Source organism: Spirulina major PCC 6313 (assembly GCF_001890765.1).
Classification (GTDB): Bacteria; Cyanobacteriota; Cyanobacteriia; order Cyanobacteriales; family Spirulinaceae; genus Spirulina; species Spirulina major.
The window spans coordinates 1,899,350-1,944,594 of record NZ_KV878783.1; the positions used below are offsets into that span (position 1 = coordinate 1,899,350).

Sequence of the window (45,245 nt, forward strand, 5' to 3'; positions counted from 1 at the left end):
CTTCTCGTCCTCAGCATCGGCAACGCTCTTATCGCCTTGAATTCCAGTTTTGCTCTTTTTCTTACTCCCCTGACTGAATCTTTTGTCCGTCAATCAGATTAGGCACTGTGCCAAATTTTCCAGCGGCGGGCCATGTGCGTCATTTTGATAGTGTTGATGCGGTTCAAGCCCGGTATGCGTCCCTCTTCAAAACTTTGGAGGTGACTGAAGTTTTAGCAAATGAGCAGGGTAAAACGTACTATATTTTGCAGGGTGTGCGCTAAATAGCAGCCGTTGAATAGCGCGATCGCCTCATCGTCATGAGTGAGGGTAAGTTTGTCTACGAAAGTGCGATCGCTGATGCCGACCTCGCCACCATCGGCCCCGCCATGGCCGGTCACTAACACATACCAACGGTTTGAGGACTACGATGGACGTGAAAAGGTAACTGTTGAACAGATTGAGGTAAATGATGCGAACGTGGCAAACGTGGCTTGGACTGTGTCTCCTCCTGGGCAGTTGTCAGCCCTTAGCACTCGAACCGGACAACAGCGATCGCGCCGCCACCCCCTCCACCGCGATCGCCCCCACCGCCGCAGCCCCAAGCACCGCAGCGACAGCGATCGCTACCCAACCCCTCAACCCCACGCCGATCACCATTGCCCTCGACGAGCTTCCCGCCCCCTACGCCTCCAACAGCGTCCGCAAATCGCCGCAGGTTATCGCCCCACCCGCCGATGCCTCCCTCAATGTTCCGGCTGGATTCGTGGTCAATCTCTTCGCGGACGGATTGGATAGTCCCCGCTGGCTCGCGCTGACCCCCAGTGGTGATGTCCTCGTCACAGAAACCCGCCAAAATCGCATCCGTCGCCTGATTGACGCAGATCGTGATGGTGTTGCCGAGCGCGTCGAAACCTTTGCCAGCGCGGCGAACGGTTTAGATATTCCCTTCGGCATGGCCTTTGCAGCGGGGTATTTTTTCCTGGGCAATACGGACGAGGTGCGGCGCTATCCCTTTACCACTGGGCAAACGGCATTGGAAGGAAAAGGCGATCGCATCGTCGCCTTGCCGGGGGGTGGATATAACCAGCATTGGACTCGCAATGTCGTGGTTTCGCCAGAGGGCGATCGCCTCTACATTTCCATCGGTTCGCGCTCCAATGCCGACATAGAACCCCTACCCCGTGCATCGGTGCAAACCCTGGCCCTCGACGGTCAAAGCCTCGAAACCTTTGCCAGCGGTCTCCGTAATCCCGTCGGTTTAGATTTTCATCCCGTCACCGGCGAGCTCTACACCACCGTTAACGAGCGCGACGGCCTCGGCGATGACCTCGTACCGGACTACTTCACCCGCATCCAAGCCGGCGAATTTTTCGGCTGGCCCTATGCCTACCTCACACCACAAAATTTAGATCCGCGCCACCAAACCAACGGCCAAAGCACAGCCCCCGATCTCGTCCGTCAAACCCAATTGCCCGATGTCCTCTTCCAATCCCATTCGGCAGCGTTGGGGTTGCAATTTTATGACGGCAACACCTTCCCCGATCGCTACCAAAACGGCGCATTCGTCGCCTTCCGGGGGTCATGGAATCGGAGCACCGGAACAGGCTATAAAGTGGTTTTCATTCCCTTCGATGCCAACGGTCGGCCCGTGGGTCACTATGAAGACTTTTTAACCGGATTTTTGGTCAATCCCAGCGGCCCGACAACCTGGGCACGGCCCGTGGGACTCTTGGTGATGCCCGATGGCTCGTTATTAATGACAGACGAGGCTAATCATCGCATCTATCGCATTCAATATCGCCCCTAACGGCGTGAGGGTTGGTGGGTTGATGGAAGTGCGATCGCACCACCATCCGCCCCGCCACTGTCAGCCCCATCATGGCCGGTCATTAACTCGGTACTGGTCAATCAAGCTTTTAAGAGATGTAACGCTGAACCGCAGCGACAATCTGTTCACCATACTGATAAATATCCGAGAGATTTTCAATCGGATTCTTGGTTTCATTCCTGTCTGCGTCAAACGTCCCAAGATATTTTTGGCGAGAATTGAACCACAGTCTACACACTGGTTTCCGATTATTATCGTCAAATAAAATGCTCATGTATGTTTTAACATCACGATAAGCAACTCGCTCTGGATCAATAACCTTAGTTACGATCGCACGAATAATCCGAAATGCTTCTAACTCTTCTTCTGTTGTGACAATATTACTGGTAACAACCTCTTCTTCAATAGGTGATTCTACTTCCGGATCTGCCTCCTTTCCTTCCGGTTCAAGTGCCGAACGAAGACGATCATTGATTTTTTCACTAACAAACTGATTCAGAGCCTTTTTAACTAAAGGCATAAAACTTTCCTTTGCATTACCCACAAATCGACCACCAGGATTAGTTTTGCTAAAAAAGTACTTACAAAACTCTTCATCTGGTGAATCATATTGCTCTGATAAAACCTTTTTGATTGCTGATGTGTATTTAAGCTCACTAGCCGTGCTGAGAATTCTTTCTAAATCAAAATTATCTTTGGCAAGTTTTTTGACTTCCTGCAAAGTATGGGGGCGAGGATCTTCAAGATCCAGCTCTAGGAATGATCGAGAATCCATTTTATTGGATGCTTCTAGATCCGAATAAAAATAATATTGTGTGCCATTTGTGAGCACTGCAATTCTTGCTTTGGTGACTGAAAAATACCGAAAAAGCTGTGATTTTTCAGCTTGTCCTAGATCAGTTCCAGCTTTTTTACATTCAAAGATTAGAATTACTTCCCCATTACTCAAAATCGCATAGTCAACCTTCTCACCTTTTTTCGTACCAACATCTGCTGTAAATTCAGGAATGACCTCTTGAGGATTGAAGATGTCATACCCCAACGCTGCAATAAAGGGCATGATTAAAGCGTTCTTTGTTGCTTCTTCTGTTTCTAGGTGATCGACTAATTTGGGAAGACGCTGAATAAGAGCAGCAATTTTTTCATCAAATGACATTTTGGTGACTCCTTAACATCAAGATTGGCTAAAAGTTACGATGAAAGCTTTTTGAGCCTAACGACTCAAACTCATTTCCGGTACATACAGTGACAAAAGCATTGATGGAATGGCTACGATCGGAGGCGATCTTTAACTTTCTTGGAATAAAAATCCTGAATTTTCCTTTTGACAGCAGGTTAGGTAATCTAACTCATATCGTACCCCAAGCGTACATTTTGACCCAACAATGTCCGATCATTTTGGCGTTGTTCACATTTGCATATATAAAAAAAACTCCCGACAGATTCGCCGGGAGGAGTGGAGGGGCTTAAATAGTACCGGATAGTCCTGATAATTTTGAGGCTTTGAGCATGTGATAAGTGATCAGGAGTTGGGTGAGGGCGAGGGGGAAACTTTGGAGAATTTCGCCCGTGGTGCCGACGAGATTTCCGATCGCATCATTGCCCGTCAAACTGCAAAACTGGCCGAGGTAGGGGACTTCAGTACAGAGTAACCGTTCGAGTTCTTGCACCTGTTGCGCTGTGGCATGGCCGTCAATTTCAAGCACATCAACGGGTTTGCCCATGTCGCGATCCAGTTCGAGGCGGATGGCGTTGCCAAGGTGATTGCCCTGGGCGTGGAGAATGTCGCTGAAATCCGGGTGGGGAATCGTGGGACGAAGGACGAGGCGCACATTGAGCAGGAGATCATCGGCGCTCGACTCGTTGGCAGGAGGATAGAACGAAACCACCACATCCGCCCATTGGCGTTGGGGGCGAATGTAGGCTTCGGAGTCGGGTTCGCGTTTGCGCAGTTGTTCGATCACGGCTTCTTCGGTGTAGCCACGTTTGCGGGTGTCGCGTTTAACTTTCCAGGTGGCGCGGAGGGTTTCAGGCGGGGCGAGGTAGACCTTGACATCGTAGCTGTCCCGCATGGCACGGGTGGAATAGCCGAGGAGACCTTCGACGATCACGAATTTGCGGGGGGTGATGTATTCCGGGGGGTCAAACATCCCGGTGTCGTGGTTGTAGATCGGTTTGAGGATCGGTTGACCGGTGCGGAGGAGACTGAGGTGTTGTTGGATGATGTCGAGATAGTTGCAGTCTGGAGCGAGGGCGGAAATTCCGAGTTCGGCACGTTGGACGCGATCGTAACGGTGGTAGTCATCGGTGCAGATGACGGTGACGTTTTCTTCGCCGAGGATTTGGGCGATCCCACGGGTGAGGGTGGTTTTTCCGGCTGCACTGTCCCCAACAATGCCAAGAATAATCGGACGTTCGCTCATAGCTTGTTCTGCTCTCTCGTAAATAAATATCCGTTCACTGTATCAAGTTGTGCCACGGTTATTTGGTGATTTTGAGCAGAATTGAGGGCAACGATTTGATTTAAGGCGTGGCGGGGATGGTTTGGGGGAGGGGCCAAAGACGTTCAAGATCGAGTTGGGTGGCGATCGCAGCTAACGGTGCCGGATCATGGCGATCGCGCTCACTCAAATGGGGCAATACACCGAGGACGGGCACTTGGGTCAGGGATTCAATCAGGGCGATGGGTGTCCATTGGGCCAACTGTTCCGGGGTGACGGGTTGGGCGCAACTGAGGACGATGCCCCGCAGGGGGAGGTTGAGCGATCGCGCCAGGGCAACGTTGGCCACCGTTTGTGCGATCGCCCCCAATTTCACCGGCACCACCAGCACCGCCTCCCAACGCCACATCGCCGCCACATCCGCCACCGTCAATTCATCGGTGACCGGCGACCCTAAACCGCCAACCCCTTCCACGAGGACGAACTCATGGGCCTGCTGGAGTTTTTGATAAGCCTGCCAAACAACAGCGAGATCCACGGTGCGACCTTCAGCCGCAGCAGCCAAGGGCGGCGCGATCGGGGCGGCAAACTGCAACGGCACGAGGGTGTCGGGGTCTTGGGGCAGGGTGAACAGTTGGCGGTAGAGTTCCCCATCTCCAATGCCCGACTGCACCAACTTCAGCAAGCCCAAACTCTGGGGGTCGCGGTATTGCTGCCAATAGGCCACGAGGGCGGTGGTGAGGACGGTTTTCCCCACATCGGTATCGGTTCCGGTGATGATCAAACTCATAATTCAGCACAAAGATTGTCGAGGGCGGTTTTCAGTTCGTCAATGCTGGTGGTGGCGGTGCCAAATTGGCGCACGACGATGCTCGCGGCGAGATTGCCCAACACCGCCGCTTCCCACTCCGTCGCCCCTAGACAGAGGGCAAGGGTGAGGGCGGCGACGACGGTATCGCCTGCACCCGTGACATCAAAGACATCGGTGCGGTTGAAGGCGGGAATGTGTTGGAGGGTATTGTGGCGATCGCACAGGGTCATCCCCTCATCACCCCGCGTAATCAGCATATTCTGCGCCTGGGTGAGGCGGCGTAGATCCTGGGTGGCGCGTTCGACGGCGGCGGTGTCGGGGAGGGGATACCCGGCAGCGGCTTCGGCTTCCGGGAGGTTGGGGGTGAAGATCGTCGCGCCTTGGTAGCGGGGTAGGTCTTTTTGGGTGTCGATAATGGTGCGATCGTGCTGGAGTGCCGCTTCAATCACAGGCGGCGCAAACACCCCTTCGCCATAGTCCGAACAGACCACCGCATCCACATCCTGCTGCTGTTCACGGATTAAGGCGGCTAACTGAAGCTGCACTTCTAAACTGGGGGAATCATCGGATTTGCGATCGACCCGCACCACCTGCTGTGTCACCGATTGCCGCGCATGGCCTGCGATCCGGGTTTTCGTCACCGTCGGCCGACTCGGATCAACCACGATCCCCGCCGTCTCAATCCCCGCAGCGGCAAAAATATCCCGCAACGCCTCCCCCTGCACATCTTTGCCAATGATGCCCACAGCTTTCACCTTGGCCCCCAATTTCGCCAGGTTATAGATCGCATTGGCCCCGCCCCCCGGAATTTGTCGGGTAAACTCATGGCGCAAAATCAACACCGGGGCTTCGCGGGAAATGCGTTCCACTTGCCCGGTGAGAAATTCATCCAGGGTCAAATCTCCCACCACTAGCACTTTGGGTTCCACAAAGCGATCGAGCAACTGATGAAGGCGGGTCTGGGCCGATCGCAGGTCATCGAAAAACGAAGCCGGGGTAGTCATAGGGGCGTTAGTCTGCGGGATCAGGGTCGGGGCTTGCTGCGGGATCGGGGCTACTGTCCGAGTCCACGGCTGCCTCTGTTTCAGGGGGTGTTTCCTCTGCTGCGGGTGTTTCAGCCGGTGTGGGGCTGGGTTCCGGTCGGGCAGGTACGGCTAAAGTGGGGCATTGGTCGCGATCGTAAGTGAAGGGAACGGTGATTTTAAATGGGGTCGGGCGGTTGACCTCCGGAAAACTGAGGCTGGTGACTTGCGATCGCGCCTGAGCATTAAAAATTTGATGGCCCGCGCTGCGAATCAACTCCACATTCGTCACCGTCCCACCGGGCTGCACCTCCACGCCATAAATGCTCGTCCCCGACAACCGCCGCAAACAGGCATCGTCCGGATAGATTCCAGCAACGGTTAAGGCACGAGGTTGAGCCGTAACCGAGGCCAACCACCGCGCATTATTTTCGTCCGCTTCGGCATCGGTGGTGTTGATTGGGTTGCGGCTGAGACTGTCGCGGCGGGCTTCGATATCCCGCAGCACCGGGTTTTCGGGGGTACTGGGTTGAGCGGCGATCGCGCCCTCTGACGGATCAGCCGGATCAGCAGCGGGGGGCGTTGGGGCAGTGGCGGCCCCGCTGCCCTCAGCGGTTTTTTCTGGGCGCGATCGGTTCGGTTGATTAAACACCGCCGCAATCCCCGATTGGCGTGGCCGAGGCAGCAAGTCGCCCGGATTTTCATATTCCTGCAACCGAAAATCATCGCCCGCATTGGCAATATCGAAAGGAGATTGGGGCCGATTGGAGTTGGGACGCGCCGGATTACCAGGGTTGGGGGCGGAACTGAGGCGCGAGGGCGGTTGAAGAATGGTTTTACTCGGCCGGGGGGGCAGGGCGTTGGGGCGATCGCCGGCCCCCGAATTGTTGGGCGCGGGTTGAATCGGATATTGGTAGGGAATGGTGGCAGCCGATCCCGGATTCTGGGGGGACTGTTGCGGCCCCGGAAGCGGTCGGGATGATGGATTGCTCCGAAGTGGGGAGTTGGGGAGTTGGTTGAGGTCAGGGATGGGGTATTGGGGCGATCGCACCGCAATATCCGGTAACCCAGCACTGACCGATGCGGGCATGGTCACAGCAAGGGGCAGGCGGCTGAAATCCTGGGCAGAGAGTTCCACCATGCCCACCTGATTACGCGGTGATCCCACATCGCCGCTGAGGAGGGGCCCATCGGCAAAAAACGGCAGGGAGGGCAACGCCACACCGAGCATGGCGTGCATTCCCACCGAGGCATAGGCCGCGATCGCCGTGGGTTGACGGATGCTACTGGCAAGAATTGCCCAAATTGACGGAAGGGTCATAGCGAATGATCAGGAGCGACAGGTCGATTATGAATGATCAAGACTGAGAAGTAGCTCAATTGTAGCGTGGGGCGATCGCGCAAATCGTCATAAATCTGCTGATCCGGCATCGTGGCTCGTTCTACGACCCAACTGCGATCCAAGAGTTCCCACTGCCGCAACACCTGCCACACCTGCCCATACACCGACCCCACCTTCAACAACACCACCACATCCGCCCACTGCAACACCTTTTCCAATTCCGCCACCCGATACAACGCCGGCAGCACTACATATCGCTGCCCCTGACAGGTGAGGGGAATCCCCAGGGTGGCAGCAGCGGCGTAGGGCGACGACACCCCCGGCACGGTTTCGATCGTCACTTCTGGATGGTGTTCCCGCAGGGTTTGGGCGAGGTAGGTAAAGGTGCTGTAAAAACTCACATCCCCCTCGCAGGCAAAGGCCACATCTTGACCTTGGGCCAGATAGTCCCACACTTGATCGGCGGCCTGCTGCCAAGCGTTCATGAGGATGTCTTCGTCACGGGTGTAGGGAAAATCGAGGGGGAGCAGGTGTTGTTGGCTGGTAAACCAGGGGGTAATAATTCGTTCGGCGATACCGGGCTTTTGGTGGAGACCGGCCGGAAAGGCAATCACATCGGCCTGACGCAGTAGCCGCAACCCTTTGAGCGTAATGAGCTCAGGGTCGCCAGTACCGACGCTGATACCGTAAAGATGACCAAGGGAGGCGACAGGGGACAAGGGCGTGAGTGGAACGGGGACTGCAATAATTTCAGGCTTTATCTTAACGGATCAGGATAGTGCTGTTGGCCGCGATCGCCAACAGTCTGGTTAGGGTTTTGACTCCGCAGGGTAAAACTAGGGAAAGGATGAATCACAGATTGAGGAATCAAATCATGGTGCAGGGGTGGGCTGGAATGCTACGGGGGTTAGGGTTGGGGCTAATCGGTGGCGGTGCGATCGCGCTGTCCCTCGCCTCTGCAACGATGGGCCAGCGGATTCATGACCCGGATTTTTTTGAACAGGGGCGCGATCGCCTCGAACAGGAAATCGATCGCCTCAACCAACCCGAACCGGAATCGGTGCTGCGATCGCGCCCAGACTCGATCTGGTTGGTGGTCACCTCTGCTCCCGGTCAGTTTCGCGTCGCTGTGCCGTCCCCCGTTACCCCCCAAGACCCGATCACCCTCGATCTCCCCAGCGGAACCCTCACGGCCCAAGGTGCGATCGCGACCTACGAAAACACAGAATATGTGGTCGCCTTTGCCGACTACGCCACCCCCACCGCCACCCCTGCCCAACGCCTCACCGAACTCCGCGACTACATGGTGCAGGATACCGACTGGGCGATCGCCCAAGATCAATCCATGCCCCTCGGCGCGTTTCCCGGTCGGCAGTTCGTCCTCTTCAGTCCCCAACAGATGATCACCTATCGCTTTTATCTCGTCGGGACGCGCCTCTATATCCTCGGTGTCCTCCACGCCCCGGAGCGCGATCGCACCACGGAAACCGAGCGATTTTTTTCATCGTTTACCCTGCTGCCACCCCCAGCCCCATCTGTACCCCCGTCTTGAACCTGCAAACCGTGAAACACTGTCCTAGCTAGTTTTTCGTTTGGAGGGAATCGCTCCGATCAAGGTTCGGTTCTACGCCCATGGCAATTGACCAGGAGCGGCTAGGATGAGGGGCAACAGCGCGTAGTACAGGCATTATGGTGAAGCAACCCAAGGGATTTCCCTCACTCGGCCAGATCGTGGGACAAAGTGAGCAACTCGATTTTCTCGAAGTGGTTCCCAGTGATGCGATCGCCCCCGCCGACACCGCCGAAGCCGAATGGTCAGCCGCGATCGCTGCCCTTAACCATTTATTGCTCAATCTCTTCGCCGCCTCCCCCCGTCCCTGCGCCGGTGTCGTCCTCGCTGGGCCTAACCCCGTCCTCCATGACCCCTATCTCCTCACCCAACTGGTCACGGGACTCTTTCGGCCGAAATCCCTCGAAGACATCGCCCTCGCCCATTTTCAACTCCCCGCCGCTGCGGATGATGCCGACCCCGACCCGATCGCCGTCACTCAGCAAGAATATCCCCTCGTCCCTAATGATCCCCTCGTGGATGAGCAATTTTGTCTCGTTTGGACGCAAGGATTAGGGGCGGTGTTCGTCCTCGATCGCGATGATCAGGGCAAACCCGCGTTTCATTTTTCCTTTAGTCCAGAAGTGCTCAGTCAAGCGTGGCAAGCCCTGCGATCGCGCCTCCGCCTCACCTGCCCCCACCACGTCGCCCCCCTCGATCGCCTCATCGCCCAACACCAACCCCCCAGCCCCGATCATCGCCTGATCACGGCCTTCCATCGGCTCATGCTCAAGCACCTACCCCAACACACCGCCCCCGCTGCCGCCCCCACCATCCAGATCAACGCCCAACCCCGCCGACCCGAAACCACCCCCACCGCCGAAGTCGAACTCCTCCAAGCCCTCACCCACGAAGTCCGCACCCCCCTCACCACAATTCGGATGCTGACGCGGTTAGTGCTGAAAAAACAGCGCACCCTCGCCGATGATGTGGTGAAACGCCTCAAGAGCATCGACCAAGAATGCACCGACCAGATCAACCGGATGGAGTTAATTTTTCGGGCGACGGAGTTGGAGTCTCAGGTGGGCGATCGCGACCTCGGCCAACTGATCCCCATCTCCCTCCAGCAAATCATCCAGCAGCACACCCCCCAATGGCAGCACCAAGCCCAACGCCGTAACATCACCCTCACCATCGTTCTCCCCGAACAACTCCCCACCATCATCAGCCACCCCGCCATGCTCGCCCAAGTCCTCACCGGCTTGATCGAACGCCTCACCCGCAGCCTCCCCAGCGGCGAAAACATCGCCGTCCAAGTCACCACCGCCGGCGATCAACTCAAACTGCAATTCCTCTCCCAAAACACCACCCTCTCCCACTCCCTCAAATCCCTAGGACAACTCCTCATGTTCCAGCCCGAAACCGGCTGCCTCAGCCTCAACCTCGATGTCACCAAAAACCTCTGCCACGCCATGGGCGGCAAACTCACCGTCCGCCAACGCCCCACCGCCGGCGAAGTCCTCACCATCTTTCTTCCCCTCACCAGCTACCGCCTGATCACCGCCTAACCCCCCAACGGGCAAGGGGCTTCAGCCTCTTGTCTTACCACGATTGTGAATGACCGGATTGTGTTTAAAATCTCCATTAGCCCGCTGTCATTGAGAGATTAGGCGGTGATCGGTGGTGTACAATTTTTTTGTCATAATCTTATATGTTGTCAATTTGTCATGACTACATCCATGCTTTCCGCAGATTTCTTACTTGTTGATTCGAGTAAAATCAAGACACTCTATGCCTATCAGCTTGATGTGGGCGAAACGAGTCTTCAAGAGATTGGGCGAAAACTAAGTTATAGAATTGATCGGTTTTTTGATCAGACTAAAATCTATTGGGCTTGGAGTTCACCACTTCTGATTAGTAACGCAGAAAAGACACCGGAGCAACTGCGTGAACTCCTGCGGCATTTGTGGACTCATCACTCAGAAGATTTTCGTGATCTTCGTTCGATTCAGTGCATAACCATCGACGGTGTGACACCACAACACCAAGCGGATTATGCGCACGCGCTCATTAACAAACGGCTCGGTTATCAGATGCGGCAAATGCTGAAGGCGGAAAATTTCGAGATGGGGAATGTTCGCATTGAGCGCCGCTATGAAACCCGCGCTTGGGATATTCAAGGTCAACCGGCTCTTTCGATTACCGTGCGATCTAATGTGATTTTGACCCAAGGATTTAGTGCGATCGCAGCCAAACTAGACGACCCAGAGAGCCTGATCGGAACCTGGGCATTGGTGACCGCCCAAGACTTTAAAGGAAAAATCATTGGCATTGTCGGCCCCTTGGCAGAGCACCGCGATCGCCTCTTCAACGCCTCCCAAGACGATCAAGTCAAGGCCCAAATCAAAGCCGCTGTTGATGATGACATTGTGGTCACACTACAAACATCATTCAAGAAGACGTATGATTATCCCCTCGCATGTCTGCAACCCAGCCTAGACATGGACACACTGACTAAATTTGACCTCGACACCTATCAAATTACCCAAGCTTGGCGGTTCTCTCCCGAAAATCGCCGTAAACTTGTCCGAAAAATCGCCGATCAAATTCGCCAAGATCAACCCTTGATCAACTCTGCTGATCATCCTCTCTTCTTCACCACTGCCGCATCCTTGCAAATTTCCAATCAAATTCGCGTTGGCAATGATCAAGCTTTTCCCTATGCAGAAAAGCAATTAATGAATCAGCTTAGAACTCACGGCATCTATCAAAAAGCAGCTAAATTCAGTCACAATGGGGGTGAATTTGTGATTGGCATCATCGATGGGCGGCGGCGACCTAACAATACAGGCTTTGGGCAAGAATTAACGAAGCTGTTGCGATCGCTAGGTTTTAACCCCAAGTTTCTCGATCCATACAGGGTGACGCAAATTTCACCAGTGACCTTAGAAACGGCAGTGAACACCGTGAAAGCGCAAAACCCGGATCTGATTTTGGGGCTCCTACCACAAAAACGGCCAGGCGATGGCTCCGTGTATGGACGCTTAAAGGCGTTGACGGTGGGGGAGGATCTGCCGAGTCAGATGGTGTATGAACCCACGTTAGGGAAAAAATATGCCGTGAACAATGTGGTGCTGGGAATGTTGGCGAAAACGGGGAATACCCTGTTTACCCTAGCGGAACCGTTGGAATTTACGGATTATGTGGTGGGGTTAGATGTGGCGCGGCAGGTGAAAGCGAATCAGCAGGGGTCCATGAATTGTACTGCGATCGCCCGCGTCTACCTCAATACCGGCCACCTCTTCGGATATCGCATCAACGACGCTCCCATTCCCGGCGAAACCCTACCCCTGAACGTCCTCGAATCCCTCTTTCCCGCTGAACATTTTGCCGGTAAACGGGTGATCATCCATCGCGATGGCCTCTTTCGGGGCGCAGAAAAACACCACCTCCACACCATCGCCCACCACCTCGGCGCAACATTCTCCTTTGTCGAAGTCCGCAAAAGTGGCGCTCCCCGTCTCTATCGCGAATACCCCAACCCCGACCCCCATCAACCCCGTTCTGTGGTGCAACCCCAAAAAGGCGACTGTCTCATCCTCAGCAACACCGCCGCCCTCATGGTGTCTAGCCTGCCCCCCTCCTCCGGTGTCACACCCCAACCCCTGCACATTCGGTGCGATCCAGCCTTGGGCATTGAGCGGGCGATTCACTCCATTTTCGCCTTAACCTTACTGCACAACGGCTCCGTGAAATCCCCCCGCCTGCCCGTTTCCCTCCATTACAGCGATAAAATCGGCTCCCTCGCCTTAAAGGGAATCAAGCCCAAAAGCCTCGATGGAGTTCTACCCTTTTGGCTTTGACGTACTCCCCCGCATAAATGACGGGGGATTCTGGGTTCAGACAGCAATTGCAGGCGTAGCCCGTCTTAATATTGCCTAGCCCAATGGACAACGCCCTGCCCATAGGGTGCTCACCCCGGAATTTTACTTCGCGCTAGCGAACGCTTTTACTGTATCACCACCGAATCAATTCGGTTATTCGCTTATATCCCCCGAATAAAATTCAGGGGGCTTTACGCATCACGCTCGTAAGGAGGATTATTGCAAATTGTCTATTCTCCTTGCCCTTGCATGCCCCTAGCGCAAACAATAAGGAATGAAGAGTCGAGGGAAAAAATGATGAAAGCTTCTGAAATCATGACATCCGATGTCATCACGATTCGAGGCTCTGCAACAGTCGCTGACGCAGTGAAATTAATGCGGGACAAGAAGTTGCGGGCCTTGATTGTCGATCGCCGCACCGACGAAGATGCCTACGGCATTGTCACAGAAACCGATGTGGTGTACAAAGTGACTGCCTACGGGAAAGATCCGAAAAATGTGCGGGTGTTCGAGATCATGAATAAGCCCTGCATTGTGCTGAATCCGGATCTAGGTGTGGAATATGTGGCGCGTCTGTTCGCCAATACCGGCATCCGTCGTGCCCCGGTGATCAAGGACAAGCTACTAGGCATCGTCTCGATCACCGATATTCTGCAAAAGAGTGATTTTATTGAAAAACCGAAGGAGTTGACCTTAGAGGCGGAAATTATTAGTGCGAGGGATAAGGCACGGGCGATTTGTGCAGAAAAAGGCCCTACTTCACCCGAATGCGCGGCAGCTTGGGACATCGTAGAAGAATTACAAGCGGAAGCCTCTCACCAACGTGCCCAAAAACCCGAAAAAACGTATTTTGAGGAATACTGTGATGAGTATCCCGATGCGTTTGAAGCACGGATGTACGATACCTAGTAGAATGACACACGTTAATCGGTGGGTGACGGCGGATTACTGGATTGCAGTGATAGCAAAAGTTTAATTCACCTAACCCACCCTACGGTGAATCATTATTTTAGCTGTGCCATGGTGGTAGGGTGCTGTTAGCGAAGCGTAACGCACCGTCACCTTGAGCGTTGGATATTCAAGTTGATCCGAATCTTAAGTCTTGACTCTGCACTAGTGGACTGTCTAGCTTAAAAAGGTGAGTTGTTATCCAGAGGGGTGAGCGGAGTCGAACCCCGGAGCACCAGACTTCGACTTCGCTCAGTCTTCAAGTTACTTGCCATCTGAGGCTAGACAGTCCACTAGATTCATCTGAGTACAGGATAAAAATCAGGCTTGGGCTGAAACCTTGATGATTTCGTAGGTTGGGTAGAACAATAGCAAAACCCAACCCGCTCCATCAAAATCCATAGTCTGTAGTGCGGGCATCTTGCCCGCTGGGATCAGACAAAATAGGGAGCAGGATGCTCCCACCCCATCAAAATCAAGATTCCGCCGTACCTTTTAATTTTTGTTCTGTACTCAGTAGATTCATAGGCCTAGACAAAAATTTCACCTCGCTCACTGGTCTAGTTCTGCGGGTGAATGGGATGGTTGGATTCAATTTTTAGTCTGTGTTGCCTAAATATAGAGAAGAAATGAAAGCACTTGGGAGTCTTTCCTTGTTTCGACCCCAAGTGCTTTTCTTCAACTTTACTCCTCACACTCATCTATTAGATTAATGGTTAAATGAAACTTGTCAAGGGGTAAGGTGTATTTCTTGATGAAATTGCGTCAAATAACTTAGGGTTTTACGCTCAATCGCGGGCAACTTGGCGGCGGCCATGCGGCACTGAGTAGGGGCGATGATCCACGGTGCGGCGTTCGTCTGAGTTGATTGGATCGCTGAGGATCGCGCCTCATCGCCGCGATTCTCAGCGATCGCATCAGGTGAGCACTTGTTCACAGGGGATACAACGATTTCGGGGTTGATGGTTCTCACGCTGGAGGGTCAATGATCAGATGTTGCTCCACGAGGGTGGGAATATCATTCGGGCGCACGCGGCTATATTTGGCCCGTTCCGGCAACAGGATGACATGGGGACCTTGTTTACATTGGTTGAGGCAGCCGGTGCTTTTGATCGTGACGGTGTCGTTGAGGTTGCGATCGCTCAATTCCGCCGCTAACTGGGCGCAGACTTTATCGGCCCCACGTTTACGACAACTGGATTTTTGACAAATGAGAATTTTGGCGGCTTCGGCCTTGGGTTGGGGCGGAGTCAGGGGAGCGGTCACCAGTTCCGATTGCACCGCCCAAGGACTGAGGATAATGTGATCCGCTTTGAAGGTGAGGATGCCGGTTTTGCGCGATCGCCGCCGCTGGCCATGAATTGTCACCCAATGACCCGGTTGAATCGTCGGATCAAGCCGATGGCGCAGGGTTTTCGGGACTTTAAACCAATAGTCGCGATCGTCAACCCCCACCCGCAGGGCTTTCAACTTCGCTCCATCCTGATAAAACAAGCTCTGTAATTGACCAGTGCAACGAATTGGAGTGGGTTTTGCTTTAGCGTAACTCATAAAAAATTGCGTAAACAGCAGGATGCGCAAGTCCCGAAGCCAGGTAAGTCAGCACCCTAGGGCTGCCGGAATCGCTCCGTTAGGGTTTTGGGTTTTGCGCTTGTCTGCCAGTATAGACAGAAAATTCATTAATGAGAATACTTTTCAATAAAAAATATCTCAAGTTCACCATGACTGCCCCCCATGGCTTTCATCTCCGCCGTGAACTCAATGCTTACGGGAACGAGCGATCGTGCCTGGGGGGAATGCGTCAGGCTGGCGGCTGATTTTTATTGAGAATAGTTAGATATAGTCCGCCAGCGTTGAACTTCCCACCGCCTGCCTCAGTATCGGCGGCGGCAGGATCGAGAAGAGCGGGACGGATGAGCGATATGATGGAGGGCGGAATTTGTGACGCGAACGTAGCCATGATGGAATTAACCGACTTAAAACGGGGAGTGACGGTGTTAACTGAGCGCCTGGGCAAAGCTCAGGACTATCTTTGACCTCCCTCAACTCAATGCCCAAATTCACGATCTAGAGCAACAAGCCGCCCAGCCTGAACTGTGGGATGATCCGGCAGCGGCGCAACGCATCATGCAGACCCTCAATGATGTGAAGTCCAGTGTGGTGCAGTATCGCAGTTGGAAGTCGCAACTTGAAGATGTGGGTGCGATCGTTGAACTGTTGGAGGTGGAAACCGATGACAGTCTTTGGCAAGAAGCGCACCAGACCCTTGAGCATCTGCAACAAACCCTCGATAAATGGGAGCTTCAGCAACTCTTGTCCGGCGAGTACGATACCGAGGGGGCTGTGCTGACGATCAATGCGGGGGCCGGGGGCACAGATGCCCAAGATTGGGCGGAAATGTTGCTGCGGATGTATACCCGCTGGGGGGAGCAGCAGGGATATCAGGTTTATTTGGCGGAGATTTCCGAGGGGGATGAGGCGGGGATCAAGTCTGCGACGCTGGAAATTTTGGGTCGCTATGCCTATGGATATCTGCGGGGGGAAAAGGGCACTCATCGCCTGGTGCGGATTTCGCCGTTTAATGCCAATGGCAAACGCCAGACGAGTTTTGCGGGGGTGGAGGTGATGCCAGCGTTGGATGATTCTAAAATTACCCTGGATATTCCCGATAAGGATCTCGAAATTACCACGTCGCGATCGGGGGGGAAGGGGGGCCAAAACGTGAATAAGGTGGAAACAGCGGTGCGGATTCTCCATGTGCCGACGGGGTTAGCGGTGCGCTGCACCCAGGAGCGATCGCAACTCCAAAACAAAGACAAAGCCATGGCCCTCCTAAAAGCCAAACTTTTGGTGATTGCTCAAGAGCAACGGGCCCAAGAGATCGCCGAAATTCGCGGCGACATGGTGGACGCGGCCTGGGGTAACCAGATCCGTAACTATGTGTTTCACCCCTATCAGATGGTGAAGGATCTCCGCACCAATACGGAAACCACGGCGATCAGTGATGTGATGAATGGGGCGTTGGATGAGTTTATTGAATCCTATCTGCGCCTTGATTCTGGCATTGTGGGCTAAGGGGTACGGGGGGAATGGGCCGGTGGATGCGATCGCTCCCCATTGCCCTACCCCGTATCCAGCCATCTCGTTGTTGGACAATGCCGCCTCTCACAATACAGGCGGTATGAACGCAAAACACCCAGGGACCGTTGGCCAGCGAGCTTTCTCTTTCACTATATGATCACGACCGAAGTATAATCTTAGTTTATATTAAATCTTTTCAGATTCTTGAAGATAATACCAGCGAAAAAATGCTAGAATCTTTATCCCATAATACTTATTTAGATTTCTTTGCCCCCCCATATTGCTAGAAATTCCTAAAAGCGAACATAAACTAAAATTATGTTACGAGAGCTTAAGACTTTCATTGCTAATGCTGACTATACCGGATCGAGATTTTCCCGTACTATCAAACATAGAAACTTACATCAGCCTTTAAGGATTTAAGTTTCGTGAAGGCTGTCATTCATAACAGAGAGGAGTTCCCTACCTATGGCGACTTACAAAGTTACGTTGAAATGTGAAGCGGAAGGACTGGACACCACCATTGAAGTCCCTGATGACGAATATATCCTTGACATTGCTGAAGAACAAGGTCTCGACCTCCCCTACTCCTGCCGTGCTGGTGCTTGTTCCACCTGTGCAGGTAAATTGGTTTCCGGCACCATAGACCAATCGGATCAATCCTTCTTGGATGATGATCAAATCGCTGCTGGTTTCGTGCTGACCTGTGTTGCCTATCCGAAGTCAGATTGTGTGATTGAAACCCACCAAGAAGAAGCCCTCTACTAAGATAAGGGTCGATTCCCAGCGGTTTATTACTAAACAGCCATCAAACATAGTTTGATGGCTGTTTTTCCAGTTCCACCCCTGTGCTCCATAGGGTGCAGCGATGATTGTGCCAGGACGATCGCAGTTCCTGAGGCGGATCGCTCGGAAGCATCAAATCTCCTTTAAGATGGGAACAAGAGCGAAGTTCCTCATTGTAGCGGTGACCTATGACCCAATCTCAACAACGTCCTCCGGCTCCCCCTCAACGTCCCCCCGCCCCACCGCCGGGACAACGTCGCCGCCCTGCCGCTGGACCCGGTGCTGCCCCACCGCCAGGTATGCCGCCACGATCGCAACCCGCCCAAGCCAAAGCAAAACCCCAGCGATCGCCAGGGCATCCCTCCTGTGGTGACATCATTAATCTTGCCAATAAAGAAGGGTATTCCGATATTCACCTTGGGGTAGGAGAACAGCCACGGGTGCGCGATCGCGGTGAAATGGAAAAACTAGAATTTCCCGTCACCGACGAACCCACCTTTTGGAGTTGGATGCATGAAATCTGCTCCGAACAGGAAATTCAACAGTTCAAAGACACCAAAGAACTCGACACCGCCAAACAATACGACTTTGCTAGGGTGCGGATCAACGTCTTTGACTCCCTCACGGGGCCTGCGATCGTCATGCGGTTAATCCCCCTCACCATCATGACGATGGAGCAACTCCGTCTGCCACCCGTATTTCGCGACATCTCCGATTCCCATAAAGGCCTCGTTCTCGTCACCGGCCCCACCGGTTCCGGGAAATCCACCACCATGGCCGCGATGATCGACTACATCAACAAAGAACATTCCAAACACATCATCACCATTGAAGATCCCGTTGAATTCGTCCATAGCAGCAAAAAATCCCTGATTAAACACCGCGAAGTCGGAACCCATACCCTGCTATTTGACAATGCCCTCAAAGCCGCGTTACGGGAAGATCCGGACTTAATTCTCGTTGGGGAAATGCGAGATAAAGGCACGGTCAACACCGCCCTCAAAGCCGCTCAAACCGGTCACTTGGTGATGGGAACCCTGCACACCAACAGTGCCGTTAAAACCATTGAGCGAATTTTGAACCTCTATACCGCTGAAGAACAGCACGCGATGCGGATTGCTTTGTCTGAATCCTTAGTGGCCATCATTGCCCAAGGTTTGTGTCGAACCACCGACGGCAAACGCGCCGCCTTTCATGACATCTTGGTCAATACGGAAACGATGAAAGAATACATCTCCAAAGGGCAGTATGAAGACATGCATGAACTCATGATTCAAAGTGAATATGACGGCATGCTCACGATGAACCAAGCCCTGTATGCACTCTATGAAGAGGGGCGGATTACCGAGGAAACCGCCTTGGAAAAATCCCCCACTCCCAACGAAATGGCTCAAATGCTGCGGGGTCGGCTCTAGACCGATGGACACGATACGAGTTATGCCAGAACAATTTAAAGGGATTGTTCTGTTTACCCCTGCCGGCGATTTAATCTATACCATTGATGAAACGAAGCAACGGCGATGGCATAGTCATTTGTGCGCCGCGTTACAAGAGTTATTGGGGTTAACGGCTCCGCCCCATTTTCTTGTCCCGTTTTATACGGCGACGGTGGATCGCTGGTGGGATACTCAGTTGCAATGTCTGCGTACGGTGGCGGAGGTGTATCCGTTCGTGGCACGATATCAGGCCTTACTGAATACGATTTTTCAAACCCCGGATCTACGCTGGGATGTGATGCCAGTCCAGCAAGAGGGGGCTAATCCTCAAATCATCGCTAGCTATCGGGATCACTTTTCTCCTCTGTGGGAAGAGCACAATCTCATTGTGTCCTATGATCAGTGGCAAGACCATGACTATCATGATGATGTTGTTGCGATGCCCCCTAAGCCTGATTCACCCACTTCGCCGTTAATCCAAAATTATGTGTTGCGGCTGTTTGTCTCAGGGGATAACACGCTGACGGAGCGAACATTGCACCAACTGCATGAACTGCTAGAGGAAAATTTATCAGCACCCTATACCCTGAAGGTGATTGATATTTTCAAGCACCCTGATTTGGCGGAGGTGGATCATATTTCGGCAACTCCGACGCTGATTCGGGTTTGGCCGCTGCCGGTGCGGCGGATTGTGGGGGAGTTTACTAATCCGCAGCGGTTGCTCCAGGTTTTGACGGCTACGCCACGGGAGGACTGAGGGATTGGTGAGCGATCGCCGCCGCAGATGGATCGTTAGGCTTGGTATTTCCGGAACGCGAGGGTGGCATTGTGACCGCCAAACCCAAAGGAGTTCGAGAGTACGACATCCACTGGGTACTCCCGGCTGCCATCGGCAACATAGTCTAAATCACAGTCGGGGTCGGGGTCAGTGAGGTTGATCGTGGGGGGAACGCGATCGTGAGCGATCGCCATCACCGCCGCCACCGCTTCAATCCCACCGGAACCGCCCAACAGATGCCCCGTCATCGACTTCGTGGAACTGACCAGGATATTTTTCGCATGGGCCCCTAACGCTTTCTTAATAGCTCGCGTTTCGGTCACATCATTGGCGGGGGTGCTCGTGCCGTGGGCATTCACATAGCTCACCTGCTCAGGCACAATGCCACCATCTTTCATGGCTAGCTCGATCGCACGAGTCGCACCATGGCCATCGGGAACCGGCGAGGTCATATGGTAGGCATCACAGGTCATCCCATACCCCACAATCTCAGCGTAGATCTGTGCTCCTCGTGCTTGGGCATGGTCGAGTTCTTCTAAAATCAAAATTCCAGCCCCTTCGCCCATCACAAACCCATCGCGACCGCGATCAAAGGGACGGCAGGCATGGGCGGGATCATCATTGCGCGTGGAGAGGGCTTTCGCGGACGCAAAGCCTGCGAAGGAAAGGGGGGTGATTGCAGCTTCAGTCCCCCCGCAGATCATGGCTTTCGCGTAGCCGCCCTGCACCATCCGAAAGGCATCCCCAATCGCGTGCGATCCAGCAGCGCAGGCCGTGACCACACAGGAATTTGGGCCTTTAGCGCCGGTATGAATTGCCGTTAAGCCAGCGGCCATATTGGCAATCATCGTGGGGATCATAAAGGGGCTACAGCGGGATGGCCCCTTCGTGAGCAACACTTCCTGTTGATCTTCCATCACCTTGAGTCCCCCAATCCCCGTGCCAATCAAAACACCAACGTGATCTGCATTCAACTCGTCAATGATGAGTTGAGCATCTGCGATCGCCTGCTGACTGGCACAAACCCCAAACTGAGCAAAACGATCCATCCGCTTGGCATCTTTGCGATCAAGATAGTGGTGAGGATCAAACCCCTTGACTTCACCGGCAATCTGGCAAGCGTGGCGTGAGGCATCAAACCCGGTAATCGTGTCAATACCATTGCGGCCAGCCATTAACCCACCCCAATAATCAGACAGGGTATTACCAATCGGTGTAATTGCGCCAAGTCCAGTGATGACGACTCGTTTGCGTTGGAAGTTTGTCATGGTTTTCAATCGCTAAAGGGGGGGATTAAGCCCAGCATTGCCTGGAGTTCAGGTCACTGTTACCCGTGGTCAAAAGAGGCAAGATCGCAAGGGGGATCGATAACGCCGTTCAGCCGTTAGGCCGATGCAGCAGCCGCCGCAATATGCTCGACGGCCTTGCCGACGGTGTCAATTTGTTCAGCCACATCGTCGGGAATTTCAACGTCAAATTCTTCTTCTAGTGCCATCACCAATTCAACAGTGTCGAGGGAATCTGCACCGAGATCATCTGTGAATTTTGATTCCGATCGCACTGCATCTCTGTCAACTTCTAGTTGCTCAACGACAACTTTTATGACTCTGCTAAAAATTTCTTCATTAGCCATTTATGCTACCTCTATGTTTTTAAACAGGCTGATATTTGAGTTCAGTGGAATGCTGATTTACAGCATCCTCTATGATATCGGAAAGCGGCCCCTCTTTTGCAAAGCAACGAGTGTGATCTGAACCCCCACAGTTACTCCGCAATTATTAAGGAATTTCAATAGTTTACCACCTGACGGGGAGGGGTGCGAGATGATGAGGGGGGATTACTCCTAACTACTGATCTTGGGTCAGTAGCGCTGTTTCACGACGAATCACTATGCCTGCTTTGCCGCTTCGTTATGCCTATTTTCCCGGTTGTGTCGCTCAGGGAGCTTGCCGCGAACTGTATCAATCCACGGCTGCGGTGACTGCGGCGTTGGGCATTGAGCTTTTGGAGTTAAAAAAGGCGGCCTGTTGCGGTTCCGGAACCTATAAAGAGGACTCCCAACTGTTGGAGGATACGGTGAATGCCCGTAATATTGCCTTGGCTGAGACCTTGAATTTGCCGCTGTTGACCCATTGCAGCACCTGTCAGGGGGTGATTGGCCATGTGGATGAACGGCTGAAGGCGGCCCAAGAGGATGATCCGGCTTATTTAGAACAGGTGAATCAGTTTTTGACGCAGGAAGGGTGTTCGCCCTATCGCGGCACGAGTGAGGTGAAGCATTTGTTGTGGGTGTTGGTGGGGGATTATGGGTTGGAGGCGTTGCGGGAGCGGGTGGTGCGATCGCTGTCTGGCCTCCGCTGTGGTGCGTTCTATGGTTGTTATTTGCTGCGCCCCTTGAGCACCCTGCCCTACGATGATCCTGTTGCGCCTCGATCATTAGAATCGGTGATCGAAGCGGTGGGGGCGACGGCGGTGGACTATCCGGGCCGGACACAATGCTGCGGCTGGCCGATTTCGAGCTATGCCACGGAAACCTCCTTTCAGATGGCGGGGAAACATTTGCAGTCAGCGATCGCCGCCGGGATGGACTGCCTCGTTACCCCCTGCCCCCTGTGCCATCTCAACTTAGAATCTCGGCAACCGGAAATCGAAAAGGTGATCGGCGCATCCCTTAACTTGCCCGTGCTGCACCTGCCGCAGTTGGTGGGGTTGGCCCTGGGGTTAGATCCGGCGGTGTTGGGGTTAGAGCGTCATGTGGTGTCGCTGCAACCGGTGTTAGAAAAATTGCGACTCGCAGCGGCCTAGGGAGTGAGGCGACGACCGAGGATGACCAGATCGCGATCGCACCCATCCAACTGCGCCACGCGGGGCAAATACCCCCATTCTCGAAACTGAAACCGCTCCAACAACCTCAGACTAGGTTCATTATGGGCAAACACAAACCCCAACAGCGTCTGAATCCCCAATCGCGGCCATTCCGCCAGGCCATGGTCTAGGAGTTGCGTCCCAATGCCCTGCCGCTGATGAGTCGGGGCAATATAGAGACTCAGTTCCACCGTGGCAGCATAGGCGGGCCGACCGTAAAACGCCTGCACACTGACCCATCCCCCCACCTGCGCTTGGGCATCACACCACACCCACAGGGGGTAGCGATCAGGCCGATGTTCGACAAACCACTCTTCCCGACTGGCTACGGTGATGGGTTCCGTGTCGGCGGTAACTTGACGACTGGGGATCGTGGCGTTGTAAATCTCGACGATCGCAGGCAGATCAGCAGGAACGGCAAGACGAATCATGAAGAGTGTTTCGGGCTGACGGGAGGTGTGAGTTTAGAATAGCGCAATTGTTTAGAATAGCGCAATTGTGAAGCGTGGTTTTGCCCGAATCGAGCAGGCAATTTTGATGAGATTTGCCACAATGGGAACTAGAAAAACGTCCATGTTACAGTGTTTGTCTGCCTGCGTTGCATTCCGCTTGTCCTGCCGCTAAACCTCAATGTCGAAGAAACCAACAAATATTTGGGTTGAAAGTGCCAGTGTGATTGGGTTGAGTCTCTTTTTCTCCCTGGTCATCCGTACCTTTATTGCTGAGGCCCGTTACATTCCCTCAGAATCGATGCTGCCGACCCTGGAAGTGGGCGATCGCCTCATGATCGAGAAATTATCCTATCGGTTTCATGATCCGCGTCGGGGTGAGATTATCGTGTTCTATCCCCCGGATACGGCGGTGAAATGCGATCCCCTCCGGCCCCAAGCAGTCCCCATTCGGGATGCCTACATCAAACGCATTGTGGGCTTACCCGGCGACACCGTAGAAGTCCGCAACAGCCAAGTCTATATCAACGGCGACCCCCTCGATGAGGACTATATCAACGCCGAGCCGGACTATATCTATGGCCCCGTGACCGTGGAGCCGGATAGTTATCTCGTGCTCGGCGATAACCGGAATGCGTCCTGTGATTCCCATGTGTGGGGGGCCGTGCCGGAAGAGAATATTATTGGCCGTGCCGCTGTGCGCTTTTTCCCGTTTAACCGTATGGGTACTGATTTTTAATGGGGTAGGGCTATGGTGCATCCGGAACAGTCTGATCGCTTCACGGGTGTGAACGAACCGAACCATCCAGGCTTTGTCGATGCGATCGCATCGGCCATTGCCGATCGCCTCACACCCACGGATTCCCACGATCTCGAAGTGGTCGCCGTCGCTAGCTATCCCCACTATGCGGGACTGATCCAAGCCCGGAAGCTGGTGAGCATTGGGACGGGGCTATTGTTGGTCTATGCGATCGCCAATAGTTTCACCCCCCTTTGGCCCCCAGCCATTGAATTTCCCCTCCGCTTCACCGTCGCCCTCTGTGTCATTGCCAGCGGCTTAGGCTTGATCATCACCCTCATCGTCGAACTCTTCCAAGGCGCAGGCTGTGATCAAGAAATTCAACTGCGCGACCAGGGGCAAATCATCCGCGAATATAATTTCATCCCATCGTTAAACCAGTTCACCGTTGTCCTGCTACTTCTCGCCCTGGGATTATTAACGATCATTTTTGGCTTTGCCAATTTTTATAGTGAACTCGTCCGCCAAGATCCCAACCATTTCCAAGGGCTTGAGGCGGGGTTTCTCGCGATTTATTTTTCCTTGGTGACGTTTTCCACCGTGGGCTATGGTGATATTCACCCCGCATCAGTGGTGGCCCGTTTGGCCGCCGTGGGGGAAATTTTCACCGCCATGTTTTTCAGCCTCGTGGTCATTTCCACAACCCTATCCTGGGTGATTGCCCATAAGCGTCAAGAGCATGAATTAGCGATTAAACAGCGGATTCGCGATCGCACCATCAAACCTTCGCACCCCGTTTCCCCATAAATCATGCCTCTGCACCGCAGCAATCACCCGACTGCGATCTACCTTGTCCCGTTGCGATCGCTAACGTGAGTCTCCGGCTTGTTGCGGCAGGGTAAACTGAGTTTTCCACCGCCAGCCTTGATCCCCAGCTTGGCGGGCAGCAACTTGAATATGGTGGAGGTGGGGCGATCGCAATTTCCCCAAGCCTCGCGTTAAAAACGCAACCATCGCGTCTTGGGGCGGGACGGTCTGCTCACCTTCAAGCAGGATTTGTAAAATTTTGGCGCGGCGGGTGACGCGGGCGGTGATCTGTTTGGTTTGGAGAGTGTTGTTAAGCAGGGCGGCGATCGCGTGGGGCTTACCCGCACGGGCTTGGGCGAGGGGATCTTGGGATGGAGGGGTAGGGAGATGGGTGGAGAGTTTGGGGGCTGGGGCAGGAGTAGCGGCGGATTCTGGGTGAACGGCGATCGCGCCCACAACACCGCCCACCATTGCCCCTTGTAGAGCTTGCAGCGGCAGCATCAGGAATAATTCGCCCGTCTGCGACCAAAGTCGAGGCAGGGAGACGGAGCTTTGGCCAATGCCCACCATCGCGATCTTGAGAATCTGCGCCAGGCTGAATTGCAGTGCGAGGGCGAGGAGGAAAATACCGCCGACCGTGAGCCACCCGCGTTGGGTCAGTTGGTTTTGGATCACGAGAAACGCGATCGCAACAATCACCGCCAACAGCACACTGCGCAGGACAATATTCACCAGCGACCACATCCCCGATCCCGTCATCCGGTCAAGCACATACCACATCACCAACAGCAGCGGCAGCAGATTTAAGGTCGCAGCATAGATCGCCCCACGCATTGCTCCCGCTTGTCTCAGGCTCAATCGCTGGGGGGCTTTGGGTTGCAGGCTCTGCCACAACAACGCCCAGGCAAATCCCTGAATCACCGCCGGTAAAATCGGATCGCGCAGATAGACCCACTCCACCGGAATCGCCGAAGGATAGCGCACCGTCCACCACCACAACAGGCCCCAAAGCACCGCCAACAGAACACCAAGAGCGCACCAACCCCAGACCCGAATGATCCAAAACCCAAAGCCTTGACGGGCATGGCTCAGAGTCGTGGTCAGCAGCCCAAAACCGATCCCAATTCCCACGAAAAACACAGAGAACCACACCACACCTTCAGCGATAGATCCCCCCATCAACACGGGCCAAAGATCATCGGCTTGCACCCGCGATCCGAGACTCAGGAGCAGGGCAGCAACCGACCAAAGCCCTGTCCACATCAGGATCGGGTTGGTGGAAGATTGTGAAATTCCGTGGCGGAGGTGGTGGATTTTTTGGCGGATGTTGGTGCGGATTTGGGCAGGGTCGGCGGTGTAGATGCGCCAACTCATGACGCTGGCGGTGCTGAGAAATGTTGCCGCGAACAGGATCGGGCGTACGATCGCCTCCACCACGGGTCCGGGTCGCGTGGAGGAGGCAACGGTGATCGGTTCGGTATTGAGAACCGCGATCGCATATCCTCCCGCCGTGATCCAACCGCCCAACAACAGACCCGCGATCAACCCCCATTCCCGCGCTGGCCGTACCCCATGACGCGGCGCAATCCCTCGCCAGAGCAGCGGCACGATTCCATAGGCCCAGAGGGCAGTCGCGCCAATCCCCCACGGGAGTAATTGACCGCCCATATTGAGGGAAGAGGTGGGGGGAAGTTGGGCGAAAACGGGGCGCAGGACAAGTGGCGGGAGAATGAAGAGAGCCAGGACGATCGCGCCAGAGGTGAGATTTTTTTTGTGGTGACCGTTGGGCGTTGGGGTGCTGGGGGATTGGGTTGGGGTGCGAGTGAGAAGCGGGCGAGCGATCGCATAGACGACACCGAGCAACGCCCCCCATACCATCCAACGCTGCACCGCAAGGGCGATCGCTGATCCCGGCGTAATCCCCAAATTGGCGGTATTATCCACCACATACGCCCCCCAGAGAAACCCGGCCATCCCTCCGATCAACCCGGTGAGGAGGGCCGTGAAAAACCCTTGATTCGTAACGCGGCGTTTAGTGGTGCGATCGCACCCTGTGAACAGTTCAAAGCAAAACCCGCCACAGTAGGCCGCCAACACCGCCACAATCAGCAACGATAAACCCCACGCAATTACCTGAAAAACAGCCACACTATCGCTCGATCATCAACACGGTTCCGGCCCAGGGGCCGAAATGATTCCACCCTAACCGACATTTCCCCTCGGCCCGTCACCTTGACCTCAATCCTTGCCGTAGCCTATTCCCATTCAATGGTTCCCGGCGGCTTCGAGGTGATGTCATAGACCACCCGGTTCACCCCCTTCACCTCATTGACAATCCGGTTGGAAATGATTTCGAGGAGTTCGTAGGGAACCCGCGACCAATCCGCCGTCATACCGTCTTCACTGGACACAAACCGCAACACCACCGGATGGGCATAGGTGCGCTGATCCCCCATCACCCCGACACTGCGAATCGGCAGCAACACCGCGAAGGCTTGCCAATAGTCGTGATAAACCCCTTGCTTGCTGATTTCATCCCGAATCACAAAATCCGCATCCCGCAGGATGTTGAGGCGTTCGGAGGTCACTTCACCGATGATCCGAATCGCCAAACCGGGGCCGGGGAACGGATGACGGCGGACGATTTCTTCCGGCAGACCGATCGCCCGCGCCACATTGCGCACTTCGTCTTTGAAAAGTTTGCGCAGGGGTTCGATCAGTTTAAATTGCAGGTCTTGGGGCAGGCCGCCAACGTTGTGATGGCTCTTGATTTTGACGGCGACACGCTCCCCGGTTTTGGGGTCTACGTTGGTGTCGGCGGATTCGATTACGTCGGGGTAGAGTGTGCCTTGGGCAAGGTAATCGAAGGGGCCGTGCTTTCTCGATTCTTCTTCAAAGACGTGGATAAATTCATGGCCGATCAGGCGGCGTTTTTCTTCGGGATCGGTCACGCCTTTTAACTGGGTGAGGAAGCGATCGCGGGCATGCACATAGACCACAGAAATGTGGAACTGTTCATCAAAAATTTTCATCAACCGTTCTGGCTCGCCTTTGCGCATGAAGCCTTGGTCAATGAACATACAGGTGAGTTGATCGCCGATCGCCTCATGGAGCAAAAACGCCAAGGTAGACGAATCCACGCCACCGGACAGCGCCAGAAGAACGCGGCGATCGCCCACGCGGGCCCGAATTTCGCGAATCGCTTCTTCGACGAAGGTTTCCATCGTCCAAGTGGGATCACAATTACAAATATGATAGACAAAATTGCGAATCAACGCGATTCCATCGACGGAATGCACCACTTCCGGGTGAAATTGCACGCCGTAGAGATGGCGGCTATGGTGAGCGATCGCAGCGCAGGCCGTATTGTCTGTATGGGCCAGCACATCAAACCCCTCCGGCAGCGTCGAGCAGGAATCCCCATGGCTCATCCACATCGTCGAACCATCGGTGACATTGGTGAGCAGATCGGTGGGATCATCAATCATCAAAGCCGCTTTGCCATATTCGGCTTGCTTGGCCCGTTCCACCTTGCCGCCCAACTGTTTCACCATTAACTGCATCCCATAGCACACCCCCAAGATGGGAATATCCAGATCCCAAAGTTCTGAATCACATTCGGGGGCATAGTCGTCGTAGACCGAACTGGGGCCACCGGAAAGGATAATCCCTTTGGGGTTGAGTTGTCGCAGTTGTTCAGCGGTGGTGCGGTAGGACAGCACTTCCGAATACACTTGGGTTTCGCGAATCCGGCGGGCAATCAGTTCTGAATATTGGGAACCAAAGTCCAGAATGGCGATCATCTGGCGATTGACCGTCTGGGCGGCATCGGATTGGAGGGCTTCGATCGCTAGGGGTTGAGGGGATGTCGTCATTGTGGTCTCGGTAGAGTCAAAACGGTTAAAAGGGTGAAGTGGCGAACGCTCCATAACACCTGATCCAGATGTCTGGCATGGCATCGCAGCGGTTCGCACCGGTAACAATGGAGCACGAATTACTGTCAGACGAGACAGGCTAGGCGAATTCGTGACAGGGATGAGTTTGAGGATAGGCTCGTTTGTTTAGAAATCACCATCAGCAGGACGGGAGATGGTGGGGCGTTGAAGATCGGAGGAATAGGCTTCCGTCGATGCTCCTCAGCAAATAAAGCGACGGTACAATCACGGAATTAGCCGCGATCGCCCCTTGCATCTAAAAGTTTAGATAGATTTATTTATGGATATCAGGGTAGCACACCTCTGTCAGGATAGCTGTGCCAGTTGGACTCTGGGCGATGATGTGGCGATCGCGATCAAACAGCACCGAACCCACCGCAGGGGTGCGATCGCCGTGCTTCTGAATATACGCGATCGTCCGAGCATCCACCGCCGCCGCGATCGACCCATAGACCCGATTCACCCAATCACTCCCCGTCGCCTGATCCACCTGTCGCAAGTGCTGCAACGCCGCTTCCGTCGTTGCACTGGCGAACAGTTCCCGCAACAATCCCCCCCCAACCCCCACCTGGGCACAATGGGCCGTGAAAATTTCTAAACGCCCATCAGCGAGATGATGATGGGTATGGAAAATCCCCCCCGCCAGTTTGATTAACTTGCCGTGATAGCCAAAAAGCAGCAAGGATTTTAGCCCCACTGCGGCAGCGGTCACCAGCATCGGGCCAAGCCAATTGGCGGTTTTAATCTGCTGCTCCGGATTAACCCCCAGGGTGCGGGCTAAATCTAGACCGTTTTCGCCGATGCAAAACACAAGGGTGTCAAATTGAGCCGCCTTAGCGATCAGGGTGTCTTGGTAGGCGGTGAGTTGACCCGGTGCGCTCAAGGGTTGACTGATCCCCGTCGTGCCGAGAAGCGAAAGACCCTCAATCACCCCAAAGGCGGCGTTAGAGGTGCGCTCGGCTAACCGGCGGCCCGTGGGGAGGATCAGTTGCACGGTGATTCGTTGGCCCTGGAGGTGGGGGGCGAGGGCAGCGGTGATCAGACGATGGGCGTAGGCGTAAATGGCGGGGCTGCGATCGCTCTGTTTCCCCACCCCTTCCCCACCGAGGATCGTAATCGGTTCCGGGGCATCGGGGGTAAGAGATGCGATCGCCCAGATCGCCATATCACGGGTGAGGTCGAGGTTATCCCCCGGATCACTGCGGGTCACGGCGAGGACTTGGTCAGGCGCGATCGGCGCGATCTGTTCAATGGGAATGCTTACCCGTTGGGGCGGTTCAAGGAGATCAAGGTCTACCTGTGCGATCGGGATAATCTTCGGTAAAGCCTGCAACTGTTGCACCGCAGCCAAGGCCGCCGCCGCCGCAAACACAGGTAAGGTATAGCCAGCACGGGGATCACTCATCAAAATCAAAGCGTCCAATTCGCAGGACGGATTCAGTGTGGTTCACCTAGACAGCGTACCAAGCAGCGGGGCCTCGATCTCCTCGACTAACCCTGCGATATGATCACGACAACCCTGTGAATCTGCCCCAGTTCAGCCATGCCACATCCCCCCGTTAAATACATCAATCCCTTCACCGACTACGGTTTTAAACGCCTCTTTGGGGAAGAACCAAATAAAGAACTGTTGTTAGATTTCTTAAACGAATTGCTCAAAGATGAACAAGGAGAAATTCGCTCGATTAACTATATTAAAAATGAGCAAGTTGGATCGTTAGAGTTAGATCGCCGTGCTATTTTTGACCTGTATTGCGAAAATGAAGCGGGCGAAAAATTTATTGTTGAACTCCAGAAAAGTAAGCAAAAGTTTTTTAAAGATCGTGCTCTCTATTATTCGACGTTTCCAATTCGCGACCAAGCCCCGAAGAATGAATGGGATTATCAACTCACCGCTGTTTATCTCGTCGCCATTCTAGACTTTGTTTTCGATGAAGACAAAAACGATCCCGATAAATATCGCTATAACATCAAGCTCACTGATACGGAGACTTGTAAAGTCTTTTATGACAAATTAACCTTCATTTATTTAGAAATCCCCAAATTCACAAAAACGATTGACCAGTTAGAAACACGCTTTGATAAATGGTTGTACGTGTTGCGACATTTACCGGAAATCCAAGATATTCCAGAACCCCTGCAAGAGGAAATTTTTACAAAACTGTTCGATACGGCAGCGATCGCCAAATTCACCCGCGAACAATTGCGAGGCTATGAAGACAGCTTAAAATACTATCGTGATTTAAAGAACTCGATGGACACCGCCCGCGCCGAAGGACGCGAAGAAGGCATTACGCTTGGTATCCAACGGACGGCTCGCTCGTTGTTGGGGCAGGGTATTGATGATGTGGTGATTCTGCAAGCAACGGGTTTAACGCCTGAGCAGTTGGCGCAACTGAAACAAGACCAATGATTGCTAATCCTGAGAGTCAAGCGGGGTTTTAATGCTCAGGATTAGCCCTGCGATATGATAACGACAATCCTGCATTTTTCCTGGTTCAGCTATGCAACACTCTTCTTTTTCGGCTGAGGCGATCGCAAAATTTACCCGCGAACAATTGCGAGGCTATGAAGACAGCCTCAAATACTACCGTGATTTAAAGAATTCGATGGACACCGCCCGCGAAGAAGGGCGTGAAGAAGGGCGTGAAGAAGGGCGTGAAGAAGGGCGTGAAGAAGGGCGTGAAGAAGGGCGTGAAGAAGGGATTTTAATGGGTATCAAAACGACAGCGCGATCGCTGTTGGCGCAGGGTATTGATGACGCGGTGATTCTTCAGGCAACGGGACTAACCCCTGAACAGTTGGCGCAACTGAAGCAAGAACGCTGATCGATTCCTGATTCGGAATCGCGCCAAATTACCAATCATCGCGGGGGCGAGGGAGTGGGGTTTCCCAATCGTCGCGGGGCGATGACCAGCGATCGCGGGAGACGGGTTCGGGGTAGGGATCGAGTTTAGCCCCCAGTTGCAGCGGTTCGGGATCGTCTTCTTGGGGCGGGGGGAGAGCATCTTGGATCGGGGCGACGACTTTGGCGATCGCATCCTTGACAAACCCTTTGACAAACTCCTCTTTTTTCACCAGTTGAAACTGCCGCTGCACCACCTCCGCCATACCGCCATCGCCCCAATCTTGATCCTGGCGGAAATATTCAATAAAACTTTTTCCCGCAATCCGGGTTAAATAGGCCGCCGTGATCCCCTGGATTGTTTTCCCCACCAAATAGGTCGCTACGTTGAACTGTAACGCCGTTGAAAGTAATTGCACCGCCCCTTTCACGACCCCCAAACTCACCAGAGTTTTTCCGAGGGACAGGGCCAACTCCCGCCCCCGCTCCAGATTCAACTCACAGCCGTACACCTTCCCCAACTCCACCACCATCTGTGTATTCACCGCCGCCGTCGCCAACAGATCCACCACCGGCAGCGGCGTGACCGCCAACACCCCCGCCCCAATCCATTGGTAGCGATCGATGATTTTATCGGCTTGGCGACGGCGTTGGAGATCCAAGAGGCGGCGGGCTTCTTCGCCCAAGCGTTGGGATTGTAGGAGGATATTGTCCGCCATCAGGTCTTCGCCTTCGGCGCGGAGGACGGCGGCGAGGCGTTTGATCAGGGGCAGCAGTTCGGGGTCGGGTTGGGCGGTGTTGCCGTCGGCGAGGGTGACGGGTTGGGGGGCGGCGCAGATGGCTACCACGTCCGAGGCGGGAATGAAGGGGTGAACGGTGGCGGTGAGGTGGGCGAGGATGGCGGCCTGTTCGTCGGGGGGGTAGAGGTCGGTTTTGTTGAGGGCGAGGAGCGATCGCTTGCCAATTTCCGCTAGGGTGCAGAGGGGTTCGTATTCCGATTGGCGCAGGTCATTGTCCACGACGAAAACGAGCAGATCCGCTTCAGTGGCGAGGGCGCGGGCCTGGTCGGCGCGTTCCGTCCCGGCGATCCCCGCTTCGAGGATGCCGGGGGTGTCGATCAGGACGATCTCGCGCTCCACACCGGGCAAACTGAGGCGATAGGCGCGGCCGATGGTGGTGGTTCCCATCGCCGCCCCCACATCGCCGACAATTTGACCAATGAGGCCGTTAATCAGGGAGGTTTTCCCCGCCGAACCGGTGCCAAAAATCACCACTTTAATTTCGCCTTGGTGCAAACTGGCTTCGATTTCTCGCGATCGCAACAGGAGCGATCGCTTCGTCACCTCGTCCTCGATATGCTGCACCTGTCGCCGCACCGCTTGCAGATTTGCCCCCGCCGCTGCGGTTTTCTCTAAGGGAGGTTGGGCCATGGGCCGAGCGCGACGGGCTTGGGGCGATCGCGCCATCAGGTTGAAATAATACAAAAACGCATAAATCAACAGCCCCAACAGAATAATCACAATCAACAGCAGCAAATTCGCCAACAGCGGCGCGGTAAACGAAATCTGAAAATAGAGCCGATAGATTGAATCCACCAGCCACAGCACCATTCCCAAAATCAGACCAATGCCGACTATTAACGTGATTAAACGAGGCAACGGCATAGACTAATCGGTTTGCAAAATTCCAAAAATCCGGAAGAAATTCAAGAACGAAAAAATACCCGTAAACGGAGACAACACCGCCTCTAGGGTATCGGTGGTACTCGCCAACCCGGAGCGATCCACCACCACCACATCATTCGGGCGCAGTAGCGGATTCGTCTGTTCATCCACCGGTGAGCCAAAACTCACCTGCACCCGTCGATTCGTCACCGTCCCATCGGGATTTAACCGCACCAATTCCACCGACCCTTGCCGCGCCCGACTCTTATTAAACCCCCCGGCGGCCAAAATCCCTTGGCTCAGGGTGGTATTCGGCGGCACAACCTGCGGCCCCGGTCGCACCACTTCCCCCACCACCGCAATCCGCATCTGCTCCGGGGCAAAACTCGTCGTTGTCAGGGCGTTAATCTCTTCACTATTAATCGTCGCCGCCTCCGGCACAATAATCGTATCCCCCGATCGCAGGGAAATATCCTGGTCAATATCCCCATCATTGAGCATTGCCCAGAGGTTTACCTCAAACAGTTCCTCCGTCCCGGCACGGGTTAAGCGGCGCACCCGAATGTCCCGCACATCGGCACTGGGTTTAATCCCCCCGGCGGTTTGAATCGCCTGGGTGACGGTGGGCGGTTTGCCCGTGGGGGGATTGCTCACCACAGAATACGCCCCCGGCCGGTTAATTTGCCCCACCACGGCCACCTGCACCGGAGCACTGGCATCGGGGGCAAAGCTAGCATTTAAGAGTTGGCGCGTTTCGTTGGGACTCATGGATACGGCGGTGGGAATAAACAGACTATCGCCATCGCGCAGTTGAATATCTTGGCGAGCATCCCCCTGATTGAGCAGATCCCAGAGATTGAGGGTGTAGATTTGTTCTTGGTTTTGATGGGTGCGGCGCAATTGCACTTGACGAATATCCGCCGAGAGGGTGACCCCATTGGCCAGGTTCAACGCATCGGTGAGGGTGGGGAATTGGGTGGCGTTTTGCACAATGTTGACCGTGTACGCGCCGGGGTTGGTGACTTCGCCGGAGACCACGAGATTGACGGGCCGGGGGGAAATCAGGGTCACACTGATAAACGGCCGCACGAGGTAGGGGCGATAGAGGGCTTCGAGTTTGGTTTTGGCGGCTTCCACGGAGAGGCCGCGCAGGTTGACTTCGCCCACGAGGGGCAGGTTGATGCCGCCATCAACAAGGAGCGCGTATTGGCCGCTGTATTCGGGCACGTCAAAGATATTGATCTGGAGGACATCGCCAGAATCTAGGGTATAGGGTAAGTCTGGGGGGATCGTGTTGGGGGTGGGGGTGAAGGTTTGGGGTGGGGGGTGTTGAATGGGGGGCGCGGTGCGGTGAGGGGGGTGGGGGGTGGGGGTTCGTTGAAACTGGGGTCCAGTGGCGGAACGGTGTCGGCGGCTGGTTCAAAATTGGGGACTTGGGCGTGCTGAGGGGGTAGGGCGCGATCGCTCTCCCGCGTCAATTCCGGCAGGCGCACACCAGGGGACACCGCCCCCACGGGTTGAGCGAGACTAGATCCCAACGTGGCAGCGAAACAAACGAGGGTGAGGCGGGTTAAAGCGTAGGCAGGTCGTTGCATCGGTTTATTGTTTTTGATCGAGAGGGAGTAAACCATCTTCGTTCGAGAAATAGCGGTTGTAGTAGTAGTAAGACCCTGAGGTAAAGTCTTTCGCTCCATTGGCCACAATGCCGAGGTTAGAGGCATGGGAGACTTTGAGGCTTTCTAGTACTTGTTTGAGGAACGTCCGATCTGTCCAGCCGAGGCGAACGACGAGCAACATCACGTCACTGTGGGCTGCTAAAAACTTGGCATCAGCCAGACCGAGCATCGGGGGAGTGTCAAAGATGATCAGATCGTAGCGATCGCGAAACAGTTCCACCAACCCCCGCATTTTTTGTGACGACAGCAACCGCGTCGGATCAGGGGGAATTTGCCCAGAGGTGAGGATCGAGAGATTATCATCATTGGGCGATCGCTGAATCACATCATCCACCTCCAAATCCATCGAAATCACATGGGATAACCCCCACACATTCGGTAAATCCGTCATCGCATGAACTTGGGGACGACGCAAATCCGCATCCACAATCAGCACCTTTTGCCCCATCGCCGCCGCCGTCTGCGCCAAATGAATCGCCGTCGTCGACTTCCCTTCCAACGGCACCGACGAACTCACCACAATCACCTGCAACGGCTTATCCGGCGTAAAAAACGACAAATTCGCATTCAGCGATCGAAACGCCTCTAAAAACGGAGTCGTTTGATAGCGACGGTTCCCCGCTGGCATCGGCAATGTCTTCTCAATCCCCTGCTTATCCCGAAACTCCTTCCGGTAAGGCACAACCCCCAACAGCGGCAACTTCACCATGTCCTGAATATCATCCGGCGAATGGAAGCGCACATCCAATTTTTCCGCCACCAACATCGCTCCCGCCCCCGACAGCAGCCCCGCCATCAACGCCAACATCATCCCCCGCATCACATTGGGCGCGATCGGATAGAGGGGCAACTCCGGCGCATTGAGAATCTCCCAAGAAATCGTCCGCTGGGCCGCCTCAATTTGCAAATCTTCCTGCACCGACAAAAAGCGATTTAAACTCTCCGTCGCCACATCCAACTGCCGTTTCAAGTCCGTATATTGACGATTTAACGTCGCAAAGCGATCCACATCCTGCCGGGCCTGATTTTCCGCCAACGCCAACGCCGCCGATCGCACCGCCAACATCTGTTGCTCATTCGTGGCATTAATAAAATCTTGGGTCAATTGCAGCCGAATCGGATTCGGAGAGGCCGCCAACGACTTAATATCCTCACTCACCGCCTCCGACCCCAGCACCGTTTCCGCCTCCGCCCGAATTAACGGCAACAACTGTTCCCGCCGCGCCCGCAGCGACACAATCGTCGGATTATTTTCCGTAAATCGAGCCGATTCTAAAGCCAATTCCGTTTCCAAGGCTTGCAGTTGATTGAGGAGGTTTTGATAGCGAGGCGCTTCGCTCAACGCCGCCACCACCATGGCCTGATCCAGGCCGAGATCAATCTGATCTTCAAGCCGGGAGGTGAGAGAGCGGGTTTCATTGAGGGTAGTACGGGTATTGCGCTGCTCGTCAGTAATAGTGCTCAGACGTTCAGCGACGCGCTGCCCTTGGGTATTGGGGTCGATAATGTTGTTGGTTTGCCGAAAGGTTTCCAGTTGAGCTTGCAGATCGTTCACCCGTTTTTCCAAAACAGGCAGTTGCCCTTCAACAAATTCAAGGCCCTTTTGCCGCCCAGTTTGCTGCTCTTGCTGGGAATAGTCAATCATGCCTTCGGCCAACGCCTCCAAGACAAACTTGATCTTGTTGGGATCAGAATCTTGGTAGCCGATTTCGATAATCTTAGTCACCCCCAACTGTGCCACGGACAAGCTAGACATCAAGCCACTGTAATCGAGATCAGGGTATTGGGTTCGGATTTCGTTCAAGATGGGCTGAAGGACGGTGGGACTGCGCAGGACTTCAATTTGGGTTTCATAGTCAAAGTCCGTGCCCAACTGACCGATGAGGCGTTGACTAAATTGGTCAAATTGCTGATCGCTGGCGATGGGTTCGACTAAAAGGCGGAATTGACTGCGGTAGAGGGGCGGCTCTTGGAGCACGCGCATGCCCATGATCGAACTTACCGCACTCCCCACGAGCAACAAAATCCACCACCGTCGGCGCAACATCGAAAGGGCCAGGCGAAGGTTGAGACTGTCTTCGTCTGCATTTCCAAAGGTGGGAGGCGCGATCGCATTTCCCGCCCCCGGTTTCGGGGCAAGGGAACCATTACGAGGCGGCAGGGGCGGCTGCGGATTCAGATTAGGCACCATAGACGATGTGTAGATCTACCCCGATCCGGGGATCAAGACGGTGGCATTTCTTCCCATCATAGTCGCAGGGTTGATGGAGTTACAGAGGAGAATGGCCAGAAGATGCACGGCCCCAGGTCAAACGCATACGCCCAAGGGAGTGGGGCCGGGGCGCGATCGCTCTGGTTCAATGGGTCAATACCGCTTGATCCCTATCGATAGACCTTGGCTCAGTCCGATCGCACCACGCCCAGCAGCGTCCTGAAAGTTCTTCAGAGTTTCTAGGATTTTGGGTTATTGATGCCCAAGCACAAGCTAACAAACCGCTAAACCGGAACGGAATGAGCTGATCAGCATCTAAACTGCATGTCAATGAGCCTGAAGCCCTTGCGGCAAGGAGATCGCCCTGGAAATTTAAATGGCGATTAGCTTATTAGGTTGTCTATTAATATCAAAGGTTATTCCCATCCATATATAGCAATCCTATTTGATTCATGAACAGGCAGGGGGCTTAAGCCCCTTGTTGATGAGGAGATCAGATCTCCGCTTGATTTAGGATCGCTATAGTTTGGTGAAGAAGATGGAGGTAGGCGCGATCGCTGACTGTCCATAGCAGCGATCGCGCCTGAAAATATTACGAAATATCACAAAAGTTGTTACGGTGTTTTGCAACTTTTCGCCCATCGCTGCTAGTCGTCCCCCAGGTCAAAACCCCTGTGATACCATGCAAACCTGTAGATGATAGTGATTAAGCTATAGGAGAAAAACCTTGGTACTTAGGGTTGCTGTTGTAGGATCAGGCCCGGCAGGATCTTCGGCCGCTGAAACGTTAGCAAAAGCAGGCATTGAAACCTATTTATTCGAGCGCAAGCTGGATAATGCGAAACCCTGTGGTGGCGCAATTCCCCTCTGCATGGTGAGTGAATTTGAGCTTCCCCCCGAAATTATCGATCGGCGCGTGCGGAAAATGAAGATGATCTCGCCGTCTAATATTGAGGTCAATATTGGGCACACTCTCAAAGATGATGAATATATTGGGATGTGCCGCCGTGAAGTGCTTGATGGGTTTATGCGCGATCGCGCTGCATCCTTGGGCGCAACCTTGATTAACGGGACGGTGTATCAACTGGATATTCCCAGTAGCGATCGCGAACCCTACACCCTCCACTACGCCGACCATGCCAACGGTGACGGCGGCGTTGGGGAAATGAAAACCCTGAAGGTGGATCTCGTCATTGGGGCAGACGGGGCCAACTCCCGGATTGCTAAAGCCATTGATGCCGGGGACTATAACTATGCGATCGCGTTCCAAGAGCGCATCCGTCTCCCCGAAGACAAAATGGCCTACTACAACGAACTCGCAGAAATGTACGTGGGTGACGATGTCTCCCCGGATTTCTACGCTTGGGTATTCCCCAAATATGATCACGTCGCCGTCGGCACCGGCACGATGAAAATCAACAAAGCCAAAATCAAACAACTCCAAGCCGGGATTCGCACCCGTGCAGCCAAACGCTTAGAAGGCGGCGAAATCATTAAAGTCGAAGCCCATCCCATCCCTGAACATCCCCGCCCCCGGCGCGTGGTGGGTCGTGTGGCCCTCGTCGGTGATGCCGCCGGAACCGTAACCAAATCCTCCGGTGAAGGTATCTATTTCGCGGCAAAATCGGCGCGGATGTGTGCAGAAACCATCGTTGCTGCGAGCAATAATGGTCAAACCATCCCCACGGAAGCGGATCTCAAGGGCTACATCAAGCAGTGGGATAAGCAGTACGGCATGACTTACCTTGTGTTGGACTTGCTGCAACGGGTGTTTTATCGCACCGATGCGACCCGCGAAGCCTTTGTAGAAATGTGTGCGGATGAGGATGTGCAACGGCTCACCTTTGATAGCTATCTCTATAAAACCGTGGTTCCGGCCAATCCCTTGACGCAGATGAAGATCACGGCGAAAACGATTGGGAGTTTACTGCGGGGCAATGCCTTGGCTCCCTAGGGGCTGAGGTGCGATCGCCACTGATCACATCATCATTACGATAGATATGCGGCGGAGTCCTTCACTATGAAGGACTCCGCCTTTCTAGGGACAAGGGGCTGAAACCGCCTTGTCTGCTTGCATAGGAGGAGACAGGCTATCCCACAGGATTGGTTCAGAATGGTTTGGGTTTACGGGGTGGGGTTGGGGTAGCGTTGATGGATGGCTTGGATTGCGTTGAGAATTTCCTCGCTGAGGGTGAGATCGGCGCTGGCGATGTTTTCCTGGAGTTGATCGAGGGTGGTGGCTCCGATGATCGTGCTGGTGACCCAGGGGCGCGATCGCACATAGGCCAACGCCATTTGTGTCAGGCTCAGGCCATACTCAGCGGCAATCTGGGCGTAAGCGTCTACCGCTTCAGCAAAATTGGGCTTGTTGTAGCGGCGGCTAAACCCTTCAAACTGAGCGATCCGACTTTCAGCAGGGCTGCCGTCGCGGTGTTTCCCGGTTAAAAAGCCAAAGGCGAGAGGACTGTAGGCGAGCAAGCCCACACCCTGAAAGCGGCAGGTTTCTGTGAGGTGAATCTCAAAAACGCGGTTGGTGAGATTGTAGGCGTTTTGGAGCGAGACGATTTTCGGTAGGTTCAACTCAGCCGCCCAACGACAAAATTCACTGACCCCCCAGGGCGTTTCGTTGCTTAAACCGATGTAGCGCACCTTGCCCGCTGCGACGAATTCGCCGAGGACTTGCAATTGCTCCGCAATGGGAACGCTGGGGCGTTCTTGGCTGGGGTCGTAGTCCGGTGCGCCGAAGAGGGGAACGTAGCGATCGGGCCAATGGAGTTGATAGAGGTCTACATAATCGGTTTGGAGACGGTTGAGGCTGGCGTGTAGAGCCTGTTCGAGGTTGGGGCGGTTGAGGCAGCGATCGCGCCCCCGAATCCAGGGCATCCGATCCGTCGGCCCGGCGGCTTTGGTGGCGAGGATGAAGCGATCGCGCTGTTGATGTTTCAGCCATTCCCCCACATAGGTTTCGGTGCTGCCGTAGGTTTCGGCGTGGGCGGGGACGGGGTACATTTCGGCGGTGTCGATGAAGTTAATCCCCTGGGCGATCGCGGCATCCAGTTGGGCATGGGCTTGAGCGATCGTATTTTGCTGCCCAAAGGTCATCGTGCCCAAACACAGGGCCGAAACCGTGAGATCACTCGTACCGAGACTGCGATAATCCATGTTGCATTGTTCCTCATTTCTTCCATTCTTCCTTACTCTCCCCGGCTTCCTCAACCTGACCCCAAACCTCTGCAATCCAGCGGGTATGATAGAGCAGAAGCGTTTGGCGTTCAACCCCGCCCAGATCCACCATGACCCAAGACCCCCAGCAACCCAGCGATCAAAGCCCCGATATTCCCCCCGACTTGGAATACGAGCAGGATTTAATTGACTATTCCGCCGCCTTTCAAAGTGTGAATGATCTAACCGAGTTGGGCAATGCCGCGATTCAAGCGGGGTTGATCGCAGGCCATGGCTACCATAGCGGCAAATACGAAATCCTCTGCAACGGCGAAGCACTTCTGTTTACCCCAGAAGAAGCGGAAGCCTACCTCAAATCCTTGTTTGAGCAAACCGAGTCCGATTCCCCCGGATAATTCCCGTTTGCGGTGCGATCGCCTGATCATCCCGCTCCAGAACCTAGTACACTGAGAACTGGTCTAGATTCTCAACCGCAGAGACCCGCATGCCATCTATTCGCGAGCTACATAAACAACTTGTCCGCAAAGAACGATCCGCCGTTGAAATTACCACCGAAGCCCTAGCCCGGATCGAAGCCCTAGAGCCAAAACTACACAGCTTCCTTCACATCACCGCCGAAGCTGCGATCGCCCAAGCCCAGCGAGTGGACGCGCAGATCGCCGCTGGCGAAGAGATCAGCCTCCTGGCCGGTGTCCCCATCGCCATCAAAGACAACCTTTGCACCGCCGGAATTCCCACCACCTGCGGTTCGCGCATCCTTGAAAACTTCATCCCCCCCTACGACTCCACCGTCACCCGCAAATTAAAAGCAGCCGGGGCCGTCATGGTGGGCAAAACAAACCTTGATGAGTTTGCCATGGGCAGCTCCACGGAAAACTCCGGCTACGGTCGCACCTGTAACCCGTGGGACCTAGAGCGCGTTCCGGGCGGATCATCCGGCGGATCAGCCGCAGCCGTCGCCGGTCGCCAATGCCCGATCGCCCTCGGTTCCGACACGGGCGGCTCGATCCGTCAACCCGCCTCCCTCTGTGGCGTGGTGGGGCTGAAACCCACCTATGGCCTCGTGTCCCGCTTTGGCTTGGTGGCCTATGCCTCCTCGTTGGATCAGATTGGCCCCTTTGCGCGATCCGTCGAAGATGCGGCCATTTTGTTAGAAGCGATCGCCGGTCACGACCCCAACGACTCCACCAGCCTCAAGGTCGAAATTCCCGACTACGCCAAACTGCTGCGTCCCAATTTTCGCCCCAAATCTCGCCTCCGCATCGGCATCATCAAAGAAACCTTTGGCAGTGGCCTCGAAACCGTCGTCGAAGAAGCCGTCAAGAAAGCGATCGAAGTCCTCCAAGAACTCGGCGCAGAAATTCAAGTCATCTCCTGCCCCCGTTTTGACTACGGCCTCCCCGCCTACTACATCATCGCCCCCTCCGAAGCCTCCGCCAACCTCGCCCGCTACGATGCCGTCAAATACGGCATCCGCGCCGACGATGCCGACAACCTCCTCGATATGTACAAAAATACCCGCGCCCAAGGCTTCGGCACCGAAGTCAAGCGCCGGATCATGCTCGGAACCTACGCCCTCTCCGCTGGCTACTACGACGCTTACTATCTCAAAGCCCAAAAAGTCCGCACCCTGATCAAGCAAGACTTTGACGCTGCCTTTGAAAAAGTCGATATTCTCGTCTCCCCCACCTCCCCCAGCACCGCCTTCAAAGCTGGGGAAAAAACCGACGACCCCCTCACGATGTACCTCTCCGACCTCATGACCATCCCCGTCAACCTCGCAGGCTTGCCCGCCCTCAGCATCCCCTGCGGCTTTGATGAAAACGGCCTCCCCATCGGCATGCAGTTAATCGGTAAAGTCCTCCGCGAAGACATCCTCTTCCAAGTGGCCCACGCCTACGAGCAGTCCACCGAATGGCATCTCCACACCCCTAATTTACTGCCGTCCTAAGCTCATCGTCTTTACGGTTGTAAAAGCCCGATTGAATTGCAATCGGGCTTTTTAGTCAGTGTTTAGGGTTGGTGACGCTAGATTAAGGACAAAGAATTTTGGCGCGATCGCTATGTCTCCATCCACAGCACCCCCAACCTTCGATGCTGCAACCATCATCCAAATTTTAGGCAACCAACCCCATCTCTTTAAACAATTTCACATCAAGCGTCTCGCCTTATTTGGTTCCGTCGCCCGCAATGAAGCTACTCCCACCAGTGATTTAGATTTTCTCGTGGAATTTCAGACCGATTTAACCCTAAATGTCTACATGAATTTGAAATTTTTTCTAGAGGATTTATTTCAAAAAAAGGTGGATTTAGTGATACCCACCGATCTCAAACCTATGATTAAAGAAACCATTCTCAACGAAGCAATTTATATCCCATCAACGGAGTCTCTATCTGAATGATATTTTGAGTAGTATCGCTAAGATTCAAAACTATGCAGGTCATTTAACCTATGAAGCATTAATTGCTGGGAGCATCCCACTTATGACATGAGTATTTATACTTGGTATTGACAGAGATGGGAAAGTAGAGAGAAACAGAACAATGAACTCAGCCCAAGAACGAAAACTCAAATACCATCTCAAAGAAGTTGCTAAGCTTCTCAAAGAAGACACCCCAGAGGCGCAACTGCAAGACTTTGAGAGCATCGAACTAGTGTCCAGTCAACAATCAATTGACGGATAGAGATGTTGTAATTTTAGCCTGGCATCAGCCGTTGTAAATCGCCAATCAATCCATGTTTCCTGATGATTGCGCTCGTCTTGCCAGGCATCCACTTCACGCTTGAGTGTCTCCTGATCAGGAATCCGGCGACTTAAGCACTGACGACTCAAAACACTCAGTTCAATCTCGGCCATATTCAGCCAACTGCCATGTTTGGGGGTATGGCAGAATTCCAATCGACTCAAGATGCGTTGTGCTTCTGCCGGTTCAAAGGCTTTGTAGAGTGAGGCCGGGGAATGAGTATTGAGATTATCCTGAATGACAATGATTTTTTGGGCTTGGGCGTAATCGATATCCACTAACGTTTTGAGCAAGTGGGCATAATCTACTGCGGTGCGACGCTCTGTGACCGTCACGCGCCGCCACCCAATCATCGGTTCACAGACCATAAACAGGTTGGCTGTCCCGTTGCGCTCATATTCATAATCCACCCGTTCGGGCTGCCCCGGTTGAGCCGGAATGGGTAGGCGGGTTTCTTTGACTAACTGTTTGCTCGCTTCATCAATGCAAATCACAGGCATGTTTGGGGTGTAATCCGTCTGATAGACCGTCAAGACTGCCTCCATATGCCAGACAAACTCTGCGCTTTGGCTCGGTGGAATTACCCAACAGCTTTGTCGCCAGGGTTGGAGTTCGTTTTTTTTAGCAGTTGCCGCACGCTTTCATGGCTGATGTCATCGACATAGTCCAACTCCACCATCTGCTGTGCTAATAAACGTAACGTCCATCGCCCCTGACCTGCGGGCGGTTCACTACAGCACAACGCCACTAAGTGTGCCTCCGTTGTGCCATCCAACTTTCGGGGGCGACGGGGATGGGGACGAGGGCTTAAGGCTGCCTCTAGCCCCTCTTCGACAAATCGTTTCCGCACTCGCTCAATGGTTCTAAGGCTAATATCAAGGGCTTCTTTTATATCCTGATCTCGCCAACCGGGGGATTGCTGGCAATCGGCTTTGAGGAGAATTCGGGCATGATTGATCAGAGCCGCAGCTCGTTTCCCCGTGGTGACAATTTCCTGGAGGTTTTGTCGTTCTTCGTCACTTAAGCGCACAACGTATTTTTTGACCATGTCAGCCTTGGTTTGAACACTGACTTCATCTTACTCTTCTCACTCGGCACTATCTCTTTGACTAAGCACTAGACTGGTATAAGCAATAATTGACAAGACGGCGACGATGCTTGCGCAGATAAGCCCGAAAACACTGAGCAGGGTGATGTGGGAGGGGTTTGAGTATTGCTAAGACCTCATCGACAAAACCAGACCAGAGCAAAGCTTTCAGTCGCTCTAAGCAGCATTGCTTGGGGTCTATCTTGTAGAGATTTTCCATCAGATGATACCAGTCGAGGATTTCACGCCGTTGATACTCAGGAGCCAGGAGTTTGATCACGTTCCAAATGCCATCATGACCATCACCGATGCAGAGGACAACGGAACGGAGAGGTTGCCATTGCACCCAGTCAACTAGAGCCTGATTGTCCTGGAAGTAAGCTGCACAGACCGTATCGTGAAGACTCACCGCTTTGTAATTGCGCCAAACACAAGGGCCAGTTTCTGCCGTTCTCAAACGCATATTGCCCCCATCAACGCTTAAGGCTTTAACGGGCTGTTGGCTTTGAGCTTCGGGAATCTCGCTGCGCAACACCATCCTCTGGAGTACACTGTGCCCTACTTTCATCCCCATCATTAACTCAATATCCTGTTCTGCTTCCTGGTAGGATGATTTGGCACTGGCGGCTAGGCAGCATTTCCCCATGACTGGACTCACTTGGGTTCTTGGCTTCAATCCCAGCGTCCTCGCCCTCCGGCTTTTCACTTTGAGTTGACCGATGCAGGTTTTCACCTGTCGCCATTTTCCACTCTGGCTTTCGTTGCCGTCTGACAAAAAAATTCCCCGATTTCTGGGCCAACTGTGTCGACCATGTGTTTACGAGCCGCTAGTTCGATGCTCTCAAAGTCTTGCAGTTGCGCCTCTGGGGTGTCTTCTTTGAGAAGCTTAGCAACTTCTTTGAGATGGTATTTGAGTTTTCGTTCTTGGGCTGAGTTCATTGTTCTGTTTCTCTCTACTTTCCCATCTCTGTCAATACCAAGTATAAATACTCATGTCATAAGTGGGATGCTCCCGTCTATAATGCCCTGTTTAAGTCTACATCTTTAGGGTGCATCTCAATTTGGCGAATAGTCGATATGTACTTACCTAGTTTTGGGCATCAGCGGTTAAGCTACCTCCCATAGCTACTCCCTCATTCAGATGACTCCA

At 53.9% G+C, this 45,245-nt stretch carries 42 protein-coding genes (1 of these 42 cut by a window edge); 20 read left to right on the forward strand and 22 right to left on the reverse strand.

The window, feature by feature from the left end; translation table 11 throughout:
* The 3 genes from SPI6313_RS23440 to SPI6313_RS08205 form a co-directional block, all read left to right on the forward strand.
* Window positions 1-77, forward strand: partial view of a transposase gene (locus tag SPI6313_RS23440; protein ID WP_175551102.1) — the 3' end only. The gene continues 1,150 nt to the left of window position 1, outside the view; 77 of the gene's 1,227 nt are visible here — the last part of the coding sequence; its start codon lies beyond the left edge, outside the window; it ends in the stop codon at window positions 75-77.
* Window positions 78-107: 30 nt separating this feature from the next.
* Complete coding sequence (locus SPI6313_RS23445; RefSeq protein ID WP_175551103.1) at window positions 108-263, forward strand: hypothetical protein; 156 nt, start codon at window positions 108-110, stop codon at window positions 261-263.
* 185 nt (window positions 264-448) lie between these two features.
* The gene (locus SPI6313_RS08205) at window positions 449-1,789 is read left to right on the forward strand and encodes a PQQ-dependent sugar dehydrogenase (protein ID WP_217650541.1); all 1,341 of its coding nucleotides are present in this window, start codon (window positions 449-451) and stop codon (window positions 1,787-1,789) included.
* Window positions 1,790-1,898: 109 nt separating this feature from the next.
* Here SPI6313_RS08205 and SPI6313_RS08210 read toward each other — a convergent pair whose 3' ends face one another.
* The 6 genes from SPI6313_RS08210 to SPI6313_RS08240 form a co-directional block, all read right to left on the reverse strand.
* Window positions 1,899-2,966: a type I restriction endonuclease gene (locus SPI6313_RS08210; RefSeq protein ID WP_072620555.1), complete on the reverse strand. Its 1,068-nt coding sequence runs from the start codon at window positions 2,964-2,966 to the stop codon at window positions 1,899-1,901.
* Between the two features lie 310 nt (window positions 2,967-3,276).
* Entirely contained in the window at window positions 3,277-4,233 is a 957-nt protein-coding gene (locus SPI6313_RS08220; RefSeq protein WP_072620557.1) for a phosphoribulokinase, read from the reverse strand.
* Between the two features lie 100 nt (window positions 4,234-4,333).
* Window positions 4,334-5,044 (reverse strand): dethiobiotin synthase, encoded by a 711-nt coding sequence (bioD, locus tag SPI6313_RS08225; protein WP_072620558.1) that lies wholly within the window; start codon window positions 5,042-5,044, stop codon window positions 4,334-4,336.
* Window positions 5,038-6,066, reverse strand: coding sequence for a bifunctional heptose 7-phosphate kinase/heptose 1-phosphate adenyltransferase (locus SPI6313_RS08230; protein ID WP_072620559.1), 1,029 nt, complete (start codon window positions 6,064-6,066; stop codon window positions 5,038-5,040). Before SPI6313_RS08230 ends, bioD begins: the two co-directional genes overlap by 7 nt.
* A gap of 7 nt (window positions 6,067-6,073) precedes the next feature.
* Window positions 6,074-7,405 (reverse strand): energy transducer TonB, encoded by a 1,332-nt coding sequence (locus SPI6313_RS08235; RefSeq protein WP_072620560.1) that lies wholly within the window; start codon window positions 7,403-7,405, stop codon window positions 6,074-6,076.
* Complete coding sequence (locus SPI6313_RS08240) at window positions 7,402-8,145, reverse strand: precorrin-2 C(20)-methyltransferase (RefSeq protein WP_072620561.1); 744 nt, start codon at window positions 8,143-8,145, stop codon at window positions 7,402-7,404. Before SPI6313_RS08240 ends, SPI6313_RS08235 begins: the two co-directional genes overlap by 4 nt.
* Before the next feature lie 155 nt (window positions 8,146-8,300).
* Between SPI6313_RS08240 and SPI6313_RS08245 the strand changes: the two genes are divergently transcribed.
* From SPI6313_RS08245 to SPI6313_RS08260, 4 genes are all read left to right on the forward strand, one after another.
* Window positions 8,301-8,978 carry a hypothetical protein gene (locus tag SPI6313_RS08245; RefSeq protein ID WP_072620562.1) on the forward strand — a complete coding sequence of 226 codons (678 nt, stop codon included), beginning with the start codon at window positions 8,301-8,303 and terminating at the stop codon, window positions 8,976-8,978.
* A 137-nt stretch (window positions 8,979-9,115) separates the two neighbouring features.
* A complete protein-coding gene (locus SPI6313_RS08250) occupies window positions 9,116-10,543 on the forward strand; it encodes a sensor histidine kinase (RefSeq protein ID WP_072620563.1) in 1,428 nt (475 codons plus the stop codon).
* A 534-nt stretch (window positions 10,544-11,077) separates the two neighbouring features.
* Complete coding sequence (locus tag SPI6313_RS08255; protein ID WP_175551104.1) at window positions 11,078-12,838, forward strand: Piwi domain-containing protein; 1,761 nt, start codon at window positions 11,078-11,080, stop codon at window positions 12,836-12,838.
* 318 nt (window positions 12,839-13,156) lie between these two features.
* Window positions 13,157-13,768, forward strand: a complete 612-nt coding sequence (locus SPI6313_RS08260; protein WP_072620565.1) for a CP12 domain-containing protein — start codon at window positions 13,157-13,159, stop codon at window positions 13,766-13,768.
* Window positions 13,769-14,537: 769 nt separating this feature from the next.
* Here the strand turns inward: SPI6313_RS08260 and SPI6313_RS22840 are convergent.
* Window positions 14,538-14,744: a hypothetical protein gene (locus SPI6313_RS22840; protein WP_139276585.1), complete on the reverse strand. Its 207-nt coding sequence runs from the start codon at window positions 14,742-14,744 to the stop codon at window positions 14,538-14,540.
* 32 nt (window positions 14,745-14,776) lie between these two features.
* Complete coding sequence (locus SPI6313_RS08265; protein ID WP_072620566.1) at window positions 14,777-15,358, reverse strand: (2Fe-2S) ferredoxin domain-containing protein; 582 nt, start codon at window positions 15,356-15,358, stop codon at window positions 14,777-14,779.
* A 410-nt stretch (window positions 15,359-15,768) separates the two neighbouring features.
* On the opposite strand from SPI6313_RS08265, the gene prfB reads away from it, so the two are divergent.
* The 4 genes from prfB (at window position 15,769) to SPI6313_RS08285 (ending at window position 19,867) form a co-directional block, all read left to right on the forward strand.
* A protein-coding gene (prfB, locus tag SPI6313_RS08270) for a peptide chain release factor 2 (protein WP_139276752.1) occupies window positions 15,769-16,882 on the forward strand; the annotation gives its coding sequence in 2 pieces (ribosomal slippage) (window positions 15,769-15,840 and window positions 15,842-16,882; 1,113 coding nt in all).
* A gap of 474 nt (window positions 16,883-17,356) precedes the next feature.
* Window positions 17,357-17,656 (forward strand): ferredoxin, encoded by a 300-nt coding sequence (locus tag SPI6313_RS08275; RefSeq protein ID WP_072620568.1) that lies wholly within the window; start codon window positions 17,357-17,359, stop codon window positions 17,654-17,656.
* Window positions 17,657-17,862: 206 nt separating this feature from the next.
* Window positions 17,863-19,089: a type IV pilus twitching motility protein PilT gene (locus SPI6313_RS08280; protein ID WP_072620569.1), complete on the forward strand. Its 1,227-nt coding sequence runs from the start codon at window positions 17,863-17,865 to the stop codon at window positions 19,087-19,089.
* A gap of 22 nt (window positions 19,090-19,111) precedes the next feature.
* Complete coding sequence (locus tag SPI6313_RS08285) at window positions 19,112-19,867, forward strand: circadian clock KaiB family protein (RefSeq protein WP_245788656.1); 756 nt, start codon at window positions 19,112-19,114, stop codon at window positions 19,865-19,867.
* Window positions 19,868-19,902: 35 nt separating this feature from the next.
* Here SPI6313_RS08285 and fabF read toward each other — a convergent pair whose 3' ends face one another.
* Window positions 19,903-21,156, reverse strand: coding sequence for a beta-ketoacyl-ACP synthase II (fabF, locus tag SPI6313_RS08290; protein WP_072620571.1), 1,254 nt, complete (start codon window positions 21,154-21,156; stop codon window positions 19,903-19,905).
* 116 nt (window positions 21,157-21,272) lie between these two features.
* On the reverse strand, window positions 21,273-21,521 hold the full coding sequence (acpP, locus tag SPI6313_RS08295) for an acyl carrier protein (RefSeq protein ID WP_072620572.1): 249 nt from the start codon (window positions 21,519-21,521) through the stop codon (window positions 21,273-21,275).
* Window positions 21,522-21,778: 257 nt separating this feature from the next.
* On the opposite strand from acpP, the gene SPI6313_RS08300 reads away from it, so the two are divergent.
* The gene (locus SPI6313_RS08300; RefSeq protein WP_072620573.1) at window positions 21,779-22,693 is read left to right on the forward strand and encodes a CoB--CoM heterodisulfide reductase iron-sulfur subunit B family protein; all 915 of its coding nucleotides are present in this window, start codon (window positions 21,779-21,781) and stop codon (window positions 22,691-22,693) included.
* Here the strand turns inward: SPI6313_RS08300 and SPI6313_RS08305 are convergent.
* On the reverse strand, window positions 22,690-23,184 hold the full coding sequence (locus SPI6313_RS08305; RefSeq protein WP_072620574.1) for a GNAT family N-acetyltransferase: 495 nt from the start codon (window positions 23,182-23,184) through the stop codon (window positions 22,690-22,692). The genes SPI6313_RS08300 and SPI6313_RS08305 overlap by 4 nt on opposite strands.
* Before the next feature lie 199 nt (window positions 23,185-23,383).
* On the opposite strand from SPI6313_RS08305, the gene lepB reads away from it, so the two are divergent.
* Complete coding sequence (gene lepB / locus SPI6313_RS08310; RefSeq protein WP_072620575.1) at window positions 23,384-23,941, forward strand: signal peptidase I; 558 nt, start codon at window positions 23,384-23,386, stop codon at window positions 23,939-23,941.
* 12 nt (window positions 23,942-23,953) lie between these two features.
* Window positions 23,954-24,748 carry a potassium channel family protein gene (locus tag SPI6313_RS08315; RefSeq protein WP_072620576.1) on the forward strand — a complete coding sequence of 265 codons (795 nt, stop codon included), beginning with the start codon at window positions 23,954-23,956 and terminating at the stop codon, window positions 24,746-24,748.
* A 60-nt stretch (window positions 24,749-24,808) separates the two neighbouring features.
* Here SPI6313_RS08315 and SPI6313_RS08320 read toward each other — a convergent pair whose 3' ends face one another.
* From SPI6313_RS08320 to cbiD, 3 genes are all read right to left on the reverse strand, one after another.
* Window positions 24,809-26,896: a hypothetical protein gene (locus SPI6313_RS08320; protein ID WP_072620577.1), complete on the reverse strand. Its 2,088-nt coding sequence runs from the start codon at window positions 26,894-26,896 to the stop codon at window positions 24,809-24,811.
* A gap of 107 nt (window positions 26,897-27,003) precedes the next feature.
* Window positions 27,004-28,551, reverse strand: coding sequence for a glutamine-hydrolyzing GMP synthase (guaA, locus tag SPI6313_RS08325; protein ID WP_217650761.1), 1,548 nt, complete (start codon window positions 28,549-28,551; stop codon window positions 27,004-27,006).
* A gap of 406 nt (window positions 28,552-28,957) precedes the next feature.
* The gene (gene cbiD / locus SPI6313_RS08330) at window positions 28,958-30,088 is read right to left on the reverse strand and encodes a cobalt-precorrin-5B (C(1))-methyltransferase CbiD (RefSeq protein ID WP_072620579.1); all 1,131 of its coding nucleotides are present in this window, start codon (window positions 30,086-30,088) and stop codon (window positions 28,958-28,960) included.
* 138 nt (window positions 30,089-30,226) lie between these two features.
* Between cbiD and SPI6313_RS08335 the strand changes: the two genes are divergently transcribed.
* Together SPI6313_RS08335 and SPI6313_RS22280 are read left to right on the forward strand one after the other, a co-directional pair.
* Window positions 30,227-31,096: an Rpn family recombination-promoting nuclease/putative transposase gene (locus tag SPI6313_RS08335; protein ID WP_072620580.1), complete on the forward strand. Its 870-nt coding sequence runs from the start codon at window positions 30,227-30,229 to the stop codon at window positions 31,094-31,096.
* A 91-nt stretch (window positions 31,097-31,187) separates the two neighbouring features.
* Complete coding sequence (locus SPI6313_RS22280; protein ID WP_084668950.1) at window positions 31,188-31,511, forward strand: hypothetical protein; 324 nt, start codon at window positions 31,188-31,190, stop codon at window positions 31,509-31,511.
* A gap of 28 nt (window positions 31,512-31,539) precedes the next feature.
* Here the strand turns inward: SPI6313_RS22280 and SPI6313_RS08345 are convergent, their stop codons facing one another.
* From SPI6313_RS08345 to SPI6313_RS08360, 4 genes are read right to left on the reverse strand one after another with little or no spacing between them, the layout of a single operon-like run.
* On the reverse strand, window positions 31,540-33,192 hold the full coding sequence (locus tag SPI6313_RS08345; RefSeq protein ID WP_072620581.1) for a YcjF family protein: 1,653 nt from the start codon (window positions 33,190-33,192) through the stop codon (window positions 31,540-31,542).
* A 3-nt stretch (window positions 33,193-33,195) separates the two neighbouring features.
* Window positions 33,196-34,419: an SLBB domain-containing protein gene (locus SPI6313_RS08350; protein WP_084668951.1), complete on the reverse strand. Its 1,224-nt coding sequence runs from the start codon at window positions 34,417-34,419 to the stop codon at window positions 33,196-33,198.
* 35 nt (window positions 34,420-34,454) lie between these two features.
* Window positions 34,455-34,787 carry a hypothetical protein gene (locus tag SPI6313_RS24745; protein ID WP_072620583.1) on the reverse strand — a complete coding sequence of 111 codons (333 nt, stop codon included), beginning with the start codon at window positions 34,785-34,787 and terminating at the stop codon, window positions 34,455-34,457.
* A gap of 4 nt (window positions 34,788-34,791) precedes the next feature.
* A complete protein-coding gene (locus SPI6313_RS08360; RefSeq protein ID WP_072620584.1) occupies window positions 34,792-37,059 on the reverse strand; it encodes a GumC family protein in 2,268 nt (755 codons plus the stop codon).
* A 748-nt stretch (window positions 37,060-37,807) separates the two neighbouring features.
* Here SPI6313_RS08360 and chlP point away from each other — a divergent pair.
* The gene (gene chlP, locus SPI6313_RS08365) at window positions 37,808-39,034 is read left to right on the forward strand and encodes a geranylgeranyl reductase (RefSeq protein WP_072620585.1); all 1,227 of its coding nucleotides are present in this window, start codon (window positions 37,808-37,810) and stop codon (window positions 39,032-39,034) included.
* 170 nt (window positions 39,035-39,204) lie between these two features.
* Here the strand turns inward: chlP and SPI6313_RS08370 are convergent, their stop codons facing one another.
* Window positions 39,205-40,242, reverse strand: a complete 1,038-nt coding sequence (locus SPI6313_RS08370; RefSeq protein ID WP_072620586.1) for an aldo/keto reductase — start codon at window positions 40,240-40,242, stop codon at window positions 39,205-39,207.
* Window positions 40,243-40,373: 131 nt separating this feature from the next.
* Between SPI6313_RS08370 and SPI6313_RS08375 the strand changes: the two genes are divergently transcribed.
* The 3 genes from SPI6313_RS08375 (at window position 40,374) to SPI6313_RS08385 (ending at window position 42,665) form a co-directional block, all read left to right on the forward strand.
* Window positions 40,374-40,658, forward strand: coding sequence for a hypothetical protein (locus SPI6313_RS08375; RefSeq protein ID WP_217650544.1), 285 nt, complete (start codon window positions 40,374-40,376; stop codon window positions 40,656-40,658).
* Between the two features lie 89 nt (window positions 40,659-40,747).
* The gene (gene gatA, locus SPI6313_RS08380) at window positions 40,748-42,214 is read left to right on the forward strand and encodes an Asp-tRNA(Asn)/Glu-tRNA(Gln) amidotransferase subunit GatA (protein WP_072620587.1); all 1,467 of its coding nucleotides are present in this window, start codon (window positions 40,748-40,750) and stop codon (window positions 42,212-42,214) included.
* Window positions 42,215-42,326: 112 nt separating this feature from the next.
* Window positions 42,327-42,665 carry a nucleotidyltransferase family protein gene (locus SPI6313_RS08385; RefSeq protein WP_072620588.1) on the forward strand — a complete coding sequence of 113 codons (339 nt, stop codon included), beginning with the start codon at window positions 42,327-42,329 and terminating at the stop codon, window positions 42,663-42,665.
* A 261-nt stretch (window positions 42,666-42,926) separates the two neighbouring features.
* Here SPI6313_RS08385 and SPI6313_RS22285 read toward each other — a convergent pair.
* The 3 genes from SPI6313_RS22285 to SPI6313_RS08405 all read right to left on the reverse strand — a co-directional run bounded on the left by SPI6313_RS22285 (window position 42,927) and on the right by SPI6313_RS08405 (window position 45,034).
* Window positions 42,927-44,056, reverse strand: a protein-coding gene (locus tag SPI6313_RS22285; protein ID WP_139276586.1) for an IS630 family transposase whose coding sequence is annotated in 2 segments (ribosomal slippage) — window positions 42,927-43,639 and window positions 43,639-44,056 — 1,131 coding nt in all. Because the reading frame shifts where the segments join, the coding sequence is not laid out codon by codon here.
* Between the two features lie 61 nt (window positions 44,057-44,117).
* Complete coding sequence (locus SPI6313_RS08400) at window positions 44,118-44,771, reverse strand: hypothetical protein (RefSeq protein WP_139276587.1); 654 nt, start codon at window positions 44,769-44,771, stop codon at window positions 44,118-44,120.
* Between the two features lie 53 nt (window positions 44,772-44,824).
* Complete coding sequence (locus SPI6313_RS08405) at window positions 44,825-45,034, reverse strand: hypothetical protein (RefSeq protein ID WP_072620590.1); 210 nt, start codon at window positions 45,032-45,034, stop codon at window positions 44,825-44,827.
* Window positions 45,035-45,245: the final 211 nt, after the last annotated feature.

Excerpts from the sequence above, each read along its gene's own strand:
- SPI6313_RS08205 (WP_217650541.1), top strand. The coding sequence starts at position 449 with ATGATGCGAACGTGGCAAACGTGGCTTGGACTGTGTCTCCTCCTGGGC.
- SPI6313_RS08210 (WP_072620555.1), bottom strand. The coding sequence starts at position 2,966 with ATGTCATTTGATGAAAAAATTGCTGCTCTTATTCAGCGTCTTCCCAAA.
- SPI6313_RS08220 (WP_072620557.1), bottom strand. The coding sequence starts at position 4,233 with ATGAGCGAACGTCCGATTATTCTTGGCATTGTTGGGGACAGTGCAGCC.
- SPI6313_RS08230 (WP_072620559.1), bottom strand. The coding sequence starts at position 6,066 with ATGACTACCCCGGCTTCGTTTTTCGATGACCTGCGATCGGCCCAGACC.
- SPI6313_RS08235 (WP_072620560.1), bottom strand. The coding sequence starts at position 7,405 with ATGACCCTTCCGTCAATTTGGGCAATTCTTGCCAGTAGCATCCGTCAA.
- SPI6313_RS08245 (WP_072620562.1), top strand. The coding sequence starts at position 8,301 with ATGGTGCAGGGGTGGGCTGGAATGCTACGGGGGTTAGGGTTGGGGCTA.
- SPI6313_RS08250 (WP_072620563.1), top strand. The coding sequence starts at position 9,116 with ATGGTGAAGCAACCCAAGGGATTTCCCTCACTCGGCCAGATCGTGGGA.
- SPI6313_RS08255 (WP_175551104.1), top strand. The coding sequence starts at position 11,078 with ATGCTGAAGGCGGAAAATTTCGAGATGGGGAATGTTCGCATTGAGCGC.
- SPI6313_RS08260 (WP_072620565.1), top strand. The coding sequence starts at position 13,157 with ATGAAAGCTTCTGAAATCATGACATCCGATGTCATCACGATTCGAGGC.
- SPI6313_RS08265 (WP_072620566.1), bottom strand. The coding sequence starts at position 15,358 with ATGAGTTACGCTAAAGCAAAACCCACTCCAATTCGTTGCACTGGTCAA.
- SPI6313_RS08275 (WP_072620568.1), top strand. The coding sequence starts at position 17,357 with ATGGCGACTTACAAAGTTACGTTGAAATGTGAAGCGGAAGGACTGGAC.
- SPI6313_RS08280 (WP_072620569.1), top strand. The coding sequence starts at position 17,863 with ATGACCCAATCTCAACAACGTCCTCCGGCTCCCCCTCAACGTCCCCCC.
- SPI6313_RS08285 (WP_245788656.1), top strand. The coding sequence starts at position 19,112 with ATGCCAGAACAATTTAAAGGGATTGTTCTGTTTACCCCTGCCGGCGAT.
- fabF (WP_072620571.1), bottom strand. The coding sequence starts at position 21,156 with ATGACAAACTTCCAACGCAAACGAGTCGTCATCACTGGACTTGGCGCA.
- acpP (WP_072620572.1), bottom strand. The coding sequence starts at position 21,521 with ATGGCTAATGAAGAAATTTTTAGCAGAGTCATAAAAGTTGTCGTTGAG.
- SPI6313_RS08300 (WP_072620573.1), top strand. The coding sequence starts at position 21,779 with ATGCCTGCTTTGCCGCTTCGTTATGCCTATTTTCCCGGTTGTGTCGCT.
- SPI6313_RS08305 (WP_072620574.1), bottom strand. The coding sequence starts at position 23,184 with ATGATTCGTCTTGCCGTTCCTGCTGATCTGCCTGCGATCGTCGAGATT.
- lepB (WP_072620575.1), top strand. The coding sequence starts at position 23,384 with ATGTCGAAGAAACCAACAAATATTTGGGTTGAAAGTGCCAGTGTGATT.
- SPI6313_RS08315 (WP_072620576.1), top strand. The coding sequence starts at position 23,954 with ATGGTGCATCCGGAACAGTCTGATCGCTTCACGGGTGTGAACGAACCG.
- guaA (WP_217650761.1), bottom strand. The coding sequence starts at position 28,551 with ATGATCGCCATTCTGGACTTTGGTTCCCAATATTCAGAACTGATTGCC.
- cbiD (WP_072620579.1), bottom strand. The coding sequence starts at position 30,088 with ATGAGTGATCCCCGTGCTGGCTATACCTTACCTGTGTTTGCGGCGGCG.
- SPI6313_RS08335 (WP_072620580.1), top strand. The coding sequence starts at position 30,227 with ATGCCACATCCCCCCGTTAAATACATCAATCCCTTCACCGACTACGGT.
- SPI6313_RS22280 (WP_084668950.1), top strand. The coding sequence starts at position 31,188 with ATGCAACACTCTTCTTTTTCGGCTGAGGCGATCGCAAAATTTACCCGC.
- SPI6313_RS08345 (WP_072620581.1), bottom strand. The coding sequence starts at position 33,192 with ATGCCGTTGCCTCGTTTAATCACGTTAATAGTCGGCATTGGTCTGATT.
- SPI6313_RS24745 (WP_072620583.1), bottom strand. The coding sequence starts at position 34,787 with ATGCAACGACCTGCCTACGCTTTAACCCGCCTCACCCTCGTTTGTTTC.
- SPI6313_RS08360 (WP_072620584.1), bottom strand. The coding sequence starts at position 37,059 with ATGGTGCCTAATCTGAATCCGCAGCCGCCCCTGCCGCCTCGTAATGGT.
- SPI6313_RS08370 (WP_072620586.1), bottom strand. The coding sequence starts at position 40,242 with ATGGATTATCGCAGTCTCGGTACGAGTGATCTCACGGTTTCGGCCCTG.
- SPI6313_RS08375 (WP_217650544.1), top strand. The coding sequence starts at position 40,374 with ATGACCCAAGACCCCCAGCAACCCAGCGATCAAAGCCCCGATATTCCC.
- gatA (WP_072620587.1), top strand. The coding sequence starts at position 40,748 with ATGCCATCTATTCGCGAGCTACATAAACAACTTGTCCGCAAAGAACGA.
- SPI6313_RS08385 (WP_072620588.1), top strand. The coding sequence starts at position 42,327 with ATGTCTCCATCCACAGCACCCCCAACCTTCGATGCTGCAACCATCATC.
- SPI6313_RS08405 (WP_072620590.1), bottom strand. The coding sequence starts at position 45,034 with ATGAACTCAGCCCAAGAACGAAAACTCAAATACCATCTCAAAGAAGTT.